This window comes from Actinomyces gaoshouyii (assembly GCF_002072175.1).
In the GTDB taxonomy this organism is placed as follows: domain Bacteria; phylum Actinomycetota; class Actinomycetes; order Actinomycetales; family Actinomycetaceae; genus Actinomyces; species Actinomyces gaoshouyii.
The window spans coordinates 343,967-398,742 of the sequence record NZ_MVIV01000002.1; the positions used below are offsets into that span (position 1 = coordinate 343,967).

At 71.7% G+C, this 54,776-nt stretch carries 37 protein-coding genes and 3 tRNA genes (1 of these 40 cut by a window edge); 22 read left to right on the forward strand and 18 right to left on the reverse strand.

Features of this window, described 5'->3' with window-relative positions; all coding sequences use genetic code 11:
• Both B1H50_RS03250 and B1H50_RS03255 read right to left on the reverse strand, forming a co-directional pair.
• On the reverse strand, positions 1 to 999 hold the 5' end (the start) of the coding sequence (locus tag B1H50_RS03250) for a carbon starvation CstA family protein (protein WP_080462324.1). 1,395 nt of this gene lie to the left of the window's left edge; the window shows 999 of its 2,394 coding nt (coding positions 1-999); it begins with the start codon at positions 997 to 999; the stop codon falls past the left edge of the window.
• A 123-nt stretch (positions 1,000 to 1,122) separates the two neighbouring features.
• Positions 1,123 to 2,061 (reverse strand): LysR family transcriptional regulator, encoded by a 939-nt coding sequence (locus tag B1H50_RS03255; protein ID WP_080462325.1) that lies wholly within the window; start codon positions 2,059 to 2,061, stop codon positions 1,123 to 1,125.
• 70 nt (positions 2,062 to 2,131) lie between these two features.
• On the opposite strand from B1H50_RS03255, the gene B1H50_RS03260 reads away from it, so the two are divergent.
• Entirely contained in the window at positions 2,132 to 3,211 is a 1,080-nt protein-coding gene (locus B1H50_RS03260) for a YeiH family protein (protein WP_229657815.1), read from the forward strand.
• A gap of 53 nt (positions 3,212 to 3,264) precedes the next feature.
• On the opposite strand, the gene purB is transcribed toward B1H50_RS03260, so the two are convergent.
• Both purB and B1H50_RS03270 read right to left on the reverse strand, forming a co-directional pair.
• Positions 3,265 to 4,719 (reverse strand): adenylosuccinate lyase, encoded by a 1,455-nt coding sequence (gene purB, locus B1H50_RS03265; protein WP_080462327.1) that lies wholly within the window; start codon positions 4,717 to 4,719, stop codon positions 3,265 to 3,267.
• 56 nt (positions 4,720 to 4,775) lie between these two features.
• Positions 4,776 to 5,186, reverse strand: coding sequence for a phage holin family protein (locus B1H50_RS03270; protein ID WP_080462328.1), 411 nt, complete (start codon positions 5,184 to 5,186; stop codon positions 4,776 to 4,778).
• A gap of 230 nt (positions 5,187 to 5,416) precedes the next feature.
• Between B1H50_RS03270 and B1H50_RS03275 the strand changes: the two genes are divergently transcribed.
• The 4 genes from B1H50_RS03275 to hisC all read left to right on the forward strand — a co-directional run bounded on the left by B1H50_RS03275 (position 5,417) and on the right by hisC (position 9,687).
• Positions 5,417 to 6,088 (forward strand): hypothetical protein, encoded by a 672-nt coding sequence (locus B1H50_RS03275; protein WP_080462329.1) that lies wholly within the window; start codon positions 5,417 to 5,419, stop codon positions 6,086 to 6,088.
• Positions 6,089 to 6,244: 156 nt separating this feature from the next.
• Positions 6,245 to 6,457 (forward strand): hypothetical protein, encoded by a 213-nt coding sequence (locus tag B1H50_RS03280; protein ID WP_080462330.1) that lies wholly within the window; start codon positions 6,245 to 6,247, stop codon positions 6,455 to 6,457.
• Positions 6,454 to 8,442, forward strand: coding sequence for a hypothetical protein (locus B1H50_RS03285; protein WP_080462331.1), 1,989 nt, complete (start codon positions 6,454 to 6,456; stop codon positions 8,440 to 8,442). The genes B1H50_RS03280 and B1H50_RS03285 overlap by 4 nt, the downstream gene beginning before the upstream one ends.
• 108 nt (positions 8,443 to 8,550) lie before the next feature.
• Positions 8,551 to 9,687 (forward strand): histidinol-phosphate transaminase, encoded by a 1,137-nt coding sequence (hisC, locus tag B1H50_RS03290; RefSeq protein ID WP_080462332.1) that lies wholly within the window; start codon positions 8,551 to 8,553, stop codon positions 9,685 to 9,687.
• A gap of 146 nt (positions 9,688 to 9,833) precedes the next feature.
• On the opposite strand, the gene B1H50_RS03295 is transcribed toward hisC, so the two are convergent.
• Together B1H50_RS03295 and pgm are read right to left on the reverse strand one after the other, a co-directional pair.
• Positions 9,834 to 10,766 carry a YwiC-like family protein gene (locus tag B1H50_RS03295; protein WP_080462333.1) on the reverse strand — a complete coding sequence of 311 codons (933 nt, stop codon included), beginning with the start codon at positions 10,764 to 10,766 and terminating at the stop codon, positions 9,834 to 9,836.
• Between the two features lie 144 nt (positions 10,767 to 10,910).
• On the reverse strand, positions 10,911 to 12,590 hold the full coding sequence (pgm, locus tag B1H50_RS03300; protein WP_080462334.1) for a phosphoglucomutase (alpha-D-glucose-1,6-bisphosphate-dependent): 1,680 nt from the start codon (positions 12,588 to 12,590) through the stop codon (positions 10,911 to 10,913).
• 273 nt (positions 12,591 to 12,863) lie between these two features.
• Here pgm and B1H50_RS03305 point away from each other — a divergent pair, with 273 nt between their 5' ends.
• The 3 genes from B1H50_RS03305 (at position 12,864) to B1H50_RS03315 (ending at position 15,444) form a co-directional block, all read left to right on the forward strand.
• Positions 12,864 to 13,259, forward strand: a complete 396-nt coding sequence (locus B1H50_RS03305) for a Rid family detoxifying hydrolase (RefSeq protein WP_080462335.1) — start codon at positions 12,864 to 12,866, stop codon at positions 13,257 to 13,259.
• Between the two features lie 70 nt (positions 13,260 to 13,329).
• Positions 13,330 to 14,463 (forward strand): DUF5129 domain-containing protein, encoded by a 1,134-nt coding sequence (locus B1H50_RS03310; protein ID WP_080462336.1) that lies wholly within the window; start codon positions 13,330 to 13,332, stop codon positions 14,461 to 14,463.
• Positions 14,464 to 14,571: 108 nt separating this feature from the next.
• Entirely contained in the window at positions 14,572 to 15,444 is an 873-nt protein-coding gene (locus B1H50_RS03315; protein WP_080462337.1) for a DUF5926 family protein, read from the forward strand.
• 135 nt (positions 15,445 to 15,579) lie between these two features.
• On the opposite strand, the gene B1H50_RS03320 is transcribed toward B1H50_RS03315, so the two are convergent.
• From B1H50_RS03320 to B1H50_RS03340, 5 genes are all read right to left on the reverse strand, one after another.
• Positions 15,580 to 16,755: an ABC transporter ATP-binding protein gene (locus tag B1H50_RS03320; RefSeq protein ID WP_080462338.1), complete on the reverse strand. Its 1,176-nt coding sequence runs from the start codon at positions 16,753 to 16,755 to the stop codon at positions 15,580 to 15,582.
• A gap of 115 nt (positions 16,756 to 16,870) precedes the next feature.
• Entirely contained in the window at positions 16,871 to 18,643 is a 1,773-nt protein-coding gene (locus B1H50_RS03325; RefSeq protein WP_080462339.1) for an ABC transporter permease, read from the reverse strand.
• A gap of 33 nt (positions 18,644 to 18,676) precedes the next feature.
• A complete protein-coding gene (locus B1H50_RS03330) occupies positions 18,677 to 19,729 on the reverse strand; it encodes an ABC transporter substrate-binding protein (protein WP_080462340.1) in 1,053 nt (350 codons plus the stop codon).
• A gap of 130 nt (positions 19,730 to 19,859) precedes the next feature.
• Entirely contained in the window at positions 19,860 to 20,570 is a 711-nt protein-coding gene (locus B1H50_RS03335) for a response regulator transcription factor (protein ID WP_080462341.1), read from the reverse strand.
• Positions 20,567 to 21,409 carry a sensor histidine kinase gene (locus B1H50_RS03340; protein WP_080462342.1) on the reverse strand — a complete coding sequence of 281 codons (843 nt, stop codon included), beginning with the start codon at positions 21,407 to 21,409 and terminating at the stop codon, positions 20,567 to 20,569. Before B1H50_RS03340 ends, B1H50_RS03335 begins: the two co-directional genes overlap by 4 nt.
• Positions 21,410 to 22,198: 789 nt before the next feature.
• On the opposite strand from B1H50_RS03340, the gene B1H50_RS03345 reads away from it, so the two are divergent.
• The gene (locus B1H50_RS03345) at positions 22,199 to 23,092 is read left to right on the forward strand and encodes a glycosyltransferase (RefSeq protein WP_080462343.1); all 894 of its coding nucleotides are present in this window, start codon (positions 22,199 to 22,201) and stop codon (positions 23,090 to 23,092) included.
• A gap of 55 nt (positions 23,093 to 23,147) precedes the next feature.
• Here B1H50_RS03345 and B1H50_RS10060 read toward each other — a convergent pair whose 3' ends face one another.
• Positions 23,148 to 25,403, reverse strand: coding sequence for a hypothetical protein (locus B1H50_RS10060; RefSeq protein WP_143231753.1), 2,256 nt, complete (start codon positions 25,401 to 25,403; stop codon positions 23,148 to 23,150).
• Between the two features lie 97 nt (positions 25,404 to 25,500).
• The gene (locus tag B1H50_RS03355) at positions 25,501 to 28,254 is read right to left on the reverse strand and encodes a hypothetical protein (RefSeq protein WP_080462345.1); all 2,754 of its coding nucleotides are present in this window, start codon (positions 28,252 to 28,254) and stop codon (positions 25,501 to 25,503) included.
• A 218-nt stretch (positions 28,255 to 28,472) separates the two neighbouring features.
• Between B1H50_RS03355 and pheA the strand changes: the two genes are divergently transcribed.
• A complete protein-coding gene (pheA, locus tag B1H50_RS03360) occupies positions 28,473 to 29,408 on the forward strand; it encodes a prephenate dehydratase (RefSeq protein ID WP_080462346.1) in 936 nt (311 codons plus the stop codon).
• Between the two features lie 12 nt (positions 29,409 to 29,420).
• On the opposite strand, the gene B1H50_RS03365 is transcribed toward pheA, so the two are convergent.
• Both B1H50_RS03365 and B1H50_RS03370 read right to left on the reverse strand, forming a co-directional pair.
• Complete coding sequence (locus B1H50_RS03365) at positions 29,421 to 30,389, reverse strand: diacylglycerol/lipid kinase family protein (protein ID WP_080462347.1); 969 nt, start codon at positions 30,387 to 30,389, stop codon at positions 29,421 to 29,423.
• Between the two features lie 28 nt (positions 30,390 to 30,417).
• Positions 30,418 to 31,365, reverse strand: coding sequence for a LysR substrate-binding domain-containing protein (locus tag B1H50_RS03370; protein ID WP_080462348.1), 948 nt, complete (start codon positions 31,363 to 31,365; stop codon positions 30,418 to 30,420).
• 322 nt (positions 31,366 to 31,687) lie between these two features.
• On the opposite strand from B1H50_RS03370, the gene serS reads away from it, so the two are divergent.
• The 7 genes from serS to B1H50_RS03405 all read left to right on the forward strand — a co-directional run bounded on the left by serS (position 31,688) and on the right by B1H50_RS03405 (position 38,524).
• A complete protein-coding gene (gene serS / locus B1H50_RS03375) occupies positions 31,688 to 32,965 on the forward strand; it encodes a serine--tRNA ligase (RefSeq protein ID WP_080462349.1) in 1,278 nt (425 codons plus the stop codon).
• Entirely contained in the window at positions 32,962 to 34,101 is a 1,140-nt protein-coding gene (locus B1H50_RS03380) for an HAD family hydrolase (protein WP_080462350.1), read from the forward strand. The genes serS and B1H50_RS03380 overlap by 4 nt, the downstream gene beginning before the upstream one ends.
• Before the next feature lie 32 nt (positions 34,102 to 34,133).
• On the forward strand, positions 34,134 to 35,630 hold the full coding sequence (locus tag B1H50_RS03385; protein WP_158082818.1) for an ABC transporter substrate-binding protein: 1,497 nt from the start codon (positions 34,134 to 34,136) through the stop codon (positions 35,628 to 35,630).
• 115 nt (positions 35,631 to 35,745) lie between these two features.
• Entirely contained in the window at positions 35,746 to 37,101 is a 1,356-nt protein-coding gene (locus B1H50_RS03390) for an AGE family epimerase/isomerase (RefSeq protein WP_080462351.1), read from the forward strand.
• A 118-nt stretch (positions 37,102 to 37,219) separates the two neighbouring features.
• A tRNA-Ser gene (locus B1H50_RS03395) sits at positions 37,220 to 37,305 on the forward strand.
• A gap of 78 nt (positions 37,306 to 37,383) precedes the next feature.
• Positions 37,384 to 37,470, forward strand: a tRNA-Ser gene (locus tag B1H50_RS03400).
• Between the two features lie 978 nt (positions 37,471 to 38,448).
• Positions 38,449 to 38,524 (forward strand) — tRNA-Arg (locus B1H50_RS03405).
• A 115-nt stretch (positions 38,525 to 38,639) separates the two neighbouring features.
• On the opposite strand, the gene B1H50_RS03410 is transcribed toward B1H50_RS03405, so the two are convergent.
• Positions 38,640 to 40,562 carry an alpha/beta hydrolase gene (locus B1H50_RS03410; RefSeq protein WP_080462352.1) on the reverse strand — a complete coding sequence of 641 codons (1,923 nt, stop codon included), beginning with the start codon at positions 40,560 to 40,562 and terminating at the stop codon, positions 38,640 to 38,642.
• Between the two features lie 166 nt (positions 40,563 to 40,728).
• Here B1H50_RS03410 and B1H50_RS03415 point away from each other — a divergent pair, with 166 nt between their 5' ends.
• Positions 40,729 to 42,174 (forward strand): GuaB1 family IMP dehydrogenase-related protein, encoded by a 1,446-nt coding sequence (locus B1H50_RS03415; protein WP_080462353.1) that lies wholly within the window; start codon positions 40,729 to 40,731, stop codon positions 42,172 to 42,174.
• 160 nt (positions 42,175 to 42,334) lie between these two features.
• On the opposite strand, the gene B1H50_RS03420 is transcribed toward B1H50_RS03415, so the two are convergent.
• Positions 42,335 to 43,567, reverse strand: a complete 1,233-nt coding sequence (locus tag B1H50_RS03420; protein ID WP_080462354.1) for a PLP-dependent transferase — start codon at positions 43,565 to 43,567, stop codon at positions 42,335 to 42,337.
• 419 nt (positions 43,568 to 43,986) lie between these two features.
• Here B1H50_RS03420 and B1H50_RS03425 point away from each other — a divergent pair, with 419 nt between their 5' ends.
• The 4 genes from B1H50_RS03425 (at position 43,987) to pulA (ending at position 54,147) form a co-directional block, all read left to right on the forward strand.
• Positions 43,987 to 49,158 (forward strand): S8 family serine peptidase, encoded by a 5,172-nt coding sequence (locus tag B1H50_RS03425; RefSeq protein ID WP_080462355.1) that lies wholly within the window; start codon positions 43,987 to 43,989, stop codon positions 49,156 to 49,158.
• Positions 49,159 to 49,326: 168 nt separating this feature from the next.
• Positions 49,327 to 50,622, forward strand: a complete 1,296-nt coding sequence (locus tag B1H50_RS03430) for an AAA family ATPase (protein ID WP_080462356.1) — start codon at positions 49,327 to 49,329, stop codon at positions 50,620 to 50,622.
• A 64-nt stretch (positions 50,623 to 50,686) separates the two neighbouring features.
• Positions 50,687 to 51,214 (forward strand): RloB family protein, encoded by a 528-nt coding sequence (locus B1H50_RS03435; RefSeq protein WP_080462402.1) that lies wholly within the window; start codon positions 50,687 to 50,689, stop codon positions 51,212 to 51,214.
• An 83-nt stretch (positions 51,215 to 51,297) separates the two neighbouring features.
• Positions 51,298 to 54,147 (forward strand): pullulanase-type alpha-1,6-glucosidase, encoded by a 2,850-nt coding sequence (gene pulA, locus B1H50_RS03440; RefSeq protein WP_080462357.1) that lies wholly within the window; start codon positions 51,298 to 51,300, stop codon positions 54,145 to 54,147.
• Between the two features lie 174 nt (positions 54,148 to 54,321).
• On the opposite strand, the gene B1H50_RS03445 is transcribed toward pulA, so the two are convergent.
• Complete coding sequence (locus B1H50_RS03445; protein ID WP_080462358.1) at positions 54,322 to 54,516, reverse strand: hypothetical protein; 195 nt, start codon at positions 54,514 to 54,516, stop codon at positions 54,322 to 54,324.
• Positions 54,517 to 54,776: the final 260 nt, after the last annotated feature.

Sequence of the window (54,776 nt, forward strand, 5' to 3'; positions counted from 1 at the left end):
GATGATCCCGATGGCCAGGACCGCGATGGTGCCGACCTTCATGAAGGTCGAGAGGTAGTCGCGCGGGGTGAGCAGCACCCATACCGGCAGGACGGCGGCGAGGAAGCCGTAGATGACCATGGCCCACACGAGTGTCGTGGGGGACAGGTGCAGGAACCTGCCGAAGGAGGACTCGGCCACCCATCGCCCGCCGATGATGACGCCGATGAGGATGGCGAAGCCGACGATGGAGACCTGTGTGATCCTGCCGGGCTGGACGTAGCGCAGCCAGAGGCCCATGCCGATGGCGATCGGGATGGTCATGCCGACGCTGAAGACGCCCCAGGGGGACTCGGCGAGGGCGTTGACGCAGACCATCGCGAGGACTGCGAGGACGATCATGAGCATGACGAAGACGACGATCGTGGCGACCGTGCCACCGATCTTGCCGATCTCATCGGTGGCCATTTGGCCCAGTGACCGCCCGCCGCGTCGCATGGAGAAGAACAGGACGAGCATGTCCTGCACGGCCCCGGCGACGACGACGCCCAGGATGATCCACAGTGTTCCGGGCAGGTACCCCATCTGGGCGGCCAGGACCGGACCGACCAGTGGTCCGGCGCCGGCGATGGCGGCGAAGTGGTGGCCGTAGAGGACCACGCGGTGGGTCGGGTCGAAGTCGCGGCCGTTGTTGATGCGCTCGGCCGGGGTCGCGTTGGTGTCATCGGGGCGCATGATCGTGCGCTGGATGAACAGGCCGTAGAAGCGGTAGCCGATGGCGTAGGTGCAGATGGCGGTCACCACGAACCAGATCGTGTTGACCCTCTCCCCGCGCGCCACCGCCAGCATCCACCAGCCCAGCACGCCCAGGGCGGTGATGACCACCCAGGTCGCGATGCGCTTGGGGGTCCAGGTGGTGTCCATCCTGGTGCCGACGGGCACGCCGGCCTTGTTCCTGATGATGAGGCGCTCCTCCTGGGGAGTGTAGGAGGGGATATCTCTTTGGTCTTGGGAGTCCATGGCTTCCCTTCTCGGCGCTGAGAGAGCGTTGTGCGGTGGGGATCAGAGGCGCGCTTGGGACAACGGCCTGGCACAGGCTACTCATTGCCCCGAGATTTGGCCATGTTGCGCACACCCGTGTCATCAAGAGAACGGCGCGCTGCCCGCCCCGGGGCGTATGGGCGGGCGCTGGCGACCGTCCACCGCTCGCGCGAAATGGGCCAGGAGCCTCTCCACCCCCGGGCGTCGTCGCCGTGCCCGGGGCAGCACCAGCAGGAGGCGGCGGCGCAGATCCAGTCCCACTGGCACGGTGCGGAGCTCACCGCTGCCCACGAAGCCCTCAGCGGCCGCATGGGGAACGACGGCGTGCGCCCCGGAATGGCGCACGGCTGTGAGGATCGCCGAGGTCGAGCCCAGTACGGGCGCGTCTGCGGGCACCGTGAGGCCCAGGCCGCCCAGCGCCTCCTCCAGCACCTTACGGGCGCCTGAGCCGGGCTCCCGCAGGACCAGGGTGCCGCAGCTGGTGGGATGCAGCAGCTCCTCGGCGCCCACGGGCGGCTCCCGCCGCGCCCAGGGGTGCCCCGGGCCGACTACCAGCACAAGCTCGTCCCTGCCCATGAGCCGCGACTCCAGCTGCTCACTGGCCCCGGCCCCCTCGATGAACCCGACCTCGGCACGGCCGCTGAGGACCCGATCCTGGACCGCCTGGGAGTTGCATACCTCCACTTGCGTGCCCACCTCCGCACCCGTGAGCCACACCGGCAGCAGCTGCTCCGCCACCGTGTAGGAGGCTGCGATCCGCACCGGTGCGGGGGCGGCGCGGAGTCCCTCCAGGGCGGCTCCCACCTCATCGAGCGCGGTGAGGGCCTCCTGGGCCAGGGCGAGGATCATCTCGCCCTCAGTAGTCAGCCGGGTGCCCGAGGTGGTGCGGTGCAGCAGCGCGGTGCCGGCGCTGCGCTCCAGACGGGCCAGAGTCGCCGAGACCGTTGGCTGGGCCAGCCCCAGTGCCTGTGCGGCGGTCGAGATGGAGCCGGTCTCGGTCACGGTGATGAGTGCCTCCAGCTGCGCGGTGGTCGGACGCATAGCCACGCACTATAGCGCTCCAGGGATCCTGCTCTTGCCGGCGGTCGGCCTTGAACCCAGCATGGTCGGCGTGAAGAACCGTCCCACCGATCTGCTGCCGGGCCTGGCCCTGTGCGGCGCCGTCGCCATCGCCTCCATCCTCATCAACAGGCAGGTGCCACTGCTCTCCAGCATGCTCCTGGCCGTCCTGACGGGCCTGGTCCTGCGCAATATCGGCCTCATCCCCGGCAGCGCCGAGGCCGGGATCGCCTTGAGCGGCAGGACGCTCCTGCGCCTGGGCGTCGTCCTGCTCGGCCTACGGCTGTCGATCAGCGCCGTCCTGGCCCTGGGCTGGGGGGCCGTGGCGGTCATCGTCATGACTGTCACCACGGTCTTCCTGGGGACCCTGGGGCTGGGGCGCCTCCTGGGGCTGGGGCGCGCCACCTGCCTGCTCACCGCTACCGGCACCGCTATCTGCGGGGCGGCCGCGGTGGCCGGGGTGAGCGCCGTCGTGCGCCCCGGCCCGGGGGCGCGGCAGGACGAGGTCGAGGAGGCGGCGGCAACAGCGGTGGCCACTGTCACCCTCTACGGCACGCTCGCCGTCCTCCTCATGCCCCTGGCGGTCGGAGCCCTGGGCCTACCGGCGGTGCCCGCCGGGGTGTGGGTGGGCGCGTCGGTCCACGAGGTGGGTCAGGTCACGGCGACCGCCGGCGTCATCGGCGGGGAGGTGCTCGACGCCGCCGTGGTGGCCAAGCTCGGCCGGGTCGCCCTCCTGGCTCCCCTGGTGGCACTCGTCGGCGTGGCAGAGGGGCGTCGGGCCCGGCGCGAGCAGCAGCACAGTATCGAGCGCAGCGAGGTCAGCGCCGTTCTGGCCGGAGCGCCCGTCCCGCACCCCTCGCGCGTGACCCCGGTGGTGCCCCTGTTCGTGCTGGGATTCCTTGCCGCAGTGGCCCTGCGCTCCGTGGCCGGTGGAATCCTGCCGTCCTGGCTGCTGGCCGGGGCGGAGACCACCTCCGGCCTGCTGCTGACCATGGCCATGTGCTCCATGGGGGCGGGGGTCAACCTGCGCCGACTGGCGAGTGCCGGGCTGCCGGCGCTGGGGCTGGGGGCCGGGGCCACCGCTATCGCCGTGCTGGTCTCACTGGCCGGCGTGCTGATGACGGTCGGCTGAGCGGCACTGGCGCGCGATGAGGGGATCCGGGCCCGATCGGGTCCACGCGCCCCTCAGGAGGGCCCGTCGTCCAGGTGCGCCACCAGGGATGCCGCCAGGCCCGTATAGGTCGCGGGCGTGAGTGCCAGGAGGCGCTCCTCCACGTCGGCGGGCATCCCCAGGTCCGTGATGAAGGCCCGCATCCCCGCGGCGCTCACCGCGCGACCGCGGGTCAGATCCTTGAGCCGCTCGTAGGGGTCGGCCATGCCCTCGGCGCCGGCCACCGACGCCGCCCGCATCGCCTGCTGCACCGGCTCCCCCAGCACCTCCCACGTGTCGTCCAGGTCCTGCGCGAGGCGGCTCGCATCGACGTCGAGACCGGCCAGACCCCGGCGGATGTTGTCGATGGCCAGTAGGGAGTGGCCCAGGCCGACGCCGATATTGCGCTGCGTCGTCGAATCGGTGAGATCGCGCTGGAGGCGGGAGGTCACCAGCGTGGCGGCGAGTGTGTCCAGCAGCGCCCCCGAGATCTCCAGGTTCGCCTCGGCGTTCTCGAAGCGGATCGGGTTGACCTTGTGCGGCATCGTCGACGAGCCGGTGGAGCCCTGCGCGCTCAGGCGCTGGCGGAAGTAGCCCAGGGAGATGTAGGACCAGGCGTCCGTGGCCAGGTTGTGGGCGATCCGGCCGAAGCGCGCCACATCGGCGTAGAGCTCGGCCTGCCAGTCGTGGGACTCGATCTGCGTGGTCAGCGGGTTCCAGGTCAGGCCCAGGTGCTCCACGAAGGCGCGGGACACCGCCTCCCAGTCGGCCCCCGGCACGGCGACGACGTGCGCCCCGTAGGTGCCGGTGGCGCCGTTGATCTTGCCCAGGTACTCGGCGGCCTCGACACGGCGCGCCTGGCGGCCCAGCCGGTGGGCGAGCACGGCGATCTCCTTGCCGAGCGTGGTGGGCGTGGCGGGCTGGCCGTGCGTGCGCGCCAGCATCGCGACATCGGCGTGCTCGCGAGCCATGGCGGTCAGGTCGGCCACGAGCCCGTGGGCCGCCGGGAGCCAGGCCTCGGTGATGGCCGAGCGGATCGTCAGGGCGTAGGCGAGGTTGTTGATGTCTTCGGAGGTGCAGAAGATGTGGACGATCTCGCCCACCTCCGGCAGGACGGAGGCCCCGCCGTCGGCGCCCGTGACCCCGGGGGCCTGGGCCGCGGCGGCGAGGCGGCGCTTGAGCAGGTACTCCACGGCCTTGACGTCGTGGCGGGTCTCGGCCTCGATGGCGGCGAGCTCGGCGATCTCGTTCGGCCCGAAGGTCTCCACGAGCCCGCGCAGGTAGGCGGTCTCGGTGTCGGTCAGGACGGGTGCCCCGGGGAGCACGCGGGTGGCAGTGAGGTGGATGAGCCACTCGATCTCGACGTGCAGGCGCGCCCGGTTGAGCGCGGCCTCGGAGAGGTGGTTGGTCAGCGGGGCGACGACGGCGCGGTAGCGGCCGTCGAGCGGGCCCAGGGCGATGGGGGGAGTCACGGTGGCGAGGTCGACCATGCGCTCATTGTGGCAGGTGCCGGGCGCCCCGCGCGGGGCGCCCGGCGGGAGGGCGGTCAATCGCGCTCGCGGTGGAGGGCGGCGGCGACGACCGTCGAGACGACCGAGGCGATGAGCGCGGCTGGGATCGCCCCGGACCAGCCGTCCACCGTCAGCCCCACAGCCAGGCGGTCGCCAGCGGCGCCGCTGAGGAACTCCTCTGTGATCCAGCCCGTCAACCGCAGCATCGCCCCGTTGATCACGAGGGCGAACAGCCCGAGGGTGAGGAGGCGCAGGGGGAGGGTCAGCACCTTGACCACCGGCTTGACCACCGAGTTCACGGCGGCGAGCACCGCGCCGATGATGAGGAGGTTGGTGATCGTCGGCAGCGTCGTCGCGTTGGCGGGCAGGGACAGCGAAGCGGGCAGGAGGAGCGAGGCCAACCACAGCCCGGCGGCGTTCCCAACGATCCGGATGGCGAGTTCCATGCCCCTTATCCTGCCAGCCCCCGCGCGGGCCGCGCTGTGACAGGGACGTGAGGGGGCGTGGAGGCGCCCAGGAGGATGGCTGGACTTCGGTCCCGCTCTCGCTACGCTCAGCCCATGACGCATGACGGCTCGCGCTCCACCGCTTCGCGGCGTGCCGCCCGCAGTCCCATCACCACCCGCCAGAATGAGTGGGAGGCCCGGTACTGCGGCGTTCACCGTCCGGGGACGGCATGAGCGAGCCGCTGGGCGGCGAGGGGACCGAGCCTCCCGAGCTTCCCGCCTGGATCGCCGAGTTCGTGCCCGTGGCCGATCGCGCCAGAGAGCCCCTGATCACCGCTCTTCCCTGGATCGGCGCCGGCGCCCTCCTCATGGCGGGCGCCGGCGCCTGGGCGGCCCGCCTCTCCTTGCGCGACCTGTCCGTGGTGCCCTGGCCCACAGCCCTGCTCCTCCTGGCCGTCGGCACCGTCCTCGCCCTCGACCGCGATCGGCCCGCGGACCACCGCCTGCCCGCGGGCGTGGTCACCGCCACCCGCGTCCTCCTCGTCGACCTCACCGTGAGCGCCCTGTCCCTCGGGCTGTGGATCGGGCTGCGTCTCGCCGGCGCCCCGCATGCGCTCCTGACCGCCACGACCTGCGCGGGCGGGGCCATGGCGATCGGCAACCTCGGGGCCTGGTTGCGCGCGGGCCTCGGCGCCCGGGCGCGCCGGACAGCGACAGCGCCGGCCGTGGTGGGTGCGCTGGCCGTCGTCGCGGCGGGACTCGCGGCGGGCATGGCCGGGGGGCCGCGACTGCCGGGCCCCTCCTGGTGGTGGGTGGGTGCGCTGGCCGTCGTCGCCGATATTGAGGCGGCGCTCGCCGTGCGCCGCGAGCGCGGGGCGCGTCGCCGGGGCGCGGCCGCCTGAGGCTCCCCCGCCCCTTGCGCGGGACGACCGCGGCGCGCTGGCCGTGCTCGGTCCCCGCCCCTTCCCCGTGAACCACAGGCCTCCTCATGTACGACCCAGGACGGCCCCTGGGGACTGCCCGTCCAGGGCACTGCGGGGCCGACCTACCGTCGAGCCATGGCACAGCTCGACATCGCGTCGGCCGGCACCGCAGTCGACGCCGCATCCGTTCCCTCCGCCGTCCCCGCCAGTTGGACAGGGCTGGCCGCCAGCCAGTGCCAGAGCGCCCTGGACTCGGCCGTCCTGCTCATCCCGGCCCTCAACCTGCTCCTCGACGCCGCCGCCAAAGCCGCCAAGGACTTCGACGCGATGCGAGGAGGCGCGTCATGACGCCCATGGCCGCCAGTCCGCTGAGCGCGGGCCCCGTCCTGCCGCCCAGCCCCCCGTCGACGCCGATGGGCCGGGCCCACCATGCCGAGCCCTCGGCGGATCCCCATCCCTCGCCGCCGCCCACCCAGGCGCCGAGGCCCGTGCCGACCGCCCAGGCGAGACCCGCTCCCACCCCGATGGAGCCGTCCTCAGCGACGCCAGTGACCATGGGTCACAGCTGGGCGATGACCCAGGGCCGCCCGCTCGTCCTCGTGGCCGGGGGGTCATCCATCTCAGTGAGCACGGCGGACCTGGATGCCCTCGCGGCCTCGCTCACCGCCGCCGCCGGCCAGCTCGACACCGCGGCGGCGCATGTGCGCAGTGCCAAGACCGACGCCGAGGGCGCGCCCGTCCCGGCGGACATCATCGCCCAGGACCCCAGTAACAACATGGCCATCATCGCTCAGACCGGCAGCTCCCTCCTTCCCGACGCCGATTCATCATTCGTCGCGGGCCTCGTCGAGCTGCCCGTGGCCGCCTTCGAGCGCAAGCGCGACGCCCTCATCTCCGCTTGCGACGACCTGCTCACGGGCGCCGGCTCGCTCAGCGCCGCCTCGAGCGTCCTCACCTCGCTGGCGGCGGACGTGTCAGCCTGCTCGCTCATGTACACCGACGCCGAGAACGGCGCCACGGTGCGCGCGGATGCCGACGTCGGCGCCCGCGCCCACGGCCCGTCCCAGGAGGCTCTCGCGGCCGGCGCGGTCATTGGGAGCGGGCTGCTGCTCACCGCCGGCGTCTGGCTGCCCACCGTCGTCCTCGTCGACATCCTCACCGCATACGGCCTCATGCCCGATGACGCCCAGGTGGTCCTGGAGAACCTGCAGCTCCTGCTCAAGAGCGACATCACCTCGGAGTGGGCCATGAGCAACCTCATCGGGCTGGCCTGTCTCGGCGCCTGGGCGAGGAAGGGGGAGACCGGCAGGGAGGGAGCTACCATCCAGGAGTTCCTGAGGGCCTCAGCGAGCCAGCTCGACGCCAGGGCGACGGCGGAGCTCCCCCCTGAGGTGCAGGTGGGCAGTCGAAAGGTGCCCACCTCCTCCCTCACGCCCATGCAGCGCGTCGCCTACGCCCTGGCGCTCGAATCGGAGAAGGCCGGGGCCACCCGCCACGGCGAGCCGACCGCCCTGCTCATCGCTCCGCACAATAGGAGGGGCGCCACGGGAACGGCCGTCCGCGTCCCGCCCGGCCCCCAGGACCCCTTCGGCCTGGGCAGCGACATCGCCGCTCAGGACCTCACGGGCAGTCGGATCGACTCGCCCCCATCGACCGCCTCCGAGCTCCTCGACCACGCCCGGACCATCAAGGGTCAAGCCCGGGCCGACGGCGCCGGCGCCATCTCGATCCTGCGCACGGACCACGCTGACGGCACGCGCAGCTGGGTGGTCGTCGTCCCCGGAACCACGGAGTGGACCAGCGGGGATACCAACCCCCAGGACCTCCAGACCAACCTCCAGGCCGTCTCCGGTCGCCCCACGGACATGGAGGCCGCCGTCGTCACGGCGATGAGGCAGTCAGGGATCCAGCCGGGCGAGGAGGTCGGGATCTACGGGCACTCCCAGGGCGCGATGACGGCGGTCAACATCGCCTCCGACCCCGCCGTCACCGAGAACTACACGATCACCAGCGTCCTCACCGCGGGCGGCCCCACCTCCGGGGTGGCCCTGCCGGACGGCACCCGCGCCCTCCACCTGGAGTCCACTAGCGATGTCGTGCCCGGGCTGGACGCCTCGACCAATCCGGTCACCCCCAACCGGGCCACCGCCTACGTCGACACCCGCGGGGGAGGCGCTCACAGCGAGTCGGTCTACGCCGACGCCGTGCGCGGCGTCGAGAGCAACGAGCAGGCCTTCGCCGACTACTCGCGCGACCTCTCCGGGCTCACCGGGGCGGGGGAGCAGGGGGCCACCACCACCGAGGTGGTCTTCGACGTCACCCGCGAGTACTGACGGAAGCCGGGAGAGCCGGGGCTCGGGCAGCCGGAATCGGGTGTCGGCGGCCGGGTGCGAGCGCGGAAGGCGGGGGTGCAGAAGTCCCCTTGGTGGGAGGATACGGGCATGAGCAGCACGAGCACCTCCGCCATGGGCGCCGCAGCGCCTGCTCCCGCCACCCCGGCTGTCCCGCTGCGCCGCGATATCGCCGCCCTGCCCGCCTACGTGCCCGGCGCCCGCCCCCAGGGCGAGGGCATTGCCAAGCTCTCCTCCAACGAGCTTCCCTACCCGGTCCAGGACTCCGTGCTCGCCGCCCTCACCGACGCCGCCGCGGGCGTCAACCGCTACCCGGAGATGACCGGGCAGCGGCTGGCCGAGGCCCTGGCCTCCCGGCACGCCGAGCACGGGATCGACCCCTGCCAGATCGTGCTCGGCAATGGCTCCGTGGCCCTCATCCAGCACCTGCTCGACACGGTCTGCGAACCGGGCGACGAGGTCGTCATCCCCTGGAGGTCCTTCGAGGCCTACCCGATCTGCATCGCTGTGGCCGGAGCGCGGGCCGTGCGCGTCCCCGTCACCGCCGAGGGCCGCCACGATGTGCCCGCCATGCTCGCCGCCTGCGGGCCGGCCACCCGGGTCATCATGGCCTGCACCCCGAACAACCCGACCGGTCCCGCTCTCACCGCCGCCGAGTTGGAGGCACTGGTGGATGGCGCCCCCGACGGCGTGCTCGTGCTCGTCGACGAGGCCTACCTCGACTTCGTCACCGATCCGGCGGTCGGCAACGCCCTCGATCTCCTGGCCGACCACCCCGGTCTCGTGGTCTCCCGAACCTTCTCCAAGGCTCACGCTCTGGCCGGCATGAGGGTGGGCTACCTCATGGCCGAGCCGGCGCTCGCTGCGGCGATCCGCTCCGTGACCACGCCCTTCGGGGTGAGCCTTCCCGCGCAGGCCGCTGCTGCCGCCGCCATCGCCCCACCGGCCTTGGCCGAGACGGCCGGGCGTGCGCGCGCCGTCGCCGCCGAGCGGGACCGGGTCCTCGCCGCACTGCGCGATCAGGGCTGGACGGTTCCGGATGCCCAGGGCAACTTCTATTGGCTCGAGGCGGGTGAGGAGGCCGCCCGCCTGGCTGCGCACTTCGAGGCGGCCGGCATCCTCGTGCGGCCCTTCGTCGGGGAGGGCGTGCGCGTCAGCGTGGGCACGCCCGAGGACAACGAGCGCGTTCTCGCCGCGACGGCCGCCTGGCCGGGCAAGCGCGCCTGACTGACCCGCTTCGCCTGCGCCCTCATCCCGCCCTTGCGCCCTCGCCTTCCACATACCGTCTCATCCCCGCGTTGCGCCCTCAAACTGCGAGGATGAGGGCGCAACGCCGGGCCGAGACGGTTTCTGCGGGCCGAGGGCCTTTCCGCTCAGGCGATCGTGACGAGGAGCAGGACGCAGAAGACCATCTCCACGATCCCCATCGTCCCCGGCCGCAGGGGCCGGTGCTTGAGGCGCACCTGGCGCCACTGGAGTCTCGGCATGACCCAGGCGCGGATCGCCAGCACGACCCACAGGATCGCGTGCGCCCAGGGGAGCCACCCGCCAACGGCCAGCCATAGGGCGCCAGCCGCGACGACGGCGTGGGCGCCCACCGTCCATGCCAGCAACCGGTAGTTGAAGCGCTCGCGGATCATCGACTTGATGTACGGCACCGTGCCGCAGAAATAGGCCGCGGTCGACGCCGTCACCAACCACATCCAGGGCCAGCCCACCAGCCGGCCGTTCGGGCTGGATCCGGGCAGACCGGCGCCGTCGGCCCCGCCGGTGCCCAGGAATCCGCCTGCGCCGTGGACCGCCAGGCAGTAGGTGATGCCGGCCATGAGGCTGGCGGCCGCCGTCGTCGACAGACCGGAGGGCAGTGAGCGCTCACGGCCGCGCCACACCTCATGAGCGGCGATGCCCAGAAGTGGCAGCATCGGGACGGCCCACTGCAGCAGGTAGGGGGCCAGGAGGATCGTCAGCAGCCCCAGTCCCGCAGTGAGCCCCGTGTAGGTGACCATCGGGGGGATGAGGAGGGCGCGCTTGCGGGCCGAGCGCGTGCGCAGCCACTGGGACCAGGCCCAGTAGGTGAGGTAGCCGTTCCACCAGGCGGGCAGGAGCAGGAGGTTGAGCCAGCTCCAGCCGCCGACCACCCAGCCGACCATCGGCGGGACGATGAGCATCGCCCACGCCCCGTGCTGGTTCGGCACCCAGGCTCGGCGGCCCGGCTGGCGGCGGATCTGCTCCTGCGTGAGGCGGGGCTCGCGGCCCGGCCGACGGGGAGTCCGCTTCGACGGCGCGGAGGGACGGGTCTGCGTCATGCGGATCAGCCTACGGGCTCCGCCCACCAGCGTGTCAGCTCTGTCAGCTCCCGGGCGCCGCACCGTCGGGCTGCGCGATCGGGCGAAGATCGGGGTGGTGGTGCGGCCCCGCGGACCGGCACCACCACCCCTGAGGAGAGTCCGTCAGCTCCCGAGGGCCGCGGCGACGACCTTCTTGGCCTCCTCCTGAACGAGGGCGAGGTGCTCGGCGCCCTTGAAGGACTCGGCGTAGATCTTGTAGACGTCCTCCGTGCCGGACGGTCGGGCCGCGAACCAGGCGCTCTCGGTGGTCACCTTGAGGCCGCCGATGGGCTGGCCGTTGCCGGGGGCCTTGACGAGGCGCGCGGTGATGGGCTCACCGGCGAGCTCGGTGGCCGTGACGTCCTCAGGGGCCAGGGCGGCGAGCTTGGCCTTCTCCTCCTTGGAGGCGGCGGCGTCGATGCGCGCGTAGGCGGAGGCGCCGAAGCGCTCGACCTGCTCGTTGTGGAGCTGGGAGGGGGACTTGCCGGTGACGGCGATGATCTCGCTGGCCAGGAGCGCCAGGATGATGCCGTCCTTGTCCGTGGACCATACGGTGCCGTCCTTGCGCAGGAAGGAGGCGCCGGCGCTCTCCTCGCCGCCGAAGCCGACCGAGCCGTTGAGCAGGCCGGGCACGAAGTGCTTGAAGCCGACGGGTACCTCGATGAGTTCGCGCCCCATCGCGGCCACGACCCGGTCGATGAGGGAGGAGGAGACGAGGGTCTTGCCGACCTTCGCGTCGGCTCGCCAGCCGGGGCGGTGCGTGAAGAGGTACTCGATGGCGACGGCCAGGTAGTGGTTCGGATTCATGAGCCCGTCGGGGGTCACGATGCCGTGGCGATCTGAGTCGGCGTCGTTCCCGGTGGCGATGTCGTAGGGGGTGGCGCCGTCGGCGTCGGGGGTCATGGCGGTGCGCAGGGAGGCCATGGCGTTGGGTGAGGAGCAGTCCATGCGGATCTTGCCGTCCCAGTCCAGCGTCATGAAGGACCAGGCGGGGTCCACATTCGGGTTGACGACCGTGAGATCAAGGCCGTAGCGCTCGCCGATGGCGCCCCAGTAGTCCACGGAGGCCCCGCCCAGCGGGTCGGCGCCGATGCGCACGCCGGCAGCGCGGATGGCCTCCATGTCGATGACGCTCTCGAGGTCGGAGACATAGGTCTCGAGGTAGTCGTGCTTGACGACGTGGGGCCCCTGGAGGGCCTCGGCGATGGGCGTGCGCGGCACGTCCCGCCAGCCGGAGGCGAGCAGCTCGTTGGCCCGGGCGGCGATCCAGCTCGTGGCGTCGGAGTCGGCGGGGCCGCCGTGCGGCGGGTTGTACTTGAAGCCGCCGTCGCGCGGCGGGTTGTGGGAGGGGGTGACGACGATGCCGTCGGCCAGGCCGGGGCCGCTGGTGCGCGGGCCGGCCTCGGTGCCGGCGCCGTTGGCCAGGAGGATGGAGTGCGAGACGGCGGGGGTGGGCGTGTAGGAGCCGCGGGCGTCGACGGCGGTGGTGACGCCCGCGCCGACGAGCACCTCGATGGCGGTGCGCCAGGCGGGCTCGGACAGGGCGTGCGTGTCGCGGCCGATGTAGAGGACGCCGTCGGTGCCCTGGGAGCGGCGGTACTCGACGATCGCCGCAGTGGTGGCCACGATGTGGGCCTCGTTGAAGGCGGTGTCGAGGGAGGAGCCGCGGTGCCCGGAGGTGCCGAAGACAACCTTCTGGGCGGGGTTGGCGGGGTCGGGGACGAGGTCGTAGTAGGCGGATGTGACCTCGTCGACGTTGATGAGGTCCTCGGGCTGGGCAATTGTTCCTGCGCGTGGGTGCATAAGAGCAGTGTGTCATGCGCCACCGCTGAGGCCGAGCGTATCCGCCAAATGGACGGAGGATCCACGTCCAGCGAGATGGAGGAGGGCCGCGTGGGCCGGATCCAGCCATGGTGGGAAGGGCGCGCTGCGCCGGCGCTGCGCATCCGCCAGTGCTCAGGGACGATGCCCGCCCTGACAGTGGCCGGGCGCCGGGCCGGCGCAGCGCTCATTGCGGCCGTCTCATCTATGGTGGCTGTTGTCCAGGCAACCCCGATCGAGAATCGCAGGAAACCCATGCCCACCCGTATCGCCACCACCCAGGCCCCGGCCGCCGTCGGCCCATACTCCCAGGCCGTGAGCGCCTCCGACGCGCCCGGCTCCCTCGTGTTCATCTCCGGCCAGGTGCCGCTCGACCCCGTCACCGGTGCGCTCGTCGACGGCGGCATCACCGCCCAGGCCGAGCAGTCCCTGAAGAACATCGGCGCGATCCTCGCCGAGGCCGGCCTGGGCTACGAGCACGTCGTCAAAACTACGGTCCTGCTGGCCGACATCGCCGATTTCGCCGCCGTCAACGAGGTCTACGCCCGCCGCTTCACCGGCGAGCCCCTGCCCGCCCGGGCCGCCTTCGCCGTCGCAGCCCTCCCGCTGGGGGCGCGCGTGGAGATCGAGGCCATTGCCGTTCGCCCCTGAGGGGGCTGAGTCGCGGTCGCCCCTTGGAGCCCCTGAAACGTTGGGATTCCTGGCTTGCTAGGCTGCCGTTATGACTTCCCCGCCCCCGCGACCCTCCGGGGGTCGCGTCCCTCCCGCGCTCATCACCAACGGCGTCATCGCAGCGATCTTCTTCGCCATCCCCCTGGCCCTCATCATCATGCTGGACCTCGATCCGGAAGGCTGGTTCATCGTCGCCGTGCTGGCGGCCCTCGGCGTTCTGATCGTGGAGCACGAGATCGTCGCCCCACCGCGGCGCGGCCGCCGGATGCTCCTCAAGGCGCAGGAGTCCTACGCGCGGGCCGAGGCCGGTGCCGGGGCCGCGAGCGCCGCCGCCGCCCGCATCCCCACCGGTGATGCCCATGGCGCCCAGGTCCTCAAGCGCCTGCGCTGGTACGAGGGGAGGCGGCGCGAGACCGGCGAGGTCCTCGCGGGCCTTGGGCGGATGCGCTGGATCGACTGGCACGACCCCGCCCTGAGCGAGGCCGCCGCCAAGCTGAGCGACGACGTCTCCGGCCTGAGCGCCATCAACGACGCCGTCCGCAACGCCGCCGCCCTCCTCACCCGGGCCCCGGGCTGGGAGGACGCCTGGGAGAACGAGTGCGGGCCGTTGCGCGAGGACCTGGACATCTTCCGCGAGCTCTGCCAGGAGGTGGGCGACGAGGCCCCGGCCGCGCCCCCCATCGCCGACTCCGAGCTCGGCTGGGCCCGCGCCTGCGGCGCCCGGCTCACCGCCCTGCGCGCCCAGCTCGCCTCCGGGGCCCTGCCCCCGGGCGCCGCCCTCGACGAGCTCGATGCGATGGCGGCGGAGATCCGCGCCCGCGCCGACGCCCTGGCCCGCCGCGCCCTCGCCGCCGAGGCCCCGCCCGGAGAGGAGGCGGGGCTCGCGCACTACCGCGAGTACATCGGCACCTGGAAGCTTCCCGATGATGATGACCGCTACGCGTACTCCGGAACCTGGCAGGACGACGACGAGACCGGTGCCAGCCCGGCCGCCGGCGAGAACGGGGAGCGGGCGGCGGTCTCCTACAATCCCGCAGCGACCATTCGCCTTCACGACTACTCCCCGGGCATTCGGGTCGCGGGCATCCGCTGGCGGGGCCTGGCGACGGCGTCGCAGTACTCCAGCCCGATCGAGCGCATCCTGGACGCGTACCTTCAATCGAGGAGCACGGGTAAGGAGTAGCTGCCGGGGAGCCGCACCATGGGTCGAGCCGCGCGGCCGCGCCGTCGCCGCCCCCGACGGCGCCCGGGCCTGCGGGCAACCGCACGGGCTCCCGGTAGTCTTGCCCCCATGTCGAAGAAGAAGCGCCAGCGCCGTCAGTCCGACGCCGCCAAGGCCCCCAAGAAGCAGCAGGTACCCTTCGTCGCCCGCCCCTTCGAGGGCCTGGCGGACGAGGAGGACCTCGTCGCCATGATGCAACTCATCCCGGCCGCCACCCTCACCGCCCGCCTCACCGAGGAGCACGGCGGCACCGAGATCACCTTCGTGAGCCTCCTGCCCGAGCTCGCCCAGGGCCTCAAGCGCGCCGACGGCGCGGTCCTCATCGCCCTGCAGACCTCCCTCCACTCCGGGGATGCCTCCCGCGACGTCGCCGCCGCCCTCCAGACCACCCTCGGCCTTGAGCCGGGCACGGGTCTGACCGCGAACGCCCTGCCCGAGCCCGGCCTGCGCCTGCAGGACATGCTCGACCCCTCCTTCGCATCCGAGTTCACCGTCCACGAGTCCTTCGGCTTCTGGCTCACCGACGAGCAGCGCGAGGACCCGGACACGGTGCGCGTCATCGAGGAGGCCAAGGACGACATCGCGCCCACCGAGCCCGTGCCGGGGGTGCCGCACGCCTACTGGTGCCGCATGAACGGCAAGGAGTTCGTGCGCTGGGTGCGCGGGGAGGATGAGGACGCGTTCTTCAACGCTTTCGCCCGCGTCCATGCCTCCCGCCAGTCCGACCTCGCCGAGGGCGTCCGCTTCATCGGCGCCTTCCGCGCCTGCGGCCTGGCGATCCCCGTGTGGGAGCTCCTCCCCGGCACGACGGCGGCCGACCTTACCGAGCCCATGCGGGCCATGGCCGAGCGCCTCGACGCCGCGCTCGCGGACGACTCGCCGCTCGACGCCGACGCCCGCCGCGCCAAGGCCGGCATCATCTCTCGCCAGGTGAACCTCTGACCCGCTGACCGGTGCCTCCAGCACTGAGAGGCGCCGTCCGCCCCGACGGGTGCGCTCAGCGCCAAGAGGTGCGGGGACACGCACCCCTCGGCGCCGGCGGCACCTGTCAGGGCGGGGCCCGCATCGGGCCGCCGCCTATTCGCCGTCGGCGGTCTCCTCGGGGAGCACCCAGGCGCGGGAGGCCTCGATACCGATCATGACGTCGTCGCCCTCGGCGTGGACGGAGGCGGGCTCAGGATCGGATTCCACGCACAGGATCGTGCCGGCCTCCGTCTCAACCTCGTACTCGACGTGATCGCCGTAGAACACGGAGGACAGCACCCGGCCGTGCGCGCCGACGAGCTCGCTGCCGCCTGCGCCGCCCGCGCCCTCACCCGTGCTCGGGCTCAGGCGCACCGACTCGGGCCGCACGATCACCGTGGCGCCGCTGCCGGAGGAGACCCCCTCGTGGCAGGGCGCCTGGATGGTCGCGCCGAGCACCCGCGCCGAGCAGCGCCCGCCATCGACGTCCCGGGCGGTGGCCGCCAGGAAGTTGGCCCGGCCGATGAAGTCGGCGACGAACACGCTGGCCGGCCTCCGGTAGATCTCCTCGGGAGTGGCCACCTGCTCGATCCGGCCGGCGTTCATCACCACGATCCGATCCGACATCGTCATGGCCTCGGCCTGGTCGTGCGTGACATAGATCGAGGTGATGCCCATGCGCTGCTGGAGGCGGCGGATCTCCAGGCGCATCCGCACGCGCAGCTTCGCATCCAGGTTGGACAGCGGCTCGTCGAAGAGCAGCACCTTGGGGCGCGTGACCATAGCGCGGGCCAGGGCCACGCGCTGCTGCTGCCCGCCGGAGAGCTCATTCGGCGCGCGATCCGCCAGGGAGTTCAGGTTCATTGAGGTCAGCGCCACCTCCACCTGCTCACGGATCTCCTCGGGCCCGGTACGGCGCAGCTTGAGCCCGTAGGCGATGTTCTCGCGCACGCTCAGGTGGGGGAACAGGGCGTAGGACTGGAAGACCATGGACATGGGACGCTTGTTGGGCGGCAGGGACACCATATTCCGGCCATCGAGGACCACCCGGCCGGAGGTGGCGTCCTCGAATCCGGCGATCATGCGCAGCGTCGTCGTCTTGCCGCAGCCCGAGGGCCCCAGGAGGGTGACGAACTCGCCGGGGGCGATGTCGAGGCTGACGCCGTGGACGGCGTGGACATCCTTGCCCCGGTTGGAGAAGACCTTGACGACATCGCGCAGCTCAAGGCGGCCGGTGGCGGTCGGGCCCGCCTCGGGGCCGGGCGCGGTGGGTGCGGACGGTGCGGGCATGGGGAGCCTCCTTGGCTCGGTGTGCTCGTAGGGGATTCGGGTGCTGGTACTCGGTCAGTGGGCAGGTCAGGTCCGGTCAGGGCTGGATGAGCGCCGACGGCGCCGGTAGGCGGTTCTAGCCGGCGTCGCTGCGGGCGCGGCCGGCGCGGCCCCGCATGAGGAGGTTGAGGCCGCCGATGACGGTCATGACGATGACGATGAGGATCGTGCAGAAGGCGAAGGCGTTGCCGAAGCGTCCGGCGTCGACCTCCGCGAGGATCTGGGAGGTCATGATCTTCGTGTGCGGCGTCGTGATGAAGATGATCGGGGACAGTGTCGTCATCGAGCGCGCGAAGGCGTAGACCAGGCCAGTGAGGAACGCCGGCCGGATGAGCGGCAGGGTGATGCGCCGGAAGGTCTGCGCCCCCGAGGCGCCCAGAGATGTCGAGGCCTCGTCGATCGCCTTGTCGATCTGGTGGAGGGAGGCGATGCCGGAGCGCTGGCCCGCGGGCATGGATCGCGCCGTGTACACCATGACGATCGCCAGGACACCGCCCATGACGGCCCCGCCCCCGGCCAGCGGCGGGATGATGTTGGCGCCGAGCATCGCCACCGGCTTGTTGAAGGTGACGAGGTAGCCGATGCCGATGACCGTGCCCGGAACGGCCAGTCCCAGCATCCCGAGGAAGTCGACGATCCCGGCGCCGCGCCTCATGCGCACGACGACCAGCCAGGCCACCAGCATCCCCAGCAGGCCCGCCACCGGGGTGGCCAGGAGCGCGAGGACCGTGGTGCCGACGATGGCGGCATTGCCGATGCCCGAGAGCACGTAGTCGAAGTGCCGCATGGTGAAGGCGTTGTTGACCCCCAGGATCTCCACGAGGCCTCCGACGACGACCGCGGCGTAGACGGCCACCACGAGCGCCAGGATCACCCCGCTCACCGCCAGCAGCGGCACGCGGGACGCTCCGCGCAGGAGCTTGAAGGAGCCGGCCGGCTTGCCGGTCACCGTGACCGTGGAGGCGCGCCCGGACCAGTACCGCTGCGCGAGGAAGACGAGCAGCGAGGGCACGAGCAGCACGAGGGAGTAGGCGGCGCCCGCGGCGGTGTTGTACTCGCCGGTGATGGCGATGTAGGCCCGCGAGGCCAGAACCGTGAAATCCCCGCCGATGACCAGGGGGTTGGCCAGGTCCGCGATCGCCTCGGTGAACAGCAGGAGGAAGGAGGCGCCCAGGCCCGGCACGAGCATCGGCAGGGTGACCGTGTGGAACACCGTCCAGCGCGAGGCGCCGAGGGAGGCGGCCGCCTCCTCCATGGCCGGGTCGAGGCTGCGCAGCATCCCCACCAGGTTCATGTAGGCCACCGGGAAGAAGGACAGCACGAGCACGAGCGTCAGGCCGCGCAGGCCGTAGATGTTCCAGTTCTGGCCGAGCATCTGGGTGGAGATGATGCCGTTGCGCCCGAACAGGGTGATGGCCGCCGTCGCCACCGCGAAGGGCGGGGAGACCACGGGCAGCAGGCAGATGAGGTGGAAGAGCCGTTTACCGCGGAAGCGCACCCGCACCTGTACATAGGCCAGGAGGAAGCCCACGAGTGTCCCGATGGCGCCTACGACGACTCCCAGCAGGAGCGTGTTGAGCACCGTGGTGCGATTCGTCGACGAGCTGATGATGCTGCGCAGGACGGCCATGCCCTTGCCGGACACGGCCTCGCCGAGGACGCGGGTCAGCGGTAGGAGGACCAGGGCGATGAGGGCGGCCAGGACGACGACGAGGATCGCGATCGACACCGGGTCCCGCTTGACGCGGGTGCGGGACCGACGCCCCGCCGGTGCCTGGCCGCGGGAGGCAGGGGCGACGGGGCCAGCGGGAGCGGTGCCCCCGGAGGAGGGGAGGGGGAAGGCAGTCATGGTGATGTCCTTACGCAGACGCCGACCGCGCCGTCACTGCTTGGGGGCGGCGGCGATCTCCTCGTCGAAGCGGGCGGTGAGCTCCGACTTCGCCTTGGCGGCCGCTGCGAAGTCGTAGTCGACCAGGGCGAGGGTGGACAGATCGACGCTCTTATCGCTCGGGGTGGCCTCCGGGTTGGTCAGCGCCTGGTAGGAGCCCACGGTCCGCCCGACGTTCTGCGCCTTGGCTGAGATGGCCCAGTCGATGTACTTCTGCGCCGAACTCTTGTGCTCCGAGCCCGCCACCAGGGCGATACCGCCGACCTCATAGCCCGTGCCCTCCTTGGGGAAGGAGACGACGAGGTCGCTCATGCCCTCCTCCTGGTACTTCACGCAGTCGTGGGAGAAGACCAGCCCGACGGCGACCTCCCCGCGCCCGGCGATCTGCCCGGGGGCGGTTCCCGACTTGGAGTACTGGAGGACGTTGTTGTGCATCTTCTTCATATAGTCCAGGCCGGCGTCCTCGCCACCCAGGCGGGTGACCTGCGTCCACAGGGTGGTGAACGCGGTGCCGGAGGTCGAGGGGTGGGCGGTGGAGACCTGGCCTTTGAGGGCGGGGTCGAGGAGGTCGTCCCAGGAGTCGGGGACCTCCACCCCGAGCTTGTCGAGTTGGGCCTTGTTGGAGCAGAAGCCGAGCGCGCCGATGTACACGCCGGTCCAGTTGCCGTCGGCGTCCTTGTACTGGGCGGGGATCTTCTCGGCCTCGGGTGACGCGTAGGCCTCGATGAGCCCCTGGTTGGCGGCCTCCCCGTAGCCGTCGACGGGGCCGCCGTGCCACACGTCGAACTCGGGGCTGTCCTTGGCCGAGGCCAGACGGGCCACCGTCTCACCGGAAGACAGGCGCACATAGGTGGACTGGATGCCGGTGTCGGCGGTGAAGGCACTGGTCCAGGCCTGGCACAGGTCCTCCATGGCGCCGCAGGCGATGGTGATGGGGCCATCCCCGTCGCCGCCGGAGGATGAGCCGGTGGTGCCCGTGCATCCGGCGAGGCTGAGGCTCGCGGTCAGCAGAGCAGCGGCGGTGGTGCGGCGGAGAGGGGAGCGCATGGGGGTGCCTTTCTGTCGTCAGCGGCGCCTCATTGCGCCGATCGGATCCATCGTGTTCCGTGGGCGTGGTCATGATCCATGCCTCGACGGTCACGGATCGTGACAGTGCTGTTATGCGTGCCGCCATGCTTCACGCGTCGTCGAGCCGAGGCATGAGGTAGCCGCGCCCGCGCGCGGAGATGACGATCTGCGGGCCGATGCCCCGGGCCTGGAGGTGACGGCGCAGGCGGTAGACGGTGGTGCGCACCATCTCCCTGCCCCCGGAGTCGTCGCTCGTGCCCCAGACCTCGCCGAGCAACTCCTGCCAGGTGACGACCGTGTCATGGCGGCGGGCCAGCGCCGCCAGCAGTCTGGCCTCGGTATCCGGCAGCGGGATCGAGCGCCCCGCCCAGGAGACCCGCCCGGTGAGCGTGGAGACCCGCAGGGGCCCGTTCTCGATCGCCTCCGGGCCCGCCCCGGTGCGCCGGGTGACCGCGCGGGCCCGGAGGGCGAGCTCCCGGGGCGAGAAGGGCTTGGCCACGTAGTCATCGGCTCCGGCCTCGAGTCCGGCGATCCGGTCGGGCTCGTCGCCCAGCGCCGTCAGGAGGATGACGGGCGCTCCGATCCCCGCTGCCCGGATGCGGCGGCACAGGTCCACGCCGTTGGCGCCGGGGAGCATGACGTCGAGGATGACGAGGTCGATGGCCTGACCGGACAGGATCGTCCAGGCCTCCTCGGCGCTGGAGGCGCTCAGGCAGCTGAAGCCCTGGGTCTCGAGTGCGAAGGTGATGATGTAGACCATCTGCGGCTCGTCGTCGACGACGAGCGCGGACAGCGATGGCGGGGTTGGGGGCGCGATCACGACGGTTGGCCCTCCTTCGGTGGTGCGCCGCGGCGCAGGGGGAGCGAGAGGTAGACGGCGGTGCCCTTGGCCATGATCGTGTCGATGAGGACGCTGCCCGCGTGCGCCTCCATGATGCGCTGCGTGACGAGCATGCCCAGGCCCGCGCCCCGGCTCGCCGGGGCCGCCAGGGGGTTGGTTGTTGCGTACGGCTCGAAGGCCTGGCTGCGCTCGTGGGGGGTCATGCCCGGGCCGTCGTCCATGACGGTGATGAGTGCGTCCTCGGCCTCGGCGCTGACGCGCACCGTCACGGCGCTGCCTTCGGGGGAGTGGCGCAGGGCGTTGGTGACTGTGTTGGCGATGGCTTGGCGCAGGAGGCGGTGGTCGGCGTGCGCGCGGATGGGGCGGCCCCGCTCCTCCAGTCGGATCGGATTGCTCGCCGTGCGGCGCATCTCCTGGATGAGCTCGCGCACGAGGCCGCGCAGTTCCACGTGCGCCAGCCGCAGGGAGAACAGCTCGTGGCCCAGGCGGGCCTCGGTGAGGAAGTCCTCGGCCATCTGCTGGGCCTGGCGGGCGTTGTCCTGGATTGTGTGGACGAAGCGCCGCTGCACCTCGTTGAGCTCCCCGGGGGTCTCCTCGGCGAGGAGCTCGGCGGAGGCGCCTATGAGGGCTAGCGGCGTGCGGATCTCGTGCGCCAGGACGTCGCGCGGGGTCGCTCGGTCCTGGGCGGTGGCGCGCAGGCGCGCGTTGTCCAGGCGCGCCAGGCGCAGGAGGTGGCGCTGCCGGGCGGCGATGCCGCAGGCCGCGGCAAGGACGAGGCACAGGGCGGCCAGAAGCGCGGGGGTCCAGGCGCTGGGCATGGGGTCATTGTGCCGCCTCGCCCGGGAGCACCCGCGCCGAGGGGCGCGTCCTGCGCCGAGAGGTGCCAAGAACACCGACCGGTGCGCTCTGCCCGCTCCTCTCGGTGCCGGCGGCACCCATCAGGGGAGCGCATCCGGTCAGGGCAGAGCGCATCCGTCGGCGCGCGCGGGCCGGGAGTAAGGGGGCGGTGGAGCTGGGCGCGGTGCGGATGCGGGCGAGCTGGTCGGGGTTGGGCGTGATTCCTCCTCGCAGGGGATCGGGTCGGATACGTGACATCTCATCCGAGAATCGTTATCATTAATGTGTCGGCTCCAGTGGTGCGGAGCTCCAGGTGGCCGCCGCCGGAAGGCTCGCAAGCCCCGGCGGCGGCCACCTACCCTCCCGCGAGACCGGTCGAAAACAGCAACGAGACCGGTCGGAGCCGCCCGTCGCCCCCGCCGCGCCACTGCCCTGTGCTGATGCCGACGGCGCCCGGCCGCCCTGAGCTCCGGTCCTGGAGGGGCGATGCCCGTAACCGACGGCGCTGTCGGCGGGTGCTCACGCGACACGCGGGCGGCCCGCTGAGAAGAGATGGGGGGAGAACGGGGAGCCCGTCGCCGTTGACGGGACCCTGCGTCCAGGCTTCCACGCTCCGGCGGCGGTTTCCACCGCCCGCGGAAGCCACCTGGGCAAATGCATGGAATCCGCAAGCTTTCAGCAACAGAGCCGCTGCCCGTTGCCGAGCTGAGACCCGAGGAGGTGGTCGTCTGATCCCACACGGGAGCCCCGATCATGACTAGGCTTGCCCCGTGAGTTCGTCCTCCGCACCACGAGCCGATCAACGAGTCGCCGTGGTCATCCCCGCCAAGGACGAGGCCGACCGTATTGCGGCCACGGTCCGCGCCTGTCGCGCCATCCCGCGAGTCGACCTCGTCGTCGTCGTCGATGATGGATCCAGCGACTCCACTCAGAGCGCGGCGCGGTGCGCCGGCGCCGTCACCGTCCGTCACTCGGTGAGCCGGGGCAAGGCCTCCGCCATGGAGACCGGCGCGGGCGTCGTCGCCATGCGCGACTACGAGGACGGCCCCACCCGCCTCCTGCTCTTCCTCGACGGCGACCTCGGGGACTCCGCTGCCGCCTGCGCCGACCTGGTTCCACCGGTCCTCGACGGCGCAGCGGACATGTCCATCGCCGTCCTGCCCAAGCAGGCGGGCGCCGGCGGGCGGGGCCGCGTCGTGCGCGCCGCTCGCCGCGCCATCGCCGCCACCACCGGCTGGGCGCCGATCGCCCCTCTGTCCGGCCAGCGCTGCCTGACCCGGGCCGCCTACGACGCCGCCCAGCCCTTCGCTGAGGGCTGGGGCGTGGAGGTCGGCATGACCATCGACGTGCTCGTCGCGGGCCTGACCGTCATCGAGGTCCCCTGCGACATCCAGCACCGCGCCTCCGGGAATGACATGGCGGGCAAGCTGCACCGCGCCGCCCAGTACCGCGCCGTCATCCACGCCATCGCCCGGCGCAAGCTCCGCGGCCAGCGCGTGCCGATTCATGCGCGGGACGAGGGCGCGATCCGCGCGCAGGCGCCCTTCATGGCGTTCCGGGCCGTCAAGCCCGCCACCGATGACTCGCCGGCGGATGGGGCAGTCGATGAGCAGGGCGCCGGCGGCCAGGCGCCCGCCGAGGCGCGCCCCGCCTCCCGGGATTGAAGGGCCCGAGACACCCGTCGGGTGCGCGGGCCGGGCGCATCGCGAAGGCCCCGGGCTATCGCTCAGGCCGCTGCCCCGGGGACTCTGCCAGCAGCCCCCGAAGGATGAGGGGCGCCGCCGCCGCCGCTGAGATCACGGCCATGGACAGCCCCGAGTCGTTGAGCAGCGTTTCGACGACGACGAGCACCCCCAGCCCCACCAGTGATGCTCCAACCCAGCGCGGAGCGGCGGAACCCGTGACGAGCCACTGGTAGGCGGACTGCCCCTCGCGCCACGCCCGGTGCTCCCGGGCCCCCCACCAGGCCGCGCCGACGACGGCGACCAGCCCGGCCATCAGCGTCGCCAGGGCGAGTGCGTTGCTGAGGAAAGGGGCGATGAGCGCCCCGGCCTTGCGCCCCAGCGTGCCCCAGGCCGAGCCGTCGGCGAGGCCCGCCGCGAAGCGCCCCAGGTGGGTGCGCCGATCAGCCGGGCGCACGAGGTCGAGGGCCGCCAGGATCGCCCCGACCACCAGCATGCCCGCGCCGGCGCCCAGGCCGGCGCGCAGTCGGCCGCGTCGGTCCAGCCGTGGAGCGGTGAGGGCGACGGCCAGCACCACGAGCACGGGCGCGAGCGTGAGCGCTCCTCCGAGGTCGGCGCCGAGCCAGGGAGCGCCGTCAAGCGCGAGGGCCCCACCGCCCATGAGCGCCACCAGCCCCAGGGCCCAGCCGCGGCCGGGGGGCGCGAGGACTCGGAGCGCGGCGATTGCGATGACGAGCGCGGCGGAGGCGATCGCGAACCCGGTGTTGGACATGCCGTAGAAGCGGCCCGCGACGACGGCGTCCATGCCCAGGGTCCCGTTGAAGGCCAGCGGCGCCCCGAGGGCGGCGTCGAGCAGCCAAGCCAGCGACGTGAGCCCCGCGACGAGCGCCACGGGATGCCCCACGGCCCGGGCGATGAGGGCGACGAGGGCGACGAGGGCGACGCCGATGACCAGGATCGAGGCGACGGCAGCGGCCACGGCGGCCGATGAGGGCTCGCCCGCCGACGCCCCGGCGCGCCACCAGGGAATGGCTCCGGACAGGAGTGCGGCGAGCGGCAGGCACGAGGTCGTCAGCGCGGCTCCGCGCAGAGTGATCAGTGCGCGCGGCGGGCGCGCGCGCCGCAGGGCGAGGGCTGCCGTGAGCGCGAGCATCCCGGAGGCGGCGATGAGGAGCAGAGCGGACGGGATCGTGGTCAGGTGGGAGGCGCGGGCGCGCAGGGCGTCGTCGGCGAGCGCCTCCACGGCGCTGGGGTCCGCGGAGTCGGTAGCCCCCGGCTCCGCGCTCGCGGCCGAGGGAGGGGAATCGGGCAGGGCGAGGGCGCTGCCGGTCATCCGCGCGGAGGCGCCGCCCGGGTGGGGGCTCCCGGTGAGCGCGGCGAGGATCGTGGGGGCGAGGTCGGTGAGTTGGATGAGTCCTGCCTGGTGGGTGGACTCGCCGACGAGCAGCCCGCCGTCACGGCCCCGCGGGGAGGTGGTGCCCGCGGGCAGGATGCCGATCTGCGGGCTGGGACCCTCGGCGTCGGCAACGGAGACGATGACGACCCTCGCCTGCGGCATCGCGGCCAGGACCGCCTCGTGGGCCCGCGCCAGGGTCGTCACCCGCTGCTCGGCGGTGGCGGCCCCGGCGGCGGTGTCGACGAGGGCCAGCCCGCTGGGGCTGGAGGCCAGGAGGTCCTCGAGGCTGTCGCCGGTCGTTGCGGCCCCGCCCTCGGCGGCCAGTGCGAGGGAGGCGGTATCCCCGATGGCGGTGGCGGGCACGCCGGCCTCCGCCAGGGCAATGGCCAGCGCCCCGGGGCGGGCCTCGTAGCCGGAGTCTCTGGAGGTGGCCAGGGCGGATGCCGCGTCAGGGGCGTCCAGGCAGGCGGGGGTGGTCGGGGCGGATGCGGCGCCGGGGGGCAGGGCGCGGGCGCGGGACCCGGCGCCGAGGGTCATCCAGCCGTCGGCCGGGCAGGTGGCCGGGTTCGCCGAGCGCACGACGACATTGACGGGCTCGCCGCTGCTCGCGGCGTCGAGGAGGGAGCCGGCATCGCCGGCGGCGGGGGAGGAGGAGCTCTCGATCTCGCGAAGGCCTCCCCAGCTCAGATCGCGGGTCCCCAGTACCACGATGGGGGCGGGCGCAGCGGTTTCCCCGTCCTGCCGGGCGGCGGGGGGCGCCGTCGCCGGGGCCTGGGCGAAGGCGGTGGTGGCCATGCCGACCATCGTCAGGATCATCCCGAGGATGGTGAGCAGGATGATGCCGTAGACCACTGCGCGCGCGAAGCGCTGCTGGGGGTTCCGCCGTCGTCTGCTCACTCGAGAAGCCTACGGCCCCCGCGCGAGACCGGTCGAAACCAGTATCGAGACCGGTCGAAATGAGGGTCGAGACCGGTTCGGAGGCGGTGGGGCGGAGTCAGAAGACGTAGGAGTGGGCCGCCCTGGTGACGGCCACCTCCGGGTCGCCGCTCCCCGACAGTTCGACCGTCCCGGAGAAGGCGTACTTCACCGTCTGGTCCTTCGGGTTCTTGTTCCACGTGGAGGGCTTCTTCCGGTAGGTGAAGACGATCGTCCCGCTCTTGAAGATGGAGGTGTTGTCCATGGTCACCGTGCTCGCCGGAGTTGTCACTGAGAGCGACGCCAGATCCGTGGCCCGCAGCTCGTAGGGGCAGAAGCTGTCGGTATTGGTCGGCGGCGTCACGCAGCTCGCGGCCTTCTCGTTGATCTTGGTCAGGACGTACTGCTTGAGCTCCTCGGTCGGCTTGCCCTCGACGGCGAGAAGGATCCCTGAGGCGCCGCCGTCGCCGGGCAGGACCGTGACCGAGGATTCGTCAGTGGTGACATAGGCGGAGGTCGCCGACGTGCTGGTGATGGGGTAGATGCCGGGGTACATGTACTGGGTGGCGGTTCCGCCGGTGCGCTCCGAGGACGTCAGTCCCTTCGCGCCCTTGCCCGGGTTCTCCAGAGTGACCTCGGTGCCGCCCACGCTGAGGCCTCCCAATGACTCGGAGGACAGCTGGACGGGCATGGCCAGCGAGGTCTCCACCTTCCAGTTGTTGAGCAGGCCGAAGGACTTGTCCTCGGAGGACACGGTGAAGATCTGGGTGATCTGCTTGCCATTGAGGGACAGGGTGGCCTCGACCCGCTTCTTGTCGTTTCCCCTTCCTTTCTCCTCGACGTCGACCACGGTGATCCGCGATGTCGTCGCGGACATGGCCGAGTCCGTCAGGAGCGCGCGCCGATCGTTCGGCACTCCTGGGTCCACCATGGCCGTCGCCTCGGAGGCCTTCCCGGCGGCCACGAGATCGAGGTACTTCTCGACCTCCTTCTTGGGCGTGCGCTGGGAGTTGAGCACCTCGACGGCGATGAAGACGCCCATGAGGAGCGCGAGGCAGGCGACGACGGCGCCCGTGGCCAGTTTGAGGTGGCGGCGCGCCTGGGGGCTCATGAGGGGCGGGATGGCCGACGCGGATGCCGTGCCGCCCGCGGCGAGAGTCGCGCCTGCGGGGAATGATCCTGTGGCCGGGGCCGCGAGCGGGAGGGCGCCGGTGCCGGGCGCGCTGAGCGGGAAAGCCCCTGTACCGGGACTGACCGCGGGCACCTCCGGCGATGGAGGCGTTGCCGCGGTGGGATCAGCGGAGGCGATCGGACTGGTCGAGATGGCCGGCGCTGGCGCGAACTGGTCGGATGCCATCGGGAGCGCTCCGGTGGTCGGCAGGCCCGTAATCCAGCGGTCGACGGCGGTGCCGCCACCGATGAGGCGCAGCAGCGGGCCCGCATGAGCGTGGAGCAGGCCGGGGATGTACTCGGCGAGCAAGGAGATCACCAGCAGGATGAGCGCGAGTGCGAGGGAGGACCACCACGATGCGCCGAGGGAGAAACCCGCGCTGCTGGACGCCAACCGCGCCACGGAGATGCCGATATGAACCCTCAGAGGAACCAGCAGGTGGAGCGCCACGACGGCGAGGACGAGACCCGCGACCGGCATCTGCCAGACGCGCTCGAAGGAGGGTGCGGCCAGGCGCTGGCGGCGCGTGCCGATGCGCGCCGCGGCCACCACCAGGAGCACCAGGATCGCCAGGAACAGCAGGGCCGACCAGCCCCCCAGCGCATCCCAGGCCAGGATCGTCGTCCCGGCGTCGACCGGCATGTCCTCGAATATGCCCAAGGCGTTGCGCAAGTCCGTCGAGAGCGACACTCCGCCGAGCGTGCCCAGGCTGAGCGCGTAGACGAGCAGGTTGCCGAGGTAGACGGGGATGACGAGGATCGCAGGGGCGGCGTCCTTGAGCGCGGCGCCCACGATGGCGCCCAGTACGACGACGGGGCCGAGGACGACGCCGACAGCCCAGGCGAGCCCGCCGAGCTCGCGGACCAGCCGCTGGATGGTCTCGGGGGCGCGCGCCAGCAAGGCGCTACCAGCGCGCGCGGCCGTCAGCGCGCCGAAGACGAGGACCCAGACGCTGAGGAGGATCCACACCGGCGAGGTATGGATCTCGCCCTTCTCCAGGCCGCGGCTCATGCCGTCGCCGGACAGGGAGACGATGCCGGTCAGGAGGCAGGCGACGATGGCGGTGGCTAGTGCTTCCAGGGCCGCGCGCAGGGCGACGGCGCCGAACGGCCCCCAGGATTCGTCCTGGCGCGCGCGGCGGCGCGCGAGGAAGTAGACCGTCGTCGCCGCCGCTGCGAGTGTGCCCAGGGGGAGCATGGACGCCCCGATGGATACCGATCCGTGCGAGCCCTCGTCGATGCCGCCGGTCAGATGGCCGCCCAGGCTGTAGCCCATGGCGACGAGGAGCAGCGGGATTCCCGATGGCGCCTTGTCCGTGGAGGATGTGATGGTCACGAGGATGAGGATCGCGGAGATGAGCGCTGTGCCGAGCACCGCCGCGAGGGTCAGCAGGAAGGAGATCTGCGCGGGCGCGCGGCCCAGCGGCGATAGCGCCTGCGACACGATGCTCGGCGGCGCCTGAAAGGCCGGCTGGCCGGGGAGCCCCTGGGCCGCGACCGGCTGGCCCGCGTAGGCGGTGCTGGAAGTGGGGCGGGGCTGCTCGGCGAGTGGCCGGAGCTCGGGGGCGGGCTGGGGCGGTGCTGTTGAATCCGGGGGCTGCGCCTCGGCCGCGGTGGGGCCGGAGGGGGGCTGATCATCTGGAACCGTGGATTCATCACTCATGATGCGCCTTTGAGATCGAGGGTGAGGTAGATCGCATCCTTGCATGAGTCCGCCCCTGACGTACGGTGAGTCCGCATTCTGGGGTTGCTCCCACCCTCTTGGCGAGACCGGTCGAAAATAGGAGCGAGACCGGTCCACGGACCGGTCTCGCTCCTATTTTCGACCGGTCTCGCGGACGGCTGCGGCGTGTCGCGACGGGCGCGGATACCCTCGGGCCCATGAGCGCTCCTGTCTGGTCCTTCCTCGGTCCCGCCGGCACCTTCAGTGAGATGGCCCTGCGCGCCGTCGCGCCCGCGGCCGTCGACGTCGAGCCCTGCCCCGATGTGCCCACCGCCCTGGACCGGGTGCGCGAGCGCGAGGCCGCCTCCGCCGTCGTCCCCATCGAGAACTCGGTCGAGGGCGGAGTCAACGCCACGATCGACAACCTCATCGCCTCCTCCCCGCTGGTCATCACCGCCGAGGTGGCCATCCCCATCACCTTCGTGCTCGCCGGTCGCGCCGGTACCCGCCTGGAGGACGTGCGCGCCGTCTCCACCCACCCCCACGCCTGGGCGCAGTGCCGCGGCTGGGCCCACGCCAACCTCCCCGACGCCGTCTACGTGGCCTCCACCTCCACCTCCGCCCCCGCCAAGGCGCTCGCCGAGGGCTCCGAGACCGGCTTCCAGGCGGTTCTGTGCAACCCGCTGGCCGCCCAGCAGTACGGCCTGGATGTGATCGCCGGCGGTGTGGCGGACAACCCCGATGCCGTCACCCGCTTCGTCGTGATCTCCCGGCCCGGGCGGGTCTGCGAGCCGACCGGCGCGGACAAGACGACGCTCATGGTCCAGCTCCCGCACGACCGCGCCGGCGCCCTGCTCGACATGCTCGAGCAGTTCAGCGCCCGCGGGGTCAACCTCTCGCGCATCGAGTCCCGCCCCGTGGGCGACTCCCTGGGCCGCTACCGCTTCAGCATCGATATCGAGGGGCATATCCGCGAGGAGCGCGTCCAGGCCGCCTTCATCGGCCTGCACCGGACCTGCCCCATGGTCCGCTTCCTCGGCTCCTACCCCCGGCTCGACGGCCGTCCGGTGGTGGTCAGCGCCGGCACGAGCGACAAGGACTTCACCGTGGCGCGCGCCTGGGTGGCCGACGTCCTCGCCGGCCGCACGCTCTAGCCGGACCCGCGCTCACCCCGTCCGCGGCACCCGGACGGCGACGGCGCCGGACTCGACGCGCACGCGCGCCCACCTGGCCGGGGCGAGGATCTCGCCGTCGATCTCCAGCGGGGCGGGCTCGACCAGGTTCACCACCGCCTCGCGCCCGCGGGCCAACCGCACGTCCGCTGCTCCCCGTCCGGGCGGCGAGTAGCGGGCGGGCGCGGGCGGCAGGACCTGGCGGGCGAGTGAGGCCCAGCCGACCAGGCCGTGCCTGACGTCGATCGCGGCCACGTCGAGCACGCCGTCGTCCATGCGGGCGCCCGGCAGCAGACGGATCCCGGCGGGCAGTCGACCTGAGTTCGCGATGAGCAGGCAGCGGGCGCGAGCCTCCTCCGGGGTCCCGCCGTCGACGGCTATGCGCATTGGCAGGCGCGGCGACCTCAGGCTCCGCGCGGCGGCGATCGCGTAGGCCCCCCAGCCGGTGCGGCGCTTGAGCCCGGCGCGGGTGGCGGCCACGAGCCGGGCGTCGAATCCGATCCCGGTGACCACCAGGCAGGGCTCAGGAGGCGCCCCGGCGGCCTCGAGCGCCTCCGTGCTCACCCGCAGAAGGTCGATCGGCGCTAACCGGTGCGCCGCCGTGCCCGCCGCCAGGCGCAGTGCGGGCCAGCGGCGCAACGGCAGGCCGAGGCCGCGGGCCGCGAGGTTCGCCGTGCCGAGTGGGATGATGCCGAGCTCCACCCCGCTGCGAGGGCCGCCGGCCCGGGCGATGCCGTCGGCCACGGCGCGTGCGGTCCCATCCCCGCCGACGGCGATGACCAGCCCCGCGCCGGCCTCCACGGCTCTGGCGGCTTGGCGCGCCCCGTGCTGTTCGGGGGCTGTGTCCGCCCAGTCGACGCGCGCCCACCCCGCGGCGCGCAGCTCGGCGGCGAGGGCGGCGCGCAGGCGCGGCGTCGCCCTCCGCTTGGAGGGGTTGATGACGACGCAGGCCAGCCCGCCCATTCGGCCGCGATCTGCTCAGGAGGCCGGCTCAGGCGGCCTCGGCGATCGGAGTCGGCTCCAGGACCGGCAGCCCGGTGGACCGCATGAGATCGGTGCCGATTGCGGCGAGCTGGGCGAAATCCTCGGTGCGCGAGGATGAGGCCCGGTGGACCAGGGCGATATGGCGCACCGGCGTGGGAGCGGCGAAGTGGGCCACGCCGTGGGCGTCCGCACTGCTGAGCATGCTCAGCGCGCCCTCGGGGATGACGGTGATGCCCACCCCGTGCGCCACCATCCGCATGACCGTCGACAGCGTCGTGGCCACCGCGATCGGGGGACGGTTGCCGTAGCGCTGGCACAGGGCGAGCGTCTGGTCGCGCAGGCAGTTGCCCTCGTCGAGGAGGAGGAGGTTCTCGTCATCGAGATTCTCGGGGGTGATGTCCTCGCGGCCCGCCCAGGGGTGGTCGGCGGCGGTGAGGATGATGAGCGGCTCATCGAACATCGGCACTGCGGTGATGCGGGGGGTGTCGGAGTCGACGGCGATGATGGCGGCATCGAGGCGGCCCTGGCCCAGCATGTCCAGGATGTCCCCGGTGACCATTTCGCGCATATCGGGCTGGAGCCGCGGGCGGTTCTCGCGCAGGCCGTCGAGCAGGACGGGCGCGGCATAGGGGGCGAGGGTCGGGATGATCCCCAGCCGTAGCGCCCCGGTCAGGGCCTCTCCCTGGTTCATGACGGCGTCGGAGAAGGCCTCCGCCGCGAGGACCGCCTCACGGGCGTAGGACAGCAGGGTCTCGCCGAGAGGGGTGACGAGCACGCGCCGCGTGGTGCGCTCGACGAGCTCCCCGCCCACACGCTTCTCCAGGGCGGTGATCGCCTGCGAGAGGCTGGGCTGGGAGACACCGAGGGTGGCAGCGGCCTCACCGAAGTGCTGGTGGTCGCACAGCGCGACGAAGGCGCGCAACTGCGAGAAGGAGGGCAGCGAGGAGGAGGGCATAGCGATTCCTGGGGTGAGGATGGGGGTGTGTATCGGGTCGGGAGGATGGAGGGATGCGGGATGCGCTCGTCCGCGCAGGGACGGGCCGCGTGAGGAGTCGGGCGGCCCAGGGCAGCCGCATTGGTCAGGTGAGCTCGCAGGTGGAGCCGCTATTGGCCTCACTATAGGCGCTTATCCAATGAATGCAGAAGTTTTCTAAGGAGCTCCGGAGTGTCTGCGTGATCAATGGTCATTGCGCGGGTGACCGCCACCGCTGCCGGCCCTCCGCCGCGCGCGGCCTCGACGGCGCGCCCCGGCCCGGCCGCTGGCTACACTCGGCCTCATGATCGATCTGCGCGAGCTCCGTGAGAACCCAGAGCCGTACCGCGCCAGCCAGCGCGCCCGCGGCGCCGACGTCGGCCTCGTCGAGCGCATCATCGCCGCTGACGAGTCCCGCCGTTGCCTCCTGGGCGCCTTCGAGGCCCTGCGGGCCGAGCAGAGGAGCGTGTCCAAGTCGATCGGCAAGGCCTCCCCGGGGGCCGAGCGCGATGCCGCTCTGGCCAGCGCCAAGGAGCTCGCCGAGCGGGTCAGGGCCGCCGAGGCCGCCGCGAATGGCGCCGCCGCCGAGCTCGACGATCTCGCCCGCCAGTTCCCTAACCTCATCGCCGGCGCCCCCACCGGGGGCGAGGAGGACTACGTCCTCCTGCGCCACGGGGGCGGCGAACCGCGCGACTTTGCTGCCGAGGGCTTCACCCCCGCCGACCATCTCGCCCTGGGCGAGGGCCTGGGCATCATCGACACGCGCCGCGGCGCGAAGGTCTCCGGCGCCCGCTTCTACTACCTCAAGGGCGCCGGCATGCGCCTGGAGCTCGCGCTCATGACCGCCGCCCTCGACCTGGCCGATCGCCACGGCTTCACCCCCATGACGACGCCGACCCTCGTATCTCCCGCCATCATGGGCGGTACCGGGTTCCTCGGCGCCCATAGCGACGAGATCTACTACCTCCCGGCGGATGACCTCTACCTGACCGGCACCTCCGAGGTGGCCCTGGCCGGCTACCACACCGATGAGATCCTCGACCTGACCGCCGGCCCCAAGCGCTACCTCGGCTGGTCCACCTGTTACCGGCGCGAGGCCGGCGCCGCCGGCAAGGACACCCGCGGCATCATCCGCGTCCACCAGTTCAACAAGGCCGAGATGTTCTCCTACTGCCGCCCCGAGGACGCCGAGGCGGAGCACGCCCGCCTCCTGGCCATGGAGGAGGAGATGTTGGCACTGGTCGGCCTGCCCTACCGGGTCATCGATACCGCCGCCGGGGACCTGGGCAGCTCGGCCGCCCGGAAGTTCGACTGCGAGGCCTGGCTGCCCACCCAGGAGCGCTGGATGGAGGTCACCTCCACCTCCAACTGCACCACCTTCCAGGCCCGGCGCCTGGGCATCCGCGAGCGGCGCGAGGGCGGCACCGCGCCGGTGGCCACGCTCAACGGCACCCTGGCCACCACCCGCTGGATGGTGGCGATCCTGGAGAACCAGCAGCGCGCCGACGGTGCCGTCGTCGTCCCCGAGGGCCTGCGCCCCTACATGGGCGGCCTCGAGGTCATCGAGCCCGTCGAGCGATGAGCCTGGACCGGTCGCGTCGCCCCGAGGCGGGGGCGGCAGAGGTGCCCGGCCCGGGTGAGCGGTGGGGGGCGGCCGATGAGGTGCGCCCCTCGGGCGCGCCGCTGACGGACTTCGACCCCGACTCCGCCCCGGCCCTCAGCCTCGGCGGAGCCACCCATTACCCGGGACCCGCCGGGGCCCGCCCCCTGGATGACGACGCCTACGCCCGCCTCGTCGCCAACCGGGCCGAGGCCATCGCCCCGATCCTCGACGCCGCGGGCCCGGCCGCCCAGGCCGGACCGGCTGGGACCGCCGCCCCGGGCGCCCCGGGCTTTTGCCCGGCCCTGGGACCCGGGCTCATCGTCGCCCTCGACGTCGATGGCACCATCCTCGACCGCGACGGGCGCGTCTCCGATCGCGTCCACGCCGCGCTGTCCCGTCTGGACGCCGCCGGCGCCCGGATCGTCGTGTCCACGGGGCGCAGCGTCAGCGCTTCGCTGCCGGTGGCCCGCCATATCGGCGTCCGCCACGGCTGGATGGTTTGCGCCAACGGCGCTCTCACGCTGCGCCTGGACCCCGGCCTGGAGCGCGGGCACGAGGTCGTCGACTCGGTGACCTTCGATCCCGCGCACGTCATCTCCACGTTGCGCCGGGCCATCCCGGAGGGCATCTTCGCCGTTGAGGTCCCCGATGAGGGCTTCCTCGTCACCCGGCTCTTCCCCGACGGCGAGCTCATCGAGGACCAGCGCGTCGTCAGCTACGAGGAGATTGTCTCCCGGCCGGTCAACCGCGTGGTGCTGCGCGCACCGGCCATGAGCCTGGAGGAGTTCAGCGGTCTCGTGCGCTCCACGGGCTCCTCGACCGTCGAGGAGTACTCGATCGGCTGGACCTCCTGGCTCGACGTCGCCCCCGAGGGAGTCTCGAAGGCGACGGCGCTCGCGGGCCTGGCCGCTCGTCTGGGCACCGACGCCTCCCAGGTGGTGGCCGTGGGGGACGGCACCAATGACATCGAGATGCTCCGCTGGGCGGGCCTCGGCGTGGCCATGGGCTCGGCTCCCGACTTCGTCAAGGCCAGCGCCGACATCATCACCGAGTCGGTCTGGCATGATGGATGTGCTGCGGTCCTCGATGCCCTCGTCGATCTTCTGACCACTTGATCCCTGCGGGCCGCCGAGAGAGAAGAGCCCTGATGAGCCCCGTCATCCGCCGTCCCAATCCCGTCCGGCGTGCCAGAGGCGCCGGCATCGTGACCGGCGCCGCCGGCTCCGGCGGTGGCCCGGTGCTTCCCCGCCCCTCGCGCCGAGCCATGGGGGCGGTGACGGCGCGCGCCCTGGTCGGCGCCGCTCTGGCCGGCTGCGCGCCCAAGGGCGTCAGCGGTGCTCAGGCCGGCGGTGCGCCCGGCTGCAAGGCGGATCCTGCGCTGCGGGGCACCTCCCTCACGCTCACCTCCCCGCTGACGGGCGTCGAGGCGCAGCGCCTGGAGGCCTCCCTGGAGGCCTTCACCACCTGCACCGGCATCAGCGTCGTCCACACCGGCTCCGACATGCTCGAGGAGGACCTGTGCGCCGGGCGCCACGGTGATCTCGCGATCGTCCCCCAGGCGAGTATCGTCTCCGAGCTCGTCTCCGATGGTCGGCTGGTGGCCCTGTCCAACCAGGTCGGGGCGAACGTGGAGCGCGGATGGGAGCGCACCTGGGGCGATGCCGGGACCTACAACGGCACGCTCTACGCCGCGCCCCTCATGGCCGCCGTGAAGTCCTTCATCTGGTACTCGCCGGCGGCCTTCTTCAGGGCCGGTTACAAGGTGCCCACCACCTGGGCAGAATTGGAGTCCCTCACGAAGAAGATGGCTGCGGGCCCGGGCGCCACGGCCAGAGCGACGGCGAGCGCGAGCGCCCTTCCGAGTGGTGAGGCCGCCGCGCAGGCCTCCCCGAGCGCCAGTCCCGGGGCCAGCGCCGAGCATCCGGTGCCCTGGTGCCTGCCGGTGGCCGACGGCCCCACGAGTGGCTGGACGGTCACGGACTGGCTGGAGGATGCGATCCTGGCCACCCAGGGCCCGGGCGCCTATGACGCCTGGGGGGCGCACAGGGTGCCGCTCAACGACTCCGCCGTCGTGCGCGCCCTGGACTCGGTGGCCTCCCTCGTCCTCGCCGACGGGCATGTGCTCGGCGGACGGGCGGGCGCCTCGGCCATGACCCTGGAGGATGCCGCCACCGCTCTGGCCGAGGGCCGCTGCTACATGGTCCACGCCTCGAGTTCCTTCGAGACCCTCCTGCCCGACGGCGGCGCCGACCTCGACGCCTTCCTCGTGCCCAGCGCCTCGGATGATGAGACTCCCGTCCTCGTGGGCGGCGACTACCTCGTCTCCTTCTCCGACGGCCCGGGTGCGCAGGCGCTGGCCGAGTACATGACCAGCGCCGAGTGGGCGCAGACGAGGGCCGCGCTCGGCGGGGTGGCCACCGCCAACCAGCGTGTGGACGCCTCTTCCATCAGTTCGCGCGTGGGGCGGCGGGCCACCGAGATGCTCCAGTCGCGTTACTCCCTCATCCGCATGGATGCCTCTGACGGCATGCCCCCCGAGGTCGGCGTGCACGCGCTGTGGAGGGCACTGGCCTCCTGGGCCGCGGGATCCTTGGACTCCGAGGCTGCCCTCGCCCAGGCGGAGAGGGCCTGGCCCACCAGGTGAGCCCATCGGGTGGGCTGGCCCCGCCGACTGGTAGCCTGCGCTGCATCAGGCATGGGCGGCGAGGGCGCTCCGCCGCGTCCGCTCCCGCCCATGCGCACTGGGGCGAGGAGGGCTCATGGGACTGGGATGGTTCGGCGCGCCGGAGCACAACCGTTGGCTCGCCGAGGAGATGCAGGCGCTCCTGCGCCACGGGCGGGCCGCGCGGGTGCCTGCGGGCTTCGGCTGGATCGGGCCCGACGGCGCCGTGGACGCCTCGCGCCCCGTTGAGCTGTGGATCACCGGCCGTATGACCTTCGCCTTCTCCCTGGGAACACTCCTGGGGGTCCCAGGCTGCCGCCGCTACGCCGATCATGGTGTACGGGCCCTGTCCCGCGCGCTGCGCGACCGCACCCACGGGGGCTGGTACTCCGCCGTCGGCCATGAGTTGGACGCCGAGGGTCATGGCGTTCCCACTCGGGAGGCGGCTCGCAAGGAGTGCTACCAGCACGCCTTCGTCATGCTCGCCGCCGCTGCGGCGACGGCCGCGAACCGCCCCGGCGCCCATGAACTGCTCGCCGAGGCCTGTCGCGTCGTCGAGGCGCACTGGTGGGACGAGTCCTACGGGATGCCGATCGAGTCCTACGCCGTGGACTGGAGTGATCCTGAGGATTACCGCGGGCTCAATGCGGCGATGCACACGGTCGAGGCCTTCCTGGCCACCGCCGATGTCACCGGGGATCCGGTGTGGCTGGAGCGTGCCGTCCAGATCATCGACTCTGCCGTCAATGTCCACGCCCGCGACCATGACTGGCGCCTCCCCGAGCACTACGACACCGCTTGGCGCCCGCGCCTGGACTATAACGAGGACGCCCCCGACCACCCCTTCCGCCCCTACGGGGCCACGCCCGGGCACGGCCTGGAATGGGCGCGCCTGACGGTCCAGGCCCGCGCCGCGCTCGTGGGCCGCCGCCTGTCCGCGCCCGACTGGATGCTCGACGCCGCCGAGTCGCTTTTCGACCGTGCCCGCGTGGATGCCTGGAGGGTCGACGGCGGGCCGGGCTTCGTCTACACCACGGACTTCGACGGTCGGCCCATCGTCCATGAGCGCATGCACTGGGTCGTTTGCGAGGGCATCTCCGCCGCCGCCGCGATCCGTCAAGCCCTGCTCGACGACGGCCGCGGCGAGATCGAGGTCGAGCTTTACGAGCACTGCTACCGCACGTGGCTGGACTACGCCGAGGAGTTCCTCATCGCCTCGCCCGGTGTGTGGTGGCACGAGCTCGACAGCTCCAATGCGCCGTCCGCGCGGACCTGGGACGGCCATCCGGATATCTACCACGCTCTCCAGGCGGTGCTCATGCCCCGGCTGCCGGTGTGGCCCTCGATGGCTCAGGCCATCGCCGAGGGCCGCCTCGACCGGCCCTCTTCGGCGCCGCCCGTCGAAGAGCATGGGAGGGGTTCGCGCCGTCGTGGGCTCTTCGGCCGTGGGTGAGGCGAGCCGGCGAGTGCCGTGAGCGCGGCGCCCTCCACGCAGTGACCGGCGTCCGACTGGCAACCGGCAGGGCACGATGCTGTAAGGTCGATCCTGCCCGGCGGTCGCGCCGGGCCAGGGAGGAATGACAGAGCGGCCGAATGTGGCGGTCTTGAAAACCGCTGTGCGCCTCGCGCACCGGGGGTTCGAATCCCTCTTCCTCCGCTGCGGCTGTCCGGCGCTCGCGCCTCGCTTTGCGGGGCCGGGACGCCCTGGGGTAGTCTCGCAGCGCGCTTCGCATCTGGAGACGTCGCATAGTGGCCTAGTGCGCCTCCCTGCTAAGGAGGTTGGGGTGGAAGCCCCTCGGGGGTTCGAATCCCCCCGTCTCCGCCGGACTAGCCCCGGGATCGCTCTCCCGGGGCTTCTCTGCGCTTGGTGGAGGGTGAGGGGCTTTCGCCCGGATGGAGCGTCAGGCCCGCCGCGCGGTGGCAACCCTGCCGCGCGTCCACAAGCGCAGTGCGCGGCGGCAACCGGGGGAGGACGGGCCCGGCCCACCCTCTCGCCTCATCCGGGCGGCCCATCCGAATGGCCTGGGATGGAGGATCATGGAGGATCGAGGTGTCTTGAGCGCCGATGGGCCGTTGAGGCACCGCCTGGCCGTCAGGAGCATCGCGGGGAGCGCTGCCCTGGACGGCTGCCTTGAGCGCCACGGCGTCGGGCTTCGAGCGCCTGCTGGATTTCCCAGGCGGTTCACAGTGAAGTCGAGGGTGTGCTCCCAGGTCCGCGGAGTTATATGGATGTCACCGCCGGGCGGAACGGATCGGGAGGGTTGGGGAGCCCGTTGATCGGTTCGGGCCGAGGCTGGTGCAGGTCTTAGGGAGCCTGCTCCAAGCGCTCCGGTGAAGGAGGCCGGCTCCTCCCTTGTCATGGGAACCGGGGGAGTTGAGCGGCCTCACGAACGAAGGGCCCGTGGGCCCGGGTGACACCCGGGCCCACGGGCCCTGATCGTTCCCGGAATACTTCTGACCGGCCGTGATGCTGACGAAGATCAACGACGGGGAGTCGCTTGGGGCGCATAGCCTGCTTCATGACCGTCGGGAGCAAGGGAGCGCCGGCACCACGGGCAGGAATGGAGAGGAAGGGCGGAGCGGATGCTGGACCGCGGGAGCGCTCTGAAGGCGGCCCTGATCGCCGGCTCCCATCCAGAGGATCAGGCGCACCCGGCCGGAGAGCTCTGCGCGGATGGGGAGCATCGCCATCGGGCTCTGGCGGGCCTACCGTGAGCCCAGCCCTGTGCCGCGCCTCACGGTCGGGCGATTTGGCGAGCCCAGGGGCTCGGCGTAAAGTCCTGCCTGTCGAAAACGACATGCGCCAGTAGCTCAACGGATAGAGCAGCTGACTACGGATCAGCAGGTTGGGGGTTCGAATCCCTTCTGGCGCACCAGCACCCCGTCATCGGCTGGATCGACAGTCGGAGTCGGGGTGTTTTCAATGCTCGGGAGGCCGAGTCCGGCCGACAGGCGCGGTCATGAACAACCCGAATCATGTTCTGACGAGACTCACTGCCCAGTCGCGGTGTCGGCGGGGCAGGTGGTGCCCTCGGTCGGGAGGCTGCCGTCCAGGAGGGTTTCGTTGACCGCCTTCGTCGCGCAGGAATTCCTGCCGACTGCCCCGTGGATGGCCTCGTCGACGCTGATGAGGCGGCTGCCGGTGAGCTCGCGGCTCAGGGACTCCGACCAGGCGTACGGCGTCGTCGGGTCGTTCTTGTTGCCGATCACGAGGACCGGGCCGGTGGTCGGCGAGGAGAAGGCCTGGTGCTGTGGGGCGGAGGCGGAGCGGCCCCAGCCGTGGCAGATCGCGTCCATGTAGGCCTTCCGCCCGCTGTAGGCCAGTGGTGCGGCCTTCTTGGCGTTGGCGGCCTGGGCGTCCCAGCCCGTCGCGTCGCCGAGGTTGGGGTAATCGGCGCAGTGCACCGCGTAGGAGACGTACGTGGTGTTCCACAGCTTGGTGAGCCGCTGGTCCGCCGTCAGGGGCGGCCATGTCCGGTTGCCCTTGCGGCTGGAGGCCTGCAGGGCGGCGCGGTACGTGCTGTAGAGCTTCGTGGCGTTGCGCGAGCTCATCGCCTCGCTCAGGCCGGGGAGAGACTGCGCCCAGTAGATGTCGGAGTGCTTGGCGATGTAGAGGATCATCGAGCGGAGCTCGGCGGAGCGCAGGGTCGTCGTGGTCGTGTCCAGTGCGAGGGGCTGGGCGTCGGCGCTCTCGATGAAGCCGAGCAGTTGCGCCCGCCCCTCCTCCGGGGTGCCGGTCAGGGGGCAGCCGGGGGCTGACTGGCAGGCGGTGATGTACTCGAGTGCCCGCCTCTCCGTGGAGGCCATGTCCTCGGAGTGGACCTGGGCGCGGGTGAGCGACGGATCGAGGGCGGAGTCCAGGATCATCGTCCCGGTGCGCTGGGGGAAGGCCCGGATGTAGGCGGCGCCGAGATAGGTGCCGTAGGAGGCGCCCAGGAAGCTCAGCTTCTCGTCGCCGAGGACGGAGCGAATGACGTCCATGTCCCGGATGACCGTTTGGGAGTCCATGTGGTCGAGGAGCTCGGGGACCTGGGAGTTCTGGGCGCAGGCTTTGGCGAGAGCGGCGCCTTGGGCCTGGGCCTCGGCGGCCGTCGTCGGGTCGGTGGAGGTCTCGGCCGCTCCACCGGCGGCCGCGTCCAGATCTGGGGACTCGGCCCCGCCACCGGCCGCGCCTCCCACCTGGGCGGCTTCGTCCGGGACAGTCGTCTCTTTGCTCTCGGGGGTGGCCTCCTGTCCCTCGGAGACCTGCTCAGAGGCCTGATCGGAGGCGGTGGCGAGGTCGGCGGCGGTCCAGCAGGTCAGCGGCGTGGACTTCCCGACGCCGCGCGGGTCGAAGCCGACGATGTCATAGGCGTTGCGAACCCGCGGCGACAGGGAGTCGGAGATGATGGGGACGTAGTCGAGCCCGGAGGCCCCGGGGCCACCGGGGTTGATGACGAGGCTGCCCTTCTCGCCCTTGCCGTCGGCGGCGATCATCTTGCGCAGCGCAAGTGTGATCGTCTGCCCGCCGGGCTGCGAGTAGTCCAGCGGGACCGCGATCGTCGCGCACGTGGACGCGTCGCCCAGGTCGCAGTTCTCCCATGCGACCGACTGGGACAGGAATGCGCTCAGGTCCGCAGCCCCGGGGGCGGCGCTGGGCGCGGTGGCCGCGGTGGCCGACGGCGATGCGGAGGCGGTCGGGCTGGCCGCAGCGGTGGTGCTGGTAGCGGGATCCGTCGCGGGTGCGACCGCTGCGCTCGATGCGGGTGCTACTGCGGCGGAGCTGGAGGAGGCCGCCGGTGCTGCCGGGCCGGGGGCACCGGGACCAGTGGCCCCCGGGCCGCCGGGGAGGCAGGCGGTGAGACCGAGCGACAGGGAAGCCGCTGAGAGAATGGCCAGGAGCGTGCGGTGACGTGCGCGAACCAGGGATCCCATAGGGGAAGCCTCAATCTCCTCTCATGCTTCGTGCATCCTCCTTAAGGATGAGGGTAAGGGTCTCTCATCTCGATGTTTGGGGTTCCTAGGGACGCTGGAGCGATGCATCGGCCGATTCGCCGCAGGACGACGGTCGTCCCCGCCGCGACTCGGTTAAGCTCTGGAGGTGAAGTTCCTCAACGGGCTGGACCCGTCCTTCGACCTGACCTACGACGACGTCTTCATGGTGCCCTCGCGGTCCTCCGTGGGCTCGCGCATGGGTGTGGACCTCACCACTGACGACGGCACCGGCACGACGATCCCGCTCGTCGTGGCCAATATGACAGCCGTCGCCGGCAAGCGCATGGCCGAGACCGTGGCCCGTCGCGGCGGGCTGACGATCATTCCGCAGGACATCCCCGTCGACGTCGTCATGGACACGGTCGCCCAGGTCAAGGCCTCCCACCTGGTCTACGACACCCCCGTCACCGTCAAGCCCCACCACACCTGCGGCTACGCCATGGGCCTCATCCCCAAGCGCTCCCACGGCGCCGCCGTCGTCGTCGACCCGGAGACCGATCGGCCCGTGGGCATCGTGGATCTCTCCGACGCCTCCGACGTCGACCGCTTCACCCAGGTGCGCGCCGTCATGTCCACCGAGCTCGTCACCCTTCCCGAGGGCATCGACGCCCGCGAGGCCTTCAACCGCCTCAAGGCCGCCCGACGCCGCATGGCGCCCGTGGTCGACGCCGAGGGCCGCCTCGTCGGCGTCCTCACCCGCGCCGGGGCCGTGCGCTCCACGATCTACCGCCCCGCCGTCGATGTCGCGGGCCGCCTGCGCATCGGCGCCGCCATCGGCATGAACGGGGATCCCGCCGGGCGCGCCGCCGAGCTCGTCGAGGCCGGGGTGGATGTCATCGTCGTCGACACCGCCCACGGCCACCAGGACCGGATGCTCGACGCCGTCGCCTCCGTGCGCGCGGCCCTGCCCGAGGGGGCGCCGATCGCCGCCGGGAACGTCGTGACCGCTGCCGGCGTGCGCGACCTCGCCGCCGCCGGCGCCTCCATCATCAAGGTCGGGGTCGGCCCGGGCGCCATGTGCACCACCCGCATGCAGACCGGCGTGGGCCGGCCCCAGTTCTCCGCCGTCCTGGAGTGCTCGCAGGCCGCCCGCGACCTCGGGGCCTCCGTCTGGGCCGACGGCGGCGTGCGCCACCCCCGCGACGTCGCCCTCGCGCTCGCCGCCGGGGCCTCCAACGTCATGATCGGCTCCTGGTTCGCCGGCACCCACGAGTCTCCGGGCGACGCCCAGATCGACGCCGACGGGCGCGCCTACAAGGAGTCCTTCGGCATGGCCTCCACACGCGCGGTCCTCGGGCGCACCGAGGGGGAGAACGCCTTCGACCGGGCCCGCAAGGCCCTGTTCGAGGAGGGCATCAGCGGCGGACGCATGTACATCGACCCGGCCCGCCCCGGCGTCGAGGACCTCATCGACCAGATCATCTCTGGCGTGCGCTCCTCCTTCACCTACGCGGGTGCCGCCTCCATCGCCGAGTTCCGCGAGCGGGCGATCGTCGGCCTGCAGTCCGCCTCCGGCTACCGCGAGGGCGCCCCCGTCCCCGTCTCATGGTGAACATGCGGGTCAAGCCGCCATACTCCGAGTAACCGAGTAACTCAGTTACTCATGCACAGGTGGGCAGCCCGCATGAGTATGGGAGGGACGAGCGCGCGGACGATTCTCGGAGCAGAGCCGCGAGGCGGCCGGCGCGAGGCGCCGTGAATGCTCAGAACGCTCACCTGGACCCGGCCTCGAGGGCCTGGAGGAGGTCCGCGGTGAGATCCGCGGCGTCCTCGATGCCCACGCTCAGGCGCAGGAGGCGGTCGGACAGCCCGTAGGCGGCCCGCCGCTCCGGCGGGACATCGGCGTGGGTTTGCGCACTCGGGTTGGTCACGAGGGACTCCACGCCCCCGAGGGACTCGGCGAAGGTGAAGACCCTCAGGGCGGCGAGCATCGCCGCGATATCCACGCTCTCGGCCACCTCGAAGGACACCATCCCGCTGCGTCCCGGGTAGAGCACCCGATCCACCAGCGGGCTCGGATCGAGGGCCGCGGCGACGGCGCGCGCGTTGGCCTCATGCCGGTCCATGCGCACCCCCAGCGTCTTCAGGCCCCGCAGCAGCAGGAAGCAGTCGAAGGGGGACAGCGTCGCGCCGGTCGTGTTGAGCCGGTACTGGATGCGCTCGCCCGCCGTCTCGTCGGCGACGACGATCGCTCCGGCCATGACGTCGTTGTGCCCGCTCAAATACTTCGTTGCCGAGTACAGGACGATGTCGGCGCCGAGTTCCAGCGGTCGGCACAGGTACGGGGTGAGGAAGGTGTTGTCGACGGCGAACAGCGCCCCCGCGCTATGGGCCAGCCGGGCTGCGGTGGCCAGGTCGATGAGCGCCATCATCGGATTGGTCGGCGATTCCACGAGGACGAGCGAGGCGGGCCGGTCCGGCCCCAGGGCCTCGCGCAGGCCCTCGTCTCCCAGGACGAAGTCGACCTCGTAGGCGCCCTCTGAGGCGAGTACCTCCAGGAGCCGGTAGCTGCCGCCGTAGAGGTCCTCCAGCGCCACGATCCTCGAGCCGGCCGGGACCAGCGCGCGGATCGCCAACTCGATCGCCGCCATCCCCGAGGATAGGGCGAATCCGGCCGCTCCGCCGTCGAGCCTGGCCAGGGCGTCTTGGACGACGTCGCGGGTGGGGGAGGCGGTGCGCGTGTAGTCGTAACCGGTGGACTCGCCCAGGCCCGGGTGCCCGAAGGCCGTGGACAGGTGTATCGGCGTCGTGATCGCGCCGGTGAGCGGGTCGGTGCGGGTGCCTGCCTGTGCGAGCAGCGTGCTGATCCGCAGGGAGGGGCCGGTCCCGCGGGGACAGGCGGTGTCGACGTCCCACGTGGGATGGCGGTGGACCGGCGAGGTGCGGGCGGGGGAATGGGACGGGTCGGGGGTCCTGGTGCGGTCGGTGGTCGGAGTACTGGTCATGGTGGATCCTGGGTGCGCTGGTGGGGGCGGGGATGAACGCGTCCCGCCTAGGCCGACGGGAGCGGAGTCGGCGGGCGCCGCGAGCAGCGACGACCTCGGACTCTGACCGTGATTGGGAGACAGCGACGGCTGGCGCTGTCAGCGCATCCGCATTCGGCGCATGCCGTGGGCGCGGGGCATGCTCATCGAGGCCGTCATGGGACGGACGGTAATGCCACCACCGGCCGCTCGGTCAAGTGCCGCCCGGCATCTGGGCCGGACCTGATCCGCGGCGATGCCGTGCGATCTGTCTCATCCTTCACATAGTGCTCACACAGCGCGGTACTCTTGCCCTGGTCAGGGTCGCTCAGGCGTGTCTCGGGCCGGCTTCCCCACTCCCGCTCATAGCCGAATCCCCTCGCTCCCCGAAGGAGAAGCCTGTGCGATTCCCGTCCTTCGCGCGCCTGCACACCGCCATGGGAGCCGCCGCGCTCTCGCTGCTGCTCGTCGTCCCCCAGGCGCTCTTGGCTCGGGCCGCCGCAGCGCCCCCGGCTCCCCCGATCCTCCAGCGGGCCGTCGGTGAGGCCGTCGGCCAGGCGCAGGCCGGTACCGCGGAGCGGGTCCGGGTCGTCGTCATGCTCAAGGACCAGCCCTCCTCGCCGTCGTCGGCAGCGGAGTCGGTCAATCTCGCCGCGCAGGACTCGCTCATCGCCGCCTGGAGTAGTGCCTACGGCCTGCAGGTCGATGACCGATTCGGCTACCTCGTCAACGGCATGACCGCCACCATGCCCGCGGATAGGGTCACCGCGCTCGCCCTCGACCCCGCCGTGGCATCGGTGCGCAAGGAGCGCGTCTACTACCCGAGCGAGTACTCGGCGCGCAATGAGGAGGGCGTCCCCGCGGCCCTGGCCGGCTATGGCGCCGACGGCACCGGCACGGTCATCTCCATCATCGACTACGGCATCGACCCCTCCCACCCCGACCTGCGCCTCGATGACTGCGGCGCCGCCAAGATCAAGGAAGTCAACCCCTCCGGAGGGCACTTCACCTGCAAAGTCCCCAACGGGTACAACTACGCCGACGAGTCCTTCGAGATCCGCGACCTCACCGGCTCCCAGCACGGCCAGCACGTGGCCGGCATCGCCGCCGCCAATGGCTCCCAGGGCAGCGAGCCGGACTTCGCGGCCTCGGGGCGCATCGACGGCGTCGCCCCCAACGCCCAGCTGCTGGCCATGAAGGTCTTCTCCAATGACCCGGCCAAGGCGGGCCAGGCCCGCGACGGGGACATCATCGCCGCGATCGAGGACTCGGTGAAGATGGGCGCCGATGTCATCAACCTCTCCCTGGGCGGCCCCAATGGCGTGCCGGACTCCTCCGACGGCGCCAGGGCGGCCATCGAGCAGGCCCGCCGGGCGGGGGTCCTGACCGTCGCCGCCGCCGGTAACGATGGCCTCAACTTCTCCATCGCACAGGGCCCGGATGACGCGCTGGGCCGCTTCGACGACGGGACCGTGGCCAGCCCCGGCGTCCAGGGATCGGCGCTCACCGTCGCCTCCCTGAACAACTCCCAGTTCACGATTCCCAGCGGGTCTCTTGGCGAGGGCGAGAACGCCATCCCCTTCGACTACGCGCGGCTCGGCGGTGCCGCGCCGAGCACGGCATCGCGGGTGGTCGATGCGGGGCTCGGGCGCGCCCAGGACTACGCGGACGGGGCCGACCTCTCCGGAGCGATCGTGCTGGTCGAGCACGGGGAGAACCCCTTCACGGACAAGCTCGCCAACGCGCAGGCCCGCGGGGCCGCGGGCGTGCTCCTCTTCAACCCCCAGGCGGGTCAGGGCCGGCCCATCAACCCGGCCGGCGCCGAAGCCTACCCCCTGTTCTCCGCGATCATCCCACCCGACCGGGCGCAGGCGATCCGCCAGGCCCTCGCCGAGGACCCGGGCCGGAGGATCCGCTTCGACGGGCCGCCGACGTCGGCCCCCTACCCGGGAGGCACGGCCCCCTCGCCCTTCTCCTCCTGGGGCGCCACCCAGAACCTCGATTTCGAGCCGGAGATCGCTGGCATTGGCGGCGACGTCTACTCCACGGTCGGCTCCGCCGGCTACGCCACCATGGAGGGCAGCTCGATGGCGGCGCCGAACGTCTCGGCCATGGGGGCGCTCCTGCTCCACGACCTGGCCGTGCGCTACCCGCAGATCCAGGGCGCCGAGAGAATCGACCTGGTCAGGACCCTGCTCATGAACACGGCCCGCGTCCCCTCGGCGGCCGACGGCTCCCCAGCCGCTCCGCGCCAGGTGGGCGCCGGGCTGGCGCAGATCGACAAGGCCCTGGCCTCGCCCGTCAGCGCCACCGTCGACGGCGCTCCGTCGGTGGCGCTGCGCGAGGTGAACGCGCCCAGGGCCTTCACCATCACCCTGAAGAACCGTTCCGGCGCCGATGCCTCCTACACACTGCCCGCCCAGGAGGTGCTCACGGAGAGCAACGCCGCCGGTGCGCTGACCACCGTGTTCGTGTCCGCCACCGAGAGCCTGACGCCGTCGAGCACCGAGGTGACCGTGCCCGCGGGCGGCACAGCCACCGTGGATCTCACCCTCGCCCCGGACACTGCCTCCTCCCACTTCATCGAGGGCTGGGTCCGCCTCGTCTCCACCACGGGCGCGCCCGACCTCGTTGTCCCCTACATGGGATTCGTGGGCGACTGGAACGCCGAGTCCATCATCCAGCCCGAGGGCCGGACCTGGGGCATCGCCGGCGGCGCCACGGACACCACCGGTCTCATCGGGAGGGTTGACGCCTACACGGTCCCCGTCGCGGGGGCCGACGGCCAGCGCCGAGCGCTGTCGCCCAACGGCGACGGCAAGATGGACGCCGCCCTGCCCTCGCTCGTCATGATGCGCAACGCGCGGGACATCCACTACGAGGTCCTCGACACGGCGGGCAACCGGGTCGTCGATCTGGGCGATGAGCAGAACGTTCAACGCTTGACGGGCCGGATCTTCGCCAATCCCGCCTACAGCGGCAGCCTCGGCCACGCGGGAGCGGCCTTCGACGGCACCGCTTGGAACGCTCAGGCGGGCGCCTTCCGGGCGCTGCCCGACGGGCAGTACACATACCGGGTCTCCGCGCGCCTCAGCGAGGACTACGGCTGGCAGAACGTCGACCTCCCCCTGACGATCGACACCACCGCGCCCACCGTCACGATCCTGGGCAAGAGCGAATCCTCGGTGCGCTTCACCGTGGAGGACTCCGGCTCCGGGATTATGGGCGAGCCCATGGTGGTCCTGGCCGACGGCACGACCGCGCCCGTGGCAGAGCAGGCGGACGGCTCCTGGACGGCCACGCTCGCTGGCACCACGCCGTACGCGACGATCAGCGCGATCGACGCCGGCTTCAACGTCACCGAGAAGCATGTGATCTACGCCTCCTCCGGGATGTTCGTCGCCGTCGATGGCCACCTGGGCTCCGCCAGCGTCATCCTCGGCGCCGACCAGACCCGCGACATCCCCATCACCGGCTTCGTCACCCCCGACATCACGCGGGTGACCGTCGATGGCGCCGACGCCCCCCTCACGGGCGGTGAGTTCGCCGCCACCCTGGCCGGCAACCACCCCGCCGGCACGGTCATGGTGCGCGGCTACGGCGCCGACGGGGCCCTCATCGACGAGTTCGCCGTCGCCGTCATCCGCGACACGACCCCGCCCACCGTCACCCTCACCGGGGGCGTCGATGAGGCCGGACAGGTGATCGCCGGCGCCGACGGCGCGATCAGCCTGACCGGCGCCGTCTCCGACGACCGCGCCGAGCCGGCGGATATGACCCTGACCATCAATGGTCAGGGCGTGACGATCAAGGAGGACGGCACCTTCAGCCTCGCCACGACCCTCGACCCCTCCACGACCTCCCTCGGCATCGCGCTCAACGATGGGGCCAACACCTCCGCACTCACCGTCCCGGTCGCCGGCCGGGCGCAGGCGCCCGAGGTCGCCGCCATCAGCCTGACCAACGGCGAGTGCTACCGGAACATGATCTGCGAGGTCTCCTCCGGCTCGCCCGATCGCGGCGCCGACGGCGCCTTCACCCTGCGCGGCACCACTAGCGGGGGCGTGGTGAGCCTCGAGCTCACACCCGGCTCGCGCGCGGGGGATGACGGCGTGATCGGCGAGAACGCGCCCATCGCAGCGACCGTGGCGGCGGACGGTTCCTTCACCGCGCCCGTGCCTGCGCCGTCGGGTCTCACCCAGTACCGGGTGGTGGCCCGCGATGCGGCGGGAATGATCCTCACCGAGGGCGTCGTCAGCCTGTACGTGGATGTGATGCCCCCGTCAGCCGACTTCACCGAGCCGCCCCTCCACGGTGGCGAGCTCTACACCAACCAGGACTCGGTGGCCTTCACGGGCACCGTCTCCGACGACCAGTGGGGCTACAGCCTGCGCCTCAACAACGAGGTCGCGGCGGACTTCTTCCGCCGGACCAACCCCGGAGCGAACGTGAATGCGCAGGACTTCTCCGAGTCCCTCGCCGTCAAGGACGGTGACACGCTGTACGTCGGGGCGGTGGACAGTCTGGGCAACTCGCTTGAGGCCCGCATCCCCGTTCATGTGGACAAGGAGGCCCCCGGCGCCGCCCTCGACGCCAAGGATGGCGAGGTCATCCGCGACAAGCACGAGCTGACCGCCACCGCTACCGACCCCAATATGGCCGGCCTGTCGGTGAGTGTGGACGGCAAGGAGGTGGACTCGGTGTCCACATCCCGCGCCAAGCGGCGCACCGACGTCGAGGACGTCCTCGCACCGGCGGGCCGGGCGGCGGGCGGCGATGATGGCGGTGCGGCCCCTGGGGGGCCGGGCGGGCTCTTCGCCGAGCAGACCGGCTCGGTGGACGCGGGTGCCCTCAATATCGCCGTGCCCACGGCCGACATGGCGGCCGGGACCCACGTCATCACCATGACGGCCACGGATCTCGCCGGCAATACGACCACGCTGTCCAGGGCTGTGGTCGTTGATGCCGACGCCGTCATCAACGGGCCGGACTCGGCCACGGTGACCGTCGAGCCCGGAGGCCTCGCCGATCAGTCCGCCGTGGCAGCGAAGGTCCTCGCGCTCTACTCCGTGACTGACGACGGCTCGGCCACGGCCGCCGGTGACACCGCGCTGTCGCTGGCGCCGAGCACCGTGCTCGTGCCGGGGGAGAACACCGTGACCCTCGTGGCCACGGACGCCGCCGGCCGGATCGTGACCCGTCAGGTCACCATCACGATCTCCTCCCCGGAGCAGCCCTCGCCCGGGGGCGACGGTGGCAGCGGCGGCTCCGCTGGGACGGATGGTGCGACTGACGGCTCCGGGAGCACTGGCGCGCAAGGGACTGCGGATGGGCCGACCATCCGGCCCAGCCAGCCCGGTGAGCTGCCCGCCGTGCCTGTCCGGCCGGGCCAGGCGGTCGATGCCGGAGGCCGGTCCTCCGGGCGCCCCCCGATGAACGCGGGGGCCATGGCCAGCACCGGCGCCGACGCGGCGGCCGCACTGGGAATGGCGGCCGTGGCGCTCCTCGCCGGAGGGGCTGTCATCTGGCGCCGCCGTCGGAGCATGGAGCTGTCGGGCACTGCCGCTGAGTGAGACCCGGGCGCGCTGAGCGCTCACTGAGCAGGCGTCGCGAGCGGTTGGGGCCGCCGCCCTTGAGAGGACGGCGGCCCCAACCGTTCGCTCAGTCCTGATGAAGCGCGGCTATCGTGCAATTTCTGAAAAAATTTTCCTCATTGACACCTGTCGTGGTAGCATGTGTGCGTGCTGCTGACGTTCTCTGTCACCAACTTCCGATGCTTCACGGGCGAGGCCGTCCTCGATCTCGTCCGTCCGTCCCTGAAGACTCTCATGCCCGGGCGCGACTCCTCCTGGATCCGGGAGACCCAGCGAGCGGCCGTGATCTACGGCGCCAACGCCTCTGGTAAGTCCACGCTGCTCGACGCCCTCGAGGCGCTGCACCGGGCCATCGGCGGTGCGCGCGGAATCCTCTACCAGCCGGACAGGTTCAGGCCGGGCGCCTCGGAGCCCACCACCTACCGGCTCGAGTTCACCGCCGAGGGCAGGCGCTTCGCCTACACGGTGACAGCCGAGGTCTGGGGTATCTCGAGCGAGGAGCTGTGGGAGGTCGGCAGGCGGTGGAAGAAGGTCTTCGTCCGGCGTCAGCCGAGCGCGACTGCTCCTCTGGAGATCTTGGCGGGTCCATCCCTTCGCGGAGCCAATCGCGAGGTCAAGAACCTGACGAGTGCGGATGACCTCTTCCTGGGCGTGGCCTTCCACTACCGCCACGAGACGCTCTTCCCCCTGGTCAAGGAGCTGCGCACCACGTCCTTCGTCCACCATTCGGACGATGAGAGGCTCGCGCGGATCCGCTGGCTCACGATCCGGCTCGCAGATGATCCCCAGGCGTGGGGCGAGATCAGCGCCGCCCTCTCCCAGATGGCGGACTTGGGCATTCTCCGCATCGAGCTTGAGGAGCAGGAGATCCCCCCGAAAGTACTCGAGGAGATCCGCTCCCTCGCCGAGCGCCTCCAGGGTGAGGACGTCGGGCTTCCTGATGAGTTGCTTCGCCAGCTCCGTCACTCCCTGGTCTTCATCCATCGCGGCCCCGACGGCGCCGAATGCCGTCTAGGACTCGGCGCTCAGAGTGAGGGCACTCTCACCTGGCTCGCCACCGCCGGTCCGGCCATCCAGACCCTGCGTCAGGGCGGTGTGCTCGTCGTCGATGAGCTCGATGCGAGCCTCCACCCCCATCTCGCCTCCGCGCTCATTGAAATGTTCCAGGATCCGGATCTCAATACGACCGGCGCCCAGATCATCGCCACCACGCATGACGCGTCGCTGCTGGGCAACACGCCGACCCCCAGGCTCGAGGCCGCTGAGACGTGGTTCTGCGAGAAGGATGATGACGGCTCCTCAAGCATTTACTCGCTCGCTGATTTCACGGATCTTCGCCGGGCCAGCAACAAGGAGAAGCGCTACCTCGTGGGCGCTCTCGGCGGTGTTCCCAGGGTCGATCCCTCAGGCCTGCGCCGCCTCTTCGCAGTTATGGGGGACTGAGATGGGTCGAGGAAGGCCGTCTCGGAGGCGCGCGCCCCGCCAGCAGCGCCGAGCGATCCTGGTGGTGACGAACGGACAGCGGACCGAGCAGGCGTACTTGGAGCCTCTCAAAAAGAAAGTAGGGCGGTCGATCGCGCTCACGATCCGCTTCAGCAATCGTGATCCTCTGAGCCTCATCAAGGAACTCAGAAGACCGCGCTCCGACCTCGATTCCTTCGACGAGGCCTGGATCGTCGTCGATCATGACGGCGAGAATCGATCTGACTTCCTGCGAGCTTGCGGGAAGCTGAGCAAGAAGAGCCGCCCGGTCCACGGCGTCGTCTCAGTGCCCTGCTTCGAGGTGTGGCTCGCCGCGCACTACTGCCAGGTCCGCAACTACCAGGACCAACGTGACGCTCGGCGCCACTACGCGCAGATCGCTCATGTGCGCGAGGGGGAGAAGTCCCTTCCCAAGGACTTCCCGTGGGATGCCGTTGCGGAGGCCACCCAACGATGCCGGCTCGTGGGTATCCCCGAGCCGGAGCTGGACACGCAGGGTCCCTGCCCATCAACGACCATGCCCCACCTCATGCGCGGCCTCGGCCTCCTCTGAGGAGAACCGGTCTCGCTCCTATTTTCGACCGGTCTCGGCGAATGGGTTGGATCGGCAGGGGCGGGTCATGGGAGGGTGGGCCCATGAAGGACGCGAAGGGGCGTCGGCACACCGCGCCCAGTGCCCACCACGAGGCGCCGGTCAAGCACGGGGCCCCCGGGGCGGGGGAATCCCGCGCCTACTGGCTCGACACCACCACCCTTGCCTGGCCCGCGAGCCTCCTGCCCGCCGGCGTGCTCCCATCCGAGTTGGGCTCGACCGCTCGCCCGCCGGTCTCCTTCGACCTCATCGCCAGCCCGCGCGGCGGCACCGCGGTCGCGGATGGCCTGCTCAGCCTCGGCGACGGCGCCCTCGTCGTTCCTCTCGTCGTCGCCGGGATCATCGACGAGGTCCGTCCCGGGGCGCTCGCCACGCACCCGCCACTCGCCGGATACCTGGCTCTGAGCACGCAGGACGCCATCGCCGGGCCCCGATTGCCCGATGACGCCGTGGAGGCGGCGCTCACCGGTCAGCTGGCGATCGTGCAGCGCACGGTGGACTCCGACGCCGTCGGCCACTGGATCACCGCCTGCACCGGCGTTCAGATCTGGCCGATCCTCGACCTCCTCTACAGCGGCGCGGCCAGCCGCGACGGCTCCGCTCCCCTCGGTCCCACGTGGAGCAGCGGCGGCCGTCGCCAGGATGGGGAGGGCCCCGCCTTCGCGCTCTGGGCGCCCACCGCCGTCGAGGTCGCCCTCCTGAGCTGGGCCGCCGATGACCCCACCGGTTCCGTGCCCCTCATCGATGGCGAGCCCCTGCGCTCCCCCGCCCAGCGCCTGTCGGACGGTCGCTGGGAGGTGCCCGCGAGCCCTCGTATCAGCACGGGGGATCAGTACCTGTGGGAGGTCCGGGTCTACGTCCCCGCCACCGGGCGCATCGAGACGAACCTCGTCACCGACCCGTACTCCACCGCCCTGACGACGGACTCGCGCCGCAGCGTCGCCGTCGACCTCTCCGATCCGGCGCTCGCCCCCGCCGCCTGGGCGAACCAGGCCGCCCCCGTCGCGGGAAGCGAGCTCGGAGGAGACGCCGCCCGGGCCATCTACGAGCTCCACGTGCGTGACTTCTCCGCCGCGGACCCCACCTGCCCGGCCGAGTTGCGCGGGACCTACGCCGCCTTCAGCGCTGACAGCGCGGGAACCCGCAGCCTGCGCGAGCTCTCCGAGGCCGGCATCGACACGCTCCACCTCATGCCGACCTTCGATATCGCCTCCATCCCGGAGGACCGAGCCGCCCAGGCCGTCCCCGATATCCCCGACGGCATCCACCCAGCCTCGCGCCGCCCCCAGGCGGCGATCGCCGCCGTTGCCGACGACGACGCCTACAATTGGGGCTACGACCCCTACCATTGGGGTGTCCCCGAGGGCTCCTACGCGCGCGCCGGGCACCAGGATGGCGGAGCCCGGATCATCGAGATGCGAGAGATGATCGGCGCCCTGCACGCCATGGGCCTCCAGGTGGTGCTCGACCAGGTGTACAACCACACCGCGGCCAGCGGGCAGGACCCGCGCTCCGTGCTGGACCGAATCGTGCCCGGCTATTACCACCGCCTCGATGCCGCCGGCGCCATCGAGGACTCCACGTGCGCGAACAACATCGCGACCGAGCGGTCCATGGCGGAGCGCCTCATGATCGACATGTGCGTGCGGTGGGCGCGTGACTACCGGGCGGACGGCTTCCGATTCGACCTCATGGGGCACCACTCCGCGGCCACGATGCGCGGCGTGCGCGAGGCCCTGCGCGCGGAGGCCGCTGAGGTGAACGGCCACGACCCCTTCCTCTACGGGGAGGGCTGGAACTTCGGGGAGGTGCGGGACAACAGGCTCTTCGTCCAGGCCGTGCAGGGCCAGTTGACGGGGACCGGCATCGGCTGCTTCAACGACCGCCTGCGCGATGCCCTGCGCGGCGGGAGCGTCGCGGATTCCGACCCGAGGGAGATCCAGGGGCTCGGGACGGGCCTGGCGCAGGCGCCCTCGCCCTTCGACACTCGTCCCGCGGATATCCGGCGGGCGGATCTCGTCTGGCGCGGCGATCTCATCCGCATCGCCCTGGCGGGCAACCTGCGCGACGTGGCGCTGCACTCCGGCCATGGCCACTGGGCGCGGGGCGATGAGCTGCGCTACGGCACGGATCCGGCCGCATTCGCCTCAGAGCCGGTGGAGTCCATCAATTATGTGGACGCCCATGACGACGAGACCCTCTTCGACGTCCTCGCCTACAAGCTCGCCCCGGACGAGCCGATGGAGGCCCGCGCGCGCATGGCGGCGCTGTGCCTGGGCGTGGTCGCGCTCGGGCAGTCGCCGGCGTTCTGGGCGGCCGGCGCGGAGATGCTGCGCTCGAAGTCCCTGGATCGCGATTCCTACAACTCCGGGGACCACTTCAACGCCCTCGACTGGTCATGCGCGGACAACGGTTGGGGACGGGGCCTGCCCCCTGCCGAGCGCAACTTCGACCGGTGGCTCACGCAGGCCGGGCTGCTCACCCGCCCCGGGCTGCGGCCCACCGCCGAGCGCATCGCCGCGACCCGCGCCCAGTGCCTCGACTTCCTGCGGCTGCGGCGATCCACCCCGTTGCTGGCGCTGGGCAGCGCCGAGCTCATCCGGGAACGGGTCTCCTTCCCGGTCACCGGCGATCCTGGCGTCATCGTCATGGTGATCGACGACGGCGCCGGGCCCGCTGATCTCGACCCGACCCTCGACGGCCTCGCCGTGGTCATCAACGCGGGAGCCCGGGAATCAGTGGTGCGCCCGGGCTCCATGATGGGGCGCGGATTCATCCTCAGCCCGATCCAGGCCGCGGGTGCGGATGACGTCGTCAAGGGCACGGCCTTCAATCCGACCACGGGCGAGCTGGGCGTCCCCGCGCGCACGGTGGCGGTGCTCATCGAGCCCTGAGCGAGTGGGACGTCACTATCCTCCCGCCGGGGCGTCACCGCGTCACCGGTGGACGCCGGCGAGGCGCGCGCAAGGCATGGAGGAGCGGGGGAGCACAGGAAATAGCCCGGGCCCGTCTCGAGGAGACGGGCCCGGGCTCCGCACAGGAAGGTGAACGATATGGGGTGCGCCAGCTCAGCAGAGCCAGCCCATGAAGTAGGCGCAGCGGATGTGCCAGTAGGCCGGGGCGACGGCGTTGCCGGACCGGTCGAACTGGGAAGCGGCCTGAGGGGCCTTGGGGCTGGCCTCGGCGGCCGAGGCGGCCGGGGCGACAGCGGTGAGAAGAGAAGCGGCGAGGAGGGCGCCTGCCAGGGTGCGACGACGGGTCACGGTGATCTCCTATGTTGGGGTCAGGGAGCTCTGTAGTGGCTCCAGTCTTACGGGTTCATGGGACACCGCCATCGCCCCTAGGGTCAAGGGCTCTCATTCTTTTGTAGGACTGATTTGTCTCGGGAAGGTCCCGGAAGGATCCGCGCCGGGACCGAGTGGGAGGGTGAGTGTGAGGGTCCAGTGGTGGTCGGTGGTGGTGTGGGTGAGGGTTCCGTCGAGGGCTTGGGCGCGTTCGTGCAGTCCGATGAGTCCGAGTCCTG

What these genes read in the sequence shown, in the direction of transcription:
- B1H50_RS03255 (WP_080462325.1), bottom strand. Translation starts at nt 2,061, where the DNA reads ATGCGTCCGACCACCGCGCAGCTGGAGGCACTCATCACCGTGACCGAG.
- purB (WP_080462327.1), bottom strand. Translation starts at nt 4,719, where the DNA reads ATGGTCGACCTCGCCACCGTGACTCCCCCCATCGCCCTGGGCCCGCTC.
- B1H50_RS03270 (WP_080462328.1), bottom strand. Translation starts at nt 5,186, where the DNA reads ATGGAACTCGCCATCCGGATCGTTGGGAACGCCGCCGGGCTGTGGTTG.
- B1H50_RS03275 (WP_080462329.1), top strand. Translation starts at nt 5,417, where the DNA reads ATGAGCGAGCCGCTGGGCGGCGAGGGGACCGAGCCTCCCGAGCTTCCC.
- B1H50_RS03280 (WP_080462330.1), top strand. Translation starts at nt 6,245, where the DNA reads ATGGCACAGCTCGACATCGCGTCGGCCGGCACCGCAGTCGACGCCGCA.
- B1H50_RS03285 (WP_080462331.1), top strand. Translation starts at nt 6,454, where the DNA reads ATGACGCCCATGGCCGCCAGTCCGCTGAGCGCGGGCCCCGTCCTGCCG.
- hisC (WP_080462332.1), top strand. Translation starts at nt 8,551, where the DNA reads ATGAGCAGCACGAGCACCTCCGCCATGGGCGCCGCAGCGCCTGCTCCC.
- B1H50_RS03295 (WP_080462333.1), bottom strand. Translation starts at nt 10,766, where the DNA reads ATGACGCAGACCCGTCCCTCCGCGCCGTCGAAGCGGACTCCCCGTCGG.
- pgm (WP_080462334.1), bottom strand. Translation starts at nt 12,590, where the DNA reads ATGCACCCACGCGCAGGAACAATTGCCCAGCCCGAGGACCTCATCAAC.
- B1H50_RS03305 (WP_080462335.1), top strand. Translation starts at nt 12,864, where the DNA reads ATGCCCACCCGTATCGCCACCACCCAGGCCCCGGCCGCCGTCGGCCCA.
- B1H50_RS03310 (WP_080462336.1), top strand. Translation starts at nt 13,330, where the DNA reads ATGACTTCCCCGCCCCCGCGACCCTCCGGGGGTCGCGTCCCTCCCGCG.
- B1H50_RS03315 (WP_080462337.1), top strand. Translation starts at nt 14,572, where the DNA reads ATGTCGAAGAAGAAGCGCCAGCGCCGTCAGTCCGACGCCGCCAAGGCC.
- B1H50_RS03320 (WP_080462338.1), bottom strand. Translation starts at nt 16,755, where the DNA reads ATGCCCGCACCGTCCGCACCCACCGCGCCCGGCCCCGAGGCGGGCCCG.
- B1H50_RS03325 (WP_080462339.1), bottom strand. Translation starts at nt 18,643, where the DNA reads ATGACTGCCTTCCCCCTCCCCTCCTCCGGGGGCACCGCTCCCGCTGGC.
- B1H50_RS03330 (WP_080462340.1), bottom strand. Translation starts at nt 19,729, where the DNA reads ATGCGCTCCCCTCTCCGCCGCACCACCGCCGCTGCTCTGCTGACCGCG.
- B1H50_RS03340 (WP_080462342.1), bottom strand. Translation starts at nt 21,409, where the DNA reads ATGCCCAGCGCCTGGACCCCCGCGCTTCTGGCCGCCCTGTGCCTCGTC.
- B1H50_RS03355 (WP_080462345.1), bottom strand. Translation starts at nt 28,254, where the DNA reads ATGAGTGATGAATCCACGGTTCCAGATGATCAGCCCCCCTCCGGCCCC.
- pheA (WP_080462346.1), top strand. Translation starts at nt 28,473, where the DNA reads ATGAGCGCTCCTGTCTGGTCCTTCCTCGGTCCCGCCGGCACCTTCAGT.
- B1H50_RS03365 (WP_080462347.1), bottom strand. Translation starts at nt 30,389, where the DNA reads ATGGGCGGGCTGGCCTGCGTCGTCATCAACCCCTCCAAGCGGAGGGCG.
- B1H50_RS03370 (WP_080462348.1), bottom strand. Translation starts at nt 31,365, where the DNA reads ATGCCCTCCTCCTCGCTGCCCTCCTTCTCGCAGTTGCGCGCCTTCGTC.
- serS (WP_080462349.1), top strand. Translation starts at nt 31,688, where the DNA reads ATGATCGATCTGCGCGAGCTCCGTGAGAACCCAGAGCCGTACCGCGCC.
- B1H50_RS03380 (WP_080462350.1), top strand. Translation starts at nt 32,962, where the DNA reads ATGAGCCTGGACCGGTCGCGTCGCCCCGAGGCGGGGGCGGCAGAGGTG.
- B1H50_RS03385 (WP_158082818.1), top strand. Translation starts at nt 34,134, where the DNA reads ATGAGCCCCGTCATCCGCCGTCCCAATCCCGTCCGGCGTGCCAGAGGC.
- B1H50_RS03390 (WP_080462351.1), top strand. Translation starts at nt 35,746, where the DNA reads ATGGGACTGGGATGGTTCGGCGCGCCGGAGCACAACCGTTGGCTCGCC.
- B1H50_RS03410 (WP_080462352.1), bottom strand. Translation starts at nt 40,562, where the DNA reads ATGGGATCCCTGGTTCGCGCACGTCACCGCACGCTCCTGGCCATTCTC.
- B1H50_RS03420 (WP_080462354.1), bottom strand. Translation starts at nt 43,567, where the DNA reads ATGACCAGTACTCCGACCACCGACCGCACCAGGACCCCCGACCCGTCC.
- pulA (WP_080462357.1), top strand. Translation starts at nt 51,298, where the DNA reads ATGAAGGACGCGAAGGGGCGTCGGCACACCGCGCCCAGTGCCCACCAC.